Source organism: Streptomyces sp. NPDC020917 (assembly GCF_044333795.1).
In the GTDB taxonomy this organism is placed as follows: Bacteria; Actinomycetota; Actinomycetes; order Streptomycetales; family Streptomycetaceae; genus Actinacidiphila.
Genome location: NZ_JBIRRR010000001.1, coordinates 632,910 through 689,416 on the forward strand (window position 1 = coordinate 632,910; position 56,507 = coordinate 689,416).

A 56,507-nucleotide genomic window follows, 5' to 3' on the forward strand; every position below is an offset into this window, starting at 1 on the left:
GCACCTTCCAGGCGCTGCGGATCGAGGTCAACGGCGAGCTGGCGGTGCTGGAGCGGGCCATCCCGGCGGCGGTGGCCTCGCTGGCCGTCGGCGGCCGGATCGCCGTGCTGTCGTACCACTCGCTGGAGGACCGGCTGGTCAAGCAGGTCTTCGCGGCCGGCGCGGCGAACACCGCGCCGCCCGGGCTGCCGGTGGTGCCCGAGCAGTACCAGCCGCGTCTGGCCCTGCTCACGCGCGGCGCGGAACTGCCCACCGAGGACGAGGTCGCGGAGAACCGGCGCGCGGCGCCGGCCAGGCTGCGCGGCGCGGAACGCATCAGGGAGGACATCCGGTGATCGGGGCGCAGGCCGGGCGGCGCGGGTCGCCGCGGGGCCGGGGTGCAACCGCGGCGCGCACGCCGTTCGTCGTTCTCGTCGTGACGCTGCTCGCGGGGGGCCTCATCTCGCTTCTGCTGCTCAACTCGGCGGTCAACCAGGACTCGTTCGAGCTGAACAAGCTGCAGAAGGAGACCAACGGCTACACCGACGAGCAGCAGCAGCTGCAGCAGGAGGTCGACGGCCTGTCCGCGCCCGGCGCGCTGGAGCAGCGGGCGCAGCAGATGGGCATGGTGCCCGGCGGCGCCCCGGCGTTCCTCACCCCGACCGGCAAGGTGCAGGGCAGCCCGACGCCGGCCACCGCCCCGCCGGCGCCCCCCAGCCCCACCGCGACGCCCACTGGTGCCCAGCCGACCGGCCAGGGGCCCTCGGGGTCGCCGGCGCCGCCGGCCTCCGGCGCCCCGGCCTCGGGCACTCCGGCCGTCCCTTCCACCCCCGCCTCGGGGACCCCCGACACGACCACGGGCAGGTGAACCGGTGACCGGGCGCGACGACGAGAGGGACTCCCGCGGGCGCGCTCCCGGCCCGGGCGATGGCCGCGGCGGCCGGCCCGTTCCCCCCGGCGCCAGGGGCGCCGTGCGCGCCTCCGGCGGCGCGGCCCCGGGCCCGCGTCCCCGGCCCCAGGCCGGCGGCGCCGGTTCGGCCCGCGGCCAGGGCGCGGGAGGCAGCGGCTCGGCGCGGGCGCAGGGTGCCGGATCGGCCTCGGCCCGCGGCCAGGGCGCGGGCGGCGGGTCGGCGCGCGGGCAGGGTGCGCAGGGTTCACGGGGCTCGGGCGGCGCGGTACGGGCGCAGGGCGCGGGCGGCAGCCGTCTGGCGCCGCCGCGGCGGCCCTCGCCACCGCGGCAGGGCCGCGGCCCGGTGCGGCCGCCGACGCGCGGCCCGGTGCGGCTCGGACGTCCCCGGCCGCGGCTGCGGCTGGTCGGCGCCGCCCTGACGATCGTGATGGCCGTGTTTGTGGTGCGGCTGCTGCAGGTGCAGGCCGTGGACGCGTCCGCGTACGCCGCCAAGGCCGCCGTGAACCGCTGGGTGACGCACGAGGTCACCGCCGACCGCGGCACCATCACCGACCGCACCGGCGCCGACCTGGCGACCACCGTCGACGCCTACGACATCACCGCCGACCCGTACCTGTTCACGCCCGGGCAGGCCAAGGTCGGCGACGCCCCGCAGCAGGCGGCCGAGCTGCTCGCGCCGATCGTCGGCGGGGACGCCACGAAGATCGCCCAGCAGCTGGCCGCCCCGAAGTCCCGGTACCAGATCATCGCCCGGCAGCAGTCCCCGCAGGCGTGGAACCAGATCAAGGACCTGAAGGCGGGGTTCGCCGCCAAGTCCGCCAAGGGCCAGGGCGCCGACGTGCTGGCCGGCATCTTCAGCGAGCCGCACTCCAAGCGGGTCTACCCGGCGGGCGACCTGGCCGCGGGCGTCATCGGGTTCGTCAACGGCGACGGGCAGGGCGCGGGCGGCCTGGAGTCGATGCTGAACAAGCAGCTGTCCGGCACCAACGGCAAGATCCGCTACGCCCAGTCCAACGGCCGCCAGGTGCCCACCGCGGGTACCCAGGAGCAGCCCGCGGTCCCCGGCAGCGACATCGAGCTGACCCTGGACCGCGACATCCAGTGGGCCGCGCAGAGCGCCATCACCGCCCAGGTGGAGAAGTCCCACGCCGATCGCGGGTACGTGACCGTCATGGACAACAGGACCGGCGAGATCCTGGCCATGGCCGACGCGCCCGGCTACAACCCCAACGACCTCACCCACGCCGACCCCGCGGCCCTCGGCAACGCCGCGGTGCAGGACGCCTACGAGCCCGGCAGCGTGAGCAAGCTCATGTCGATGGCCGCCATCCTGGACACCGGCACCGCGACCCCGTACACCCGCGTCACCGTGCCGGGCACGCTGCCGCGGGCCGACCGGGTCTTCCACGACGACGTGGACCACGGCACCTGGTACCTGACGCTGAACGGCGTGCTGGCCAAGTCCAGCAACATCGGCACGATCCTCGCCAGCCAGCAGCTCGGCAGGACCCAGCCGCAGGCCAACCAGGTGCTCTACTCGTACCTGAAGAAGTTCGGCATCGGCTCGCCGACCGGCGTCGGCTTCCCCGGCGAGACCCCCGGCATCCTGGCCAAGCCGCAGGACTGGAACGCCTCGCAGCAGTACACCATCCCGTTCGGCCAGGGCCTGTCGCTGAACGCGCTGCAGGCCACCTCGGTGTACGCCACCATCGCCAACGGCGGCGTGCGGGTCCAGCCGTCGCTGATCCGCGGCGTCACCGGACCCGACGGGCGGTTCGTACCGGCCCCGGCACCGAAGAAGACCCGGGTGGTCAGCGCGCAGACCGCCGCCACGCTCTCGCAGATGCTGGAGTCCGTGGTGGGCAGCGAGCAGGGCACCGGCGTCTACGCCCGGATCGACGGCTACCGGGTCGCCGGCAAGACCGGTACGGCCAACCGGGTGGACCCCGACACCGGCCGCTACAAGGGCTACACCTCGTCGTTCATGGGCTTCGCGCCGGCCGACAACCCGCGGCTGACCGTCTCCTGCGTCATCCAGAACCCGACCAAGGGCAGCTACTACGGCGGCGAGATCTGCGGCCCGGTCTTCAAGAAGGTGATGGAGTTCGGCCTCAAGTCCCTGGGCGTGCCGCCTTCCGGCAAACCCGCGCCGAATCTGCCGATCGACTTCAACCCGTCGGATCCGGTGCCCGCGACCGGGCAGAAAACGCCGTGACGAGCGTGGACCGGCTCGCTGACCAGCAGCGCCGCACGGCCGGCCCGGGCCGCGACCCGCTCGGGCCGCGACCGGGTGATTTTGGCCCGGAACCCCGGCAGCCGGGTAACCTCACCGCCGTGCCCAACGCTGATCACACCCTCAGACAGCCGGGCGCGCCGCGCCCGGCGCATCCGCGTCCCCAGCCGCTGGCGGAGCTCGCCGGCCGGCTCGGGGTGGCCGCGACCGGCGGCTCGTCCCCCTCGGCTGCCCCGGCCGGTGATGCCGAGGTGACCGGCATCACCCACGACTCGCGCGCGGTGCGTCCGGGGGACCTGTACGCGGCGCTGCCGGGTGCCCGCTTCCACGGTGCCGACTTCGCCGCCCAGGCCGCCGAGGCCGGCGCGGTCGCCGTGCTGACCGACCCGGCGGGCACCGAGCGCGCCGCGGCCACCGGCCTGCCCGTGCTGACCGTGCCCGACCCGCGGGCCGTGATGGGCGAGCTGGCGGCGTGGGTCTACGGCGGGCCCGGCGAGGGGATGCTGCGGGTCGGGGTCACCGGCACCTCCGGCAAGACCACGACGGCGTATCTCGTCGAGGGCGGCCTGCGCGGCGCCCGCCCCGGCGCGACCGCGCTGATCGGCACCGTGGAGACGCGGATCGGCGAGGAGCGGCTCAAGAGCGAGCGGACCACCCCGGAGGCCACCGACCTGCAGGCGCTGTTCGCGGTGATGCGCGAGCGCGGCGTGGAGTCGCTGGTGATGGAGGTCTCCAGCCACGCCCTGGTCCTCGGCCGGGTCGACGGGGCCCTGTTCGACGTGGCGGTGTTCAACAACCTCAGCCCGGAGCACATGGAGTTCCACTCGGGCATGGAGGACTACTTCCAGGCCAAGGCGCAGCTGTTCACCCCGCGCCGCAGCCGGCTGGGCGTGGTGAACCTGGACGACGAGTACGGCCGCCGGCTGGTCGCCGAGGCCACCGTGCCGCTCGTCACATACTCGGCCGAGGGCCGGCTGGACGCCGACTGGCGGGCCGAGGACGTCCAGGCGGGGCTGCTGGACAGCCGCTTCACCGTGATCGGGCCCAAGGGCGAGCACGTCCAGGCGGTGGCCCCGCTGCCGGGCCCGTTCAACGTGGCGAACACGCTCGCCGCGATCACCGCGCTGGCCGCCGCCGGGCTCGACCCGCAGGCGGCCGCCGACGGTGTCGCCGCGGTGCCGGGCGTGCCGGGCCGGCTGGAGCGGGTGGACGCCGGCCAGCCCTATCTGGCGGTGGTGGACTACGCGCACAAGACCGACGCCGTGGAGTCGGTGCTGCGGGCGCTGCGGACCACCACGCAGGGCCGGATCCACGCCGTGCTCGGCTGCGGCGGCGACCGGGACCGGACCAAGCGCGGTCCGATGGGCGCCGCGCTCGCCAGGCTCGCCGATACCGCGGTGCTGACCTCGGACAATCCGCGATCGGAGGATCCGCTGGTTATCCTCGCCGCGATGTTGGACGGAGCAGCAGGCGTCCCCGCCACCGAGCGGGGCCATGTCATCGTCGAACCGGACCGGGCCGCCGCGGTGGCCGTGGCCGTCGCTCACGCGCGGCCCGGCGACATCGTGCTGGTGGCAGGCAAGGGCCATGAGCAGGGCCAGGACATCGCCGGAGAGGTGCGCCCCTTCGACGACCGAGAGGTGCTGCGCGCCGCGATCGAGAAGGACCAGAAACAGCTGTGATCCCCCTCACCCTCGCCGAGGTCGCACGCGCGGTCGGCGGGAGCATGCACGACATACCGGACGGCGACGTGCGGGTCACCGGACCCGTGGTCAGGGACTCCCGTGAGGTGGTGCCGGGCGCCCTGTTCGTGGCCTTCGCCGGGGAGCGCGCGGACGGCCACGACTTCGCCGCGGGCGCCGTCGCCGACGGCGCGGTCGCGGTGCTGGCGGCCCGGCCCGTCGGCGTCCCCGCGATCGTGGTGGACGACGTGCAGGCCGCGCTCGGCGCGCTCGCCCGCCATGTGATCGCGCTGCTGGGCGCCACCGCGGTGGCGCTCACCGGCTCCGCGGGCAAGACCAGCACCAAGGACCTGCTGGCCCAGCTGCTGGACCGGCTGGCGCCCACGGTGTGGACCCCGGGCTCGCTCAACAACGAGATCGGGCTGCCGCTGACCGCGCTGCAGGCCGACGAGAAGACCCGGCACCTGGTGCTGGAGATGGGCGCCCGCGGGATCGGCCACATCCGGTACCTGACCAGCCTGACGCCGCCGCGGATCGGCATGGTGCTCAACGTCGGCAGTGCCCACATCGGCGAGTTCGGCGGCCGCGAGCAGATCGCGATCGCCAAGGGGGAGATGGTCGAGGGGCTGCCGCCGGCGGAGGAGGGCGGCATCGCCGTCCTCAACGCCGACGACCCCTTCGTCCGGGACATGGCGAGCCGGACCAAGGCCCGGGTGGTCTTCTTCGGCGAGAGCGAGAACGCCGCGTACCGTGCCGAGAATGTCCGGCTGAACGACCGGGGACAGCCCGTCTTCAGCCTGCACACACCCACCGGGTGCGCCGATGTGACCTTGCGCCTGTACGGTGAGCACCACGTGTCGAACGCGCTTGCCGCGGCCGCCGTAGCCGGTGAACTCGGCATGCCCGCACCGGAGATCGCCATCGCGCTCTCCGAGGCCGGCTCGCTGTCGCACTGGCGGATGGAGGTCACCGAGCGTCCCGACGGCGTGACGGTCGTCAACGACGCCTACAACGCGAACCCCGAATCCATGAGGGCAGCCCTGCGCGCACTGGCCGCGATGGGCGCCTCGGCACAGGCGCGGGGGGGCCGTACCTGGGCGGTGCTGGGACGGATGGCCGAACTCGGCGAGCAGTCGCTGGCCGAGCACGACGCGGTGGGGCGGCTGGTCGTCCGGCTCAACGTCAGCAAGCTCGTGGCCGTGGGCGGTACCGAAGCCGCCTGGCTGCAAATGGGCGCCTATAACGAGGGTTCGTGGGGTGAGGAGTCGGTGCACGTGTCCGACGCTGAGGCGGCGATCGAACTGTTGCGCAGCGAAGTGCGGCCGGGGGACGTCGTGCTGGTGAAGGCATCGAGGTCGGTCGGGCTCGAGTCCGTGGCGCTCGCGCTGATCGAGGGTGCCGCCCGATGAAGCAGATCCTCGTCTCCGGCGTCCTGGGGCTGTTCCTGTCGCTGTTCGGCACCCCGCTGCTGATCCGCCTGCTGGCCCGCAAGGGCTACGGGCAGATGATCCGGGACGACGGCCCGAAGGCCCACCACAGCAAGCGCGGCACGCCCACCATGGGCGGCATCGCCTTCATCCTGGCCACGGTGCTCGCCTATGTGATCACCAAGCTGGTCACCGGTGAGAAGGCCACCATGTCCGGCCTGCTGGTGCTGTTCCTGACCTTCGGCATGGGCCTGGTGGGCTTCCTCGACGACTACATCAAGATCGTCAAGCAACGGAGCCTGGGCCTGCGGGCCAAGGCGAAGATGGCCGGCCAGCTCATCGTCGGCATCGCCTTCGCGGTGCTCGCGCTGAACTTCCACGACTCGCGCGGTCAGACCCCGGCGTCCACCAAGCTCTCCTTCACCACGGACTTCGGCTGGTCGGTCGGCCCGGTGATCTTCGTGGTCTGGGCGCTGTTCATGATCCTGGCGATGTCCAACGGCGTGAACCTCACCGACGGCCTGGACGGCCTGGCCACCGGTGCCTCGGTGATGGTCTTCGCCGCGTACACGGTCATCGGCGTGTGGCAGTACGGCCAGTGGTGCGGCGCCCCGGTCAGCGCCAACGGCGCCTGTTACGAGGTACGCGACCCGCTCGACCTGGCGGTGGTGGCCGCCGCGCTGATGGGCGCCTGCTTCGGCTTCCTGTGGTGGAACACCTCGCCGGCGAAGATCTTCATGGGCGACACCGGCTCCCTGGCCCTGGGCGGCGCGCTGGCCGGCTTCGCGATCTGCTCGCGCACCGAGCTGCTGCTGGCCGTCCTCGGCGGCCTGTTCGTCCTGATCACCATGTCGGTCGTCATCCAGGTCGGCTCCTTCCGGCTCACCGGGAAGCGCGTGTTCCGGATGGCCCCGCTACAGCACCACTTCGAACTCAAGGGGTGGAGCGAGGTCCTGATCGTGGTCCGGTTCTGGATCATCCAGGGCATGTGCATGGCCGTCGGGCTCGGCGTCTTCTACGCCGCCTGGGTGGCCGCCTCGTGACCGCCGCCGAGCACGGACCGGAGGCCGCCGTGGAACTGAAGGACGTCCGGGTCACCGTCGCCGGGCTCGGCGTGTCCGGCGTGCCCGCCGCCAAGGTGCTGCACCGGCTCGGCGCGCAGGTCACCGTGGTCAACGCCACCGCGGGGGACAAGCAGCGGGCCGAGGCCGCCGAGCTGGAGGCGCTGGGCGTCACCACGCGGCTCGGCGACGGCGACACGCTGCCCGAGGGCACCGAGCTGGTGGTCACCACCCCCGGCTGGAAGCCGAGCAGCCCGCTGTTCCTCGCCGCCGAGCAGGCGGGCGTGGAGATCTGGGGCGACGTCGAACTCGCCTGGCGGCTGCGGCAGCCGGGCGCGGCCCCCTGGCTCGCGGTCACCGGCACCAACGGCAAGACCACCACCACCCGCATGCTCGCGGCCATCCTGGCCGCGGCCGGCCTGCGCACCGCCGCCGTCGGCAACATCGGCGTCTCCTTGCTGGACGTGGTGCTCGGCGAGCAGGACTACGACGTGCTCGCGGTGGAGCTGTCCAGCTACCAGCTGCACTGGGCGCCCAGCATCCGCCCGCACTCCGCCGCGGTGCTCAACCTCGCGCCCGACCACCTGGACTGGCACGGCTCGATGGCCGCCTACGCGGCCGACAAGGGCCGGATCTACCACGGCAACACGGTCGCCTGCGTGTACAACGCGGCCGACCCGGAGACCGAGCGGCTGGTCCGGGAGGCCGACGTCGAGGAGGGCTGCCGGGCCATCGGCTTCACCCTGAACGCCCCCCGCCCCTCGGAGTTCGGCGTCGTCGACGGGATCCTGGTCGACCGGGCCTTCGTCGAGGACCGGGCGCACCAGGCCCAGGAGCTTGCCGAGACCGGCGACGTCACCCCCGCCGCGCCGCACAACATCGCCAACGCGCTGGCCGCCGCGGCCCTGGCCCGCGCCTACGGCGTGCCGCCGGCCGCGGTGCGCGAGGGCCTGCGCGCCTTCACCCCGGACGCGCACCGGATCGCCGAGGTGGCCACCGTCGACGGCGTCACCTACGTCGACGACTCCAAGGCGACCAACACCCATGCCGCGGAGGCCTCGCTGGCCGCCTACGACTCGATCGTGTGGCTGGCCGGCGGACTCGCCAAGGGGGCCGAGTTCGACGAGCTGGCCGCGCGGGCGGCCGGGCGGCTGCGCGCGGCGGTGCTGTTCGGCGCCGACCGGGCGCTGATCCGCGAAGCCCTCGCGCGACACGCGCCGCAGGTCCCGGTCACCGAGCTGGAACGGACCGACACTGGGGCGATGTCGGCCGCCGTGGCCCTCGCGCAGGAGCTGGCCCGGCCGGGCGACACGGTCCTGCTGGCGCCGGCCTGCGCGTCGATGGACATGTTCACCAACTACAACCAGCGCGGCGAGATGTTCGCGGACGCGGTGCGGGAGCTGGACCGGGCATCGGCCGGCACGTCCCTGGGCGAAGGCCGGGGCGAGGACTAGCACGCTCCCGTCGGGCGCGGGAGCGGCGCACGAAAGAGGGGGCGCATGAGCGGCTACTCGGTCCGGCCGCGCGGCAGCGCGCTGCGGGGTGCGGCCCGGCTGCCGGGGCGGCTGCGGACGGCCTGGGACCGCCCGCTGACCGCCTACTACGTCATCCTCGGGGCGGGCCTGCTGATCACCGTGCTCGGCCTGGTGATGGTGTACTCGGCCTCGCAGATCCAGGCGCTGCGCTACGGGCTGCCGTCCACCTTCTACTTCCGCAAGCAGCTGCTGGCGGTGGCCATCGGCGCGGTGCTGCTGTGGTTCGCCGCCCGCGCGCCGGTCCGGCTGCACCGGGCGCTGGCGTACCCGCTGCTGCTCGGCGCGGTGTTCCTGATGTGCCTGGTGCAGGTGCCGGGGATAGGGATGACGGTCAACGGCAACACCAACTGGCTGTCCATCGGCGGCCCGTTCCAGCTGCAGCCCAGCGAGTTCGGCAAGCTCGCGCTGGTGCTGTGGGGCGCCGACCTGCTCGCCCGCAAGAACGACCGCAACCTGCTCGTCCAGTGGAAGCACCTGCTGGTGCCGCTGGTCCCGGTGACCGTGCTGCTGCTCGGGCTGATCATGCTCGGCGGCGACATGGGCACCACGATGATCCTCACCGCCATGCTCTTCGGCATGCTCTGGCTGGCCGGCGCCCCCACCCGGCTGTTCGCCGGCGTGCTCGCCGGGGCCGCCGCGCTGGCCGCCCTGGCGATCGCCACCAACCCCAACCGGATGGGCCGGCTGCACTGCATCGCGGCCACCTCGCCGGGCAGCAACGACCAGTGCTGGCAGGCCGTGCACGGCATCTACGCGCTGGCGTCCGGCGGCTGGTTCGGCACCGGACTCGGGGCAAGTGTGGAGAAATGGGGCGAACTGCCCGAGCCGCACACCGACTTCATCTTCGCGGTGACCGGGGAGGAACTGGGCCTGGCAGGGACGCTGTCCGTACTCGCCCTCTTCGCGGCACTAGGCTACGCGGGTATCCGCGTGGCCGGTCGTACGGAGGACCCCTTCGTCAGGTTCGCAGCGGGTGGCGTGACCACCTGGATCACGGTCCAGGCCGTGATCAACATCGGTGCGGTGCTCGGCCTGCTGCCGATCGCCGGGGTTCCGCTCCCGCTGTTCTCCTACGGAGGATCCGCCCTCCTGCCGACGATGTTCGCGATCGGGCTGCTGATCTCCTTCGCCAGGAGCGAGCCGTCCGCGCGAGCGGCTCTGGCCGTGCGGGGCCGGAACAACTCCCTGACGGGGGTCGTGAGACGGACGATGCGACGGCGCGCCAGACGGCGGCCGTCCGGAGAGCGGTGAATTTCGGTGCATGTCGTACTCGCCGGTGGGGGGACCGCCGGCCACATCGAGCCGGCGCTCGCGCTCGCCGATGCCCTGCGCAGGCAGGACCCGACCGTGGGCATCACGGCCCTGGGCACCGAGAAGGGCCTGGAGACACGGCTGGTACCGGAACGCGGCTACGAACTGGCGCTGATCCCCGCCGTCCCGCTGCCGCGCAGGCCCACCCCCGAACTCATCACCGTGCCCGGCCGGCTGCGCGGCACCATCAAGGCCGCCGAGCAGGTGCTGGAGCGCACCAAGGCGGACGTCGTCGTCGGCTTCGGCGGCTATGTCGCGCTGCCCGGCTACCTGGCGGCCAAGCGCCTCGGCGTGCCGATCGTCGTGCACGAGGCCAACGCCCGCCCCGGCCTCGCCAACAAGATCGGCTCGCGGTACGCCCACGCGGTCGCCGTCTCGACCCCGGACAGCAAGCTGCGTGACGCCCGCTACATCGGCATCCCGCTGCGCCGCACCATCGCCACCCTGGACCGCGCCGCGGCCCGCCCCGAGGCCCGGCACGCCTTCGGCCTCGACCAGAACCTGCCGACGCTGCTGGTCTCCGGCGGCTCCCAGGGCGCCCGGCGGCTCAACGAGGTGGTCGCCACGGTCGCGCCGCGGCTCCAGCAGTCCGGCGTCCAGATCCTGCACGCGGTCGGCCCGAAGAACGAGCTGCCCCGGTCCGACAACATGCCCGGCATGCCGCCGTACCGCCCGGTGCCGTACGTCGACCGGATGGACCTGGCGTACGCCGCCGCCGACATGATGCTCTGCCGGGCCGGCGCGATGACCGTCGCCGAACTGTCCGCGGTGGGGCTGCCGGCCGCCTACGTACCGCTGCCGATCGGCAACGGCGAGCAGCGGCTCAACGCCCAGCCGGTGGTCAAGGCCGGCGGCGGTCTGCTGGTCGACGACGCTGACCTGACCCCGGACTGGGTGCTCGGCAACGTCCTGCCGGTGCTCACCGACCCGCACCGCCTGTACGCGATGTCGCGCGCCGCCGCCGAGTTCGGCCGCCGGGACGCGGACGAGCTGCTGGTCTCCATGGTCCACGACGCGGTGGCCGCCCGGCACAAGTGAGCCGGCGGCGCCGCGGGACGCACCCGGGCGCCCGCGGCAGGGCGCGCCGGGGGCGCGTCCCGCGGAGTTGGGCGCCCGGGCTGGCACGATAAGGCGAGACGGGGCAGCTCTGCCCCGCAGCCGTCGACGTGGGGGAGGCAGGGTGGCCGGGATCGAGGCCAGGCCGCGCGGCACCGGGCCCGCGGGGCAACCGCCCGCGGTCCGCCGCGACCGGCGCCCGCGGCTGCGGATCACCCCGCCCTCGCGCCGGACCACGCTGATCCTCCTGGTGCTGCTCACCGTGCTCGCGGGCGGCGGGACCTGGGCGGTGTACGGGTCGAGCTGGCTGCGCGCGACGCGGGTGACGGTGCACGGCGAACGGGTGCTGACCGCCGGGCAGATCGAGCACGCCGCGGCCGTGCCGCTCGGCGGCCCGCTGGCCTCCGTGGACACCGGCGCCGTCCGTCGCCGGCTGCTGGCCGCGCTGCCGCGGGTGGAGCGGGTGGACGTCACCCGGTCCTGGCCGCACACGATCAGCGTGACGGTGACCGAGCGCGTGCCGTCCGCGGTGCTCAGGAACGGCTCGAAGTTCACCGAAGTCGACCGGGACGGCGTGCGGTTCGCCACCGTGGACCGCGCCCCGGCCGGTGTCCCGCTGGTCCAGTTGACGCCCGACACCACCGGGGCGGCGGCCAGCCTGCGGGTGTTCCCCACCAGCCGGCTGCTGCAGTCCGCGATCCTGGTCTCCGCGGATCTCCCGGATTCGGTGCGCGGACGGGCCACCGCGATCCGGGTGCGTTCCTACGACGGCATCACCGTCGAACTCGCGGGCGGCCGCGAGGTGATGTGGGGGAGCGCGGAACAGGGGGCCTTCAAGGCCACGGTGCTGACGGCTCTGATGAAGGCCGAACCGCATGCCCGTCGATTCGATGTCAGCGCCCCCACTTCCCCTGCCGCATCGGGGAGTTGACGGGCCCGCTGACCAGGCGACCCGGGAGTGCGACCCCTGGCAGGACGCCGTACGGCGTGATCACATAGGGTGAAAAGAAAAACGGGAGGTTCGGCGTGTTCGTTGAACCATCACCGCTTGTCGACTTAGTGTCTCGTTCCAAAGGAACACGGGACAGACATACCGGTAACCCTAAACCTCAGCGTTAGGGTTCGGGAACGGCAACGGGAACACACCGACCGTCCCACCCGATTCGTAACTCGAGGCGAGAGGCCTTCGACGTGGCAGCACCGCAGAACTACCTCGCAGTCATCAAGGTCGTCGGCATCGGCGGCGGTGGCGTCAACGCCATCAACAGGATGATCGAGGTCGGTCTCAAGGGCGTCGAGTTCATCGCGATCAACACCGATGCGCAGGCCCTGCTGATGAGCGACGCCGACGTCAAGCTCGACGTCGGCCGTGAGCTGACCCGCGGGCTCGGCGCCGGCGCCAACCCGGACGTCGGCCGCAAGGCCGCCGAGGACCACCGCGAGGAGATCGAGGAGGTGCTCAAGGGCGCCGACATGGTCTTCGTCACCGCGGGTGAGGGAGGCGGCACCGGCACCGGCGGCGCCCCCGTGGTGGCCAACATCGCCCGCTCGCTGGGCGCGCTGACCATCGGCGTGGTCACCCGGCCGTTCACCTTCGAGGGCCGCCGCCGGGCCAACCAGGCCGAGGACGGCATCGCGGGCCTGCGGGAGAACGTCGACACCCTGATCGTCATCCCCAACGACCGGCTGCTGTCCATCTCGGACCGCCAGGTCAGCGTGCTCGACGCGTTCCGCTCCGCCGACCAGGTGCTGCTCTCCGGTGTGCAGGGCATCACCGACCTGATCACCACCCCGGGCCTGATCAACCTGGACTTCGCCGACGTGAAGTCCGTGATGTCAGAGGCCGGTTCGGCCCTCATGGGCATCGGCTCGGCCCGCGGCGACGACCGGGCGGTGGCCGCCGCGGAGATGGCGATCTCCTCGCCGCTGCTGGAGGCGTCCATCGACGGCGCCCGCGGGGTGCTGCTGTCCATCTCCGGCGGCTCCGACCTCGGCCTGTTCGAGATCAACGAGGCCGCCCAGCTGGTCAGCGAGGCCGCCCACCCGGAGGCCAACATCATCTTCGGCGCGGTGATCGACGACGCGCTCGGCGACGAGGTCCGGGTCACCGTCATCGCCGCGGGCTTCGACGGCGGCCAGCCGCCCACCAAGGGCAGCCGCGACAAGAACGTCGGCACGTACGCCTCGCGCGACGAGTCCCCGGTCCCGCCGCGGCCCGAGCCCCCGCGCCCGGCCTCGTCCTTCAACGGGCTGGGCAGCATCCCGGCCCCGGCCGACCGCGACCCGGAGTCCGCGCCGGTCGCCGAGACCCCGATCGCGCCGCCGGTGATCCCGCCGATCGTGCCGCCGGCCCGCCCGTACCAGGACTCGGCCGAAGAGCTCGACGTCCCCGACTTCCTGAAGTGACCGCCCGGCAGTGATAGGGCATCGCACAGCAGTGGGCGGCGCCCACTTCGCCTTCACCGACCGGTGGGGCGGGGTGAGCGCCGTTCCGTATGACAGCCTCAACCTCGGCGGGGCGGTCGGCGACGACCCGGCCGCCGTGCACGCCAACCGCGCCCGCGCGGCCGGGGAGCTCGGCCGCGACCCGGAGCGCGTGGTGTGGATGAACCAGGTGCACGGGCGGGACACCGCCGTGGTCGACCGGCCCTGGGGCGACGGCCCGGTGCCGGCGGTCGACGCGCTCGTCACCACCCGCGCCGACCTGACGCTGGCCGTGCTGACCGCCGACTGCGTCCCGGTGCTGCTGGCCGACCCGGTGGCCGGGGTCGCCGCGGCCGCGCACGCCGGCCGTCCCGGACTGGCCGCCGGCGTCGTGCCCGCCGCCGTCGAGGCGATGGCCGCGCAGGGCGCCCGGCCCGACCGGATCACCGCGGTGATCGGCCCCTCGGTGTGCGGCAAGTGCTACGAGGTGCCCGCCGCGCTGCGCGACGAGGTGGCCGCGGTCGTACCGGAGGCGTTCGCCACCACCAGTTGGGGCACGCCGGCGATCGACGTGAGCGCCGGGGTGCGCGCCCAACTCGCCCACGCCGGCGTGCGGATCGCCGACGCGCCCACGGTGTGCACCCTGGAGTCCGCCGATCACTTCTCCTACCGCCGCGAGTCCGTCACCGGGCGGCTCGCGGGCTACGTCTGGCTGGACGGGACCGCGTGAACGACACTCCTGCCTCCGGCAGTTCGGACCGGCTCGACCAACTCGCCGCGAATCTCGCGCGGGTGGAGGAGCGCATCGGTGCCGCGTGCCGGGCCGCCGGCCGGGACCGCGAGGACGTCACGCTCATCGTGGTCACCAAGACCTACCCGGCGTCGGACGTGCGGCTGCTGGCCGGACTCGGCGTGCGGCACGTGGCGGAGAACCGCGACCAGGAGGCGGGGCCGAAGGCCGCCGCGTCCGCGGACCTGCCGCTGCGCTGGCACTTCGTGGGCCAGCTGCAGACCAACAAGGCCCGCGCGGTGGTCCGTTACGCTGATCACGTGCACTCCGTCGACCGGCTCCGGCTGGTCGGCGCGCTGTCCGGCGCGGCCACCGCCGCGGGACGGCGGCTCGGTTGCCTCATCCAGGTCGCCCTGGACGCCGAGTCGGGAACGCAGGGCGAGCGCGGCGGGGTCGCCCCCGACGGCGTCGACGCACTCGCCGACGCCGTGGCGGCCGCGGACGGCCTGCGGCTGGACGGGCTGATGACGGTAGCACCGCTCGCCGGCGCATATGCGGGCCAACCCCGTGCTGCCTTCGATCGGTTGATGGAAATCTCATCCCGCCTGCGCGAGGCCCATCCTGCTGCGAACATGGTCTCGGCAGGGATGAGCCAGGACCTCGAGGAAGCGGTGGCCGCCGGAGCGACACACGTCCGCGTCGGTACGGCGGTACTCGGAGTCCGTCCGCGGCTCCGGTAACGTCACCAAACAAGTCGGACCACAGCATAAATATGGTGTGGCGGTCGTCCCGAGGGCGGCCGAGGACCGCAACCCCCGCTGAGAGGACGCAGAGCATGGCCGGCGCGATGCGCAAGATGGCGGTCTACCTCGGCCTCGTGGAGGACGACGGATACGACGGACCGGGCTTCGACTCCGACGACGAGTTCGAGCCCGAGCTGCCCGCGCCGCCGAGCAGCCGGACCGTTCCGGAACCGGAACGCGTGCCTGCCCGTCGATCGCACAGTCAGCACGTGCCGCCGAGCCAGCACCAGCCGCCGCAGGACGAACCGCCGCGGCTCGTCCACGCTCCGGCACCCCGCGAACCGAGGATCGCCCCAGTGGCATCCATCACACCCGAACGTCATACCCTGGAGAAGAACGCACCCGTGATCATGCCCAAGGTCGTGTCCGAGCGCGAGCCCTACCGGATCACGACACTTCACCCCCGGACGTACAACGAAGCCCGTACCATCGGGGAACACTTCCGTGAGGGCACACCGGTGATCATGAACTTGACGGAGATGGACGACACGGACGCAAAGCGACTTGTCGACTTCGCCGCCGGTCTGGTCTTCGGTCTTCACGGGAGCATCGAGCGGGTGACGCAGAAGGTGTTTCTGCTGTCGCCTGCTAACGTCGATGTCACGGCGGAGGACAAAGCCCGGATCGCCGAGGGCGGGTTCTTCAACCAGAGCTGAGCCGAACGCAACCGCAGGACCCGGCCGAGAGGCCGGCAGACGACCAGGGGAGAGGGAAGCGCGATGAGTGTCGCACTCCAAGTGCTGTACATCGCGTTGTACTGCTTCCTTGCCGTCCTTATTTTCCGGTTGGTGATGGATTGGGTCTTCCAGTTCGCCCGTTCGTGGCATCCTGGGAAGGCCATGGTGGTGGTCCTGGAAGGCACCTACACTGTCACCGATCCGCCACTCAAGCTTCTGCGGCGGTTCATTCCGCCGCTACGTCTCGGGGGCGTGGCGCTCGACCTGTCCTTCTTCGTATTGATGATCATCGTGTACATCCTGATCTCCGTCGTCGGGGGCTTGATGTGAACGGTGTGGGCTCCCGATATGTCGACGATCACGTTGAGGTGAAGAGATGCCGCTGACCCCCGAGGACGTTCGGAACAAGCAGTTCACGACCGTCCGCCTCCGAGAGGGCTATGACGAGGATGAGGTCGACGCCTTCCTCGACGAGGTGGAGTCGGAGCTGACACGCTTGCTCCGCGAGAACGAGGATCTGCGGGCCAAGCTGGCCGCGGCCACTCGTGCCGCCGCCCAGAACCAGCAGCAGGGCATGCGCAAGCCGGAACCCCAGGACCGGCCGGTGCCCGCTGCCATATCCGGACCGCAGCCGGTGCCGCAGCAGCAGATGGGTCCGCCCCAGCTGCCCGGTGGAGCACCTCAGCTGCCCGCAGGTCCCAGTGCCCAGCAGCACCCGATGCAGCAGGGCCACCCCATGCAGCAGCAGGGTCCCGGCCCGATGGGCCAGCACCCGATGCAGCAGGGTCACCCCATGCAGCAGCAGGGTCCCGGCCCGATGGGCGGGCACCCCATGCAGCAGCAGGGGCCCGGCGGCGACAGTGCCGCCCGCGTGCTCTCGCTCGCGCAGCAGACCGCCGACCAGGCGATCGCCGAGGCGCGTTCCGAGGCCAACAAGATCGTCGGTGAAGCGCGCAGCCGCGCCGAGGGCCTGGAGCGGGACGCCCGCGCCAAGGCCGACGCGCTGGAGCGGGACGCCCAGGAGAAGCACCGCGTCGCGATGGGCTCGCTGGAGTCCGCCCGCGCCACGCTGGAGCGCAAGGTCGAGGACCTGCGCGGCTTCGAGCGGGAGTACCGCACGCGCCTGAAGTCCTACCTGGAGTCGCAGCTGCGCCAGCTGGAGAACCAGGCGGACGACTCGCTCGCCCCGCCGCGGACCGCCGCGCCCGCGCCGTCCCTGCCGGCCGCGCCCTCCATGGGCAACGGCACGATGGGCGGCAACTCCATGGGGGGCAACTCCATGGGCGGGATGGCTCCTGCCGGGGCCGGTGCCATGGGCCACGGTTCGGCGCCGTCCTACGGCGGTGCGCAGGGCATGGGCGGTCACACCCCCGGTCCGACGTACGGCGGCCAGCAGCAGATGTCGCCCGCGATGACGCAGCCGATGGCTCCGGTGCGGCCGCAGGGTCCGTCGCCGATGCAGCAGGCGCCGACGCCGATGCGCGGCTTCCTCATCGACGAGGACGACAACTAGCCGTTACTTACGCGCTCGACGTCAAGGGCCGGGCCTCCGGGGAGTCTTCCCCAGGAGGCCCGGCCCTTTTGTGCGTCCAGCGCGGGTCCCGCGCCCCTGAGGGGGTGCGGGACCCGCGCTGGATCAGGCGGACTTGCGCAGGTGGAAGGTGAGGCCGAGGGCCGCGTCGGTGAAGGCGGGGCCGAAGCCCTCCTCGGCGGGGGCGTCGCCGGCCGCGAGGCTGTCCGCCAGGACCTCCTCGGAGATCAGCCCGGCGTGCTCGGCCAGCGCCGTCGACAACTCACCGTCGCCGGCCGCGTACCGCACGTGGATGCGATCCGTCACCTCGAGACCGGAGTTCTTCCTGGCCTCCTGGACGAGCCGGATGACGTCGCGGGCCAGACCCGCCAGCCGCAGCTCCGGCGTGACCTCCAGGTCGAGTGCGACCGTCGCGCCGGCGTCGGAGGCGACCGACCAGCCCTCGCGCGGCGTCTCGGTCACGATGACCTCGTCGGGCGCCAGGACCACGTCCTCCCCGTCCACCACGACCGTCGCGGTGCCGTGCTCGCGCAGGTCCGCCGACAGCCGGGCCGCGTCCGCCGCGGCGACCGCCGCCGCGACCGCCTGCACGCCCTTGCCGAACCGCTTGCCCAGGGCACGGAAGTTGGCCTTGGCGCTGGTGTCCACCAGCGAGCCGCCCACCTCGGAGAGCGAGGCGAGCGCCGCGACGTTCAGCTCGTCGGCGATCTGCCCGCGCAGCTCCGCGGACAGGTTCTCGAAGCCCGCCGCGGCGACCAGCGCGCGCGACAGCGGCTGCCGCGTCTTGACGCCGGACTCCGCCCGGGTCGCCCGGCCCAGTTCGACCAGCCGCCGCACGAGCTGCATCTGCTCGGACAGCGCCGGGTCGATCCACTCCTCGGCCACCTGCGGCCACGACGCGAGGTGCACCGAGTCCGGGGCGTCCGGGACGACCGCGACCACCAGGTCCTGCCACACCCGCTCTGTGATGAACGGCACAAGCGGCGCCATCAGCCGGGTCACCGTCTCGACGACGTCGTGCAGGGTGCGCAGCGCCGCCGCGTCGCCCTGCCAGAACCGCCGGCGCGAGCGCCGCACGTACCAGTTGGACAGGTCGTCGACGAAACCGGAGAGCAGCTTCCCTGCCCGCTGGGTGTCGAACGCCTCCAGTGCCGCTGTGACATCGCGCACCAGCACGTTGAGCTCGCCGACCAGCCAGCGGTCCAGCAGCGGCCGGTCCGCCACCGCCGGGTCCGCCGCGGACGGCGCCCAGCCGGAGGTGCGGGCGTACAGCGCCTGGAACGCCACGGTGTTCCAGTACGTGAGGAGCGTCTTGCGGACGACCTCCTGGATCGTGCCGTGGCCCACCCGGCGGGCGGCCCACGGGGAGCCGCCGGCGGCCATGAACCAGCGCACCGCGTCGGCGCCGTGCTGGTCCATGAGCGGGATCGGCTGCAGGATGTTGCCCAGGTGCTTGGACATCTTGCGGCCGTCCTCGGCCAGGATGTGGCCCAGGCACACCACGTTCTCGTACGACGAGCGGTCGAAGACCAGCGTGCCGACCGCCATCAGCGTGTAGAACCAGCCGCGGGTCTGGTCGATGGCCTCGGAGATGAACTGCGCCGGGTAGGTGCGCTCGAAGACCTCCTTGTTGCGGTACGGGTAGCCCCACTGCGCGAACGGCATCGACCCCGAGTCGTACCAGGCGTCGATCACCTCGGGCACCCGGGTCGCCGGCCGCGCGCAGGTCGGGCAGTCGAAGACCACCTCGTCGATGTAGGGGCGGTGCGGGTCCAGGCGCGACTGGTCGGTGCCGGTCAGGGTGCTCAGTTCGGCGAGCGAGCCCACGCAGGTCAGGTGGCCGTCCTCGCAGCGCCAGATCGGCAGCGGGGTGCCCCAGTAGCGGTTGCGGGACAGCGCCCAGTCCACGTTGTTGTTCAGCCAGTCGCCGAACCGGCCGTACTTGACCGACTCCGGGTACCAGTTGGTGCGCTCGTTCTCGCGCAGCAGCGCGTCCTTGACCGCGGTGGTGCGGATGTACCACGACGGCTGCGCGTAGTAGAGCAGCGCGGTGTGGCAGCGCCAGCAGTGCGGGTAGCTGTGCTCGTACGGCAGGTGCCGGAACAGCCGCCCGCTGGTCTGGAGTTCGGCCACCAGCAGCTCGTCGGCCTTCTTGAAGAACACCCCGCCGACCAGTGCCACGTCCGGCTCGAACGTGCCGTCGGGGCGCACCGGGTTGACGACCGGAAGCCCGTACTGGCGGCAGGTCTTGAGGTCGTCCTCGCCGAACGCCGGCGACTGGTGGACCAGTCCGGTGCCGTCCTCGGTTGTCACGTAGTCGGCGTTGAGGACGTAGTGCGCGTCCGGGATGTCGACGAAGGTGAACGGGCGCTCGTAGGACCAGCGCTCCATCTCGCGCCCGGTGAAGCTCCGCCCGGTCGGCTCCCAGCCCTCGCCCAGCGCCTTGCCGACCAACGGCTCGGCGACGACGAGCTGTTCGGTGCCGTCGGTGGCCACCAGGTAGGTGACGTCGGGGTGCACGGCGACCGCGGTGTTGGACACCAGCGTCCAGGGCGTCGTCGTCCACACCAGCAGCGACGCCTCGCCGGCCAGCGGCCCGGAGGTCAGCGGGAAGCGCACGTACACCGACGGGTCGACGATCGTCTCGTAGCCCTGGGCGAGTTCGTGGTCGGACAGGCCCGTCTGGTCCCGCGGGCACCAGGGCGCGACGCGGTAGTCCTGGACCAGCAGGCCCTTGTCGAAGATCTGCCGCAGCGACCACCACACGGACTCCACGTACTCGGGGTCCATGGTGCGGTAGGCGTCGTCCAGGTCGACCCAGTAGCCCATGCGCGTCGTCAGCTCGGCGAACGCGTCGGTGTGCCGGGTCACCGACTCACGGCACTTGGCGTTGAACTCCGCGATGCCGTAAGCCTCGATGTCCTGCTTGCCGGTGAACCCCAGCTCCTTCTCCACGGCCAGCTCGACCGGCAGGCCGTGGCAGTCCCAGCCGGCCTTGCGGGTCACGTGGAAGCCCTGCATGGTCTTGAAGCGCGGGAAGACGTCCTTGAAGACGCGGGCTTCGATGTGGTGCGCGCCGGGCATGCCGTTCGCGGTCGGCGGCCCCTCGTAGAACACCCAGTCCGGGCGGCCGGCGGTCTGCTCCAGCGAGCGCGCGAAGGTCTTGCGCTCGCTCCACAGGGACAGCACCTCGTGTTCGAGGGCGGGCAGGTCCACCTGGGCGGGCACCTGGCGGTACTGCGGCTGGGACGGCTCGTGCTGCGGGCTCATCAGGGGTTCTTCCTCCGGCGGACACTCGTCGCTCGTGGCGGACTTCCGTCGGAGGGACGAGAGCTGCTGACGATCGCTCCCGCGGTACCACCCTCCTTGGCGGTACGGCACCCTCACGGGTCCCGCCGCCCCCTCATTGGGGTCGCGAGGCCGGTTCTACTGACCGCACGGCATCCGCCCGCAGTGTTCCTCCGGCGGCTCCGGGGTGATCTTCACGTCGCGCACACCCCCGGGCTTCCACCGTCCCCGGGTCGCTCATGGCTGCGTGCGGCGCTACTCGTCCCATCCACGCCTTTCGCTGCGCCCAGTGTACGGGCCAGGCCGCCCCGCGGCCGCACGCATTTCCCCCGCCCGCTGCCGGAGGCGGGCGGCCGCCGTGAGCGCGCCCCCGCCCTGCGCCTGCCGTGCCGCTCCCGCGCTGACCCGAATGGCGGCGGTCCGCCGTTCCGGCCGCCATTCCGGTCAGCGGGCCGGAATACCTGGCCGTGAGCTGGGCACAACGGATGCAGACCGGTCTCCCCCCGGGGGGTACGGGTCGGCCGGGCAGCGCGCCCCGTTGCCGCGGATCGATGCCCGATTTACCGTTTCCGGCACGATTCGCGAACAAGATCACGGATGTGAAGGGGTCGCGGCCATGGTCGTGAGGAAGGCCGCCGACAAGCCGGCGGCGAAGAGGACGGCCGCGGCCAGCGCGGCCTCGTCGGCCCCGGCCAGGAAGGCGGCGAAGAAGGCGTCCGGAAGGACCGCGGCGAAGAAGGCCCCGGCCGAGGCCACGGGCAGGAAGGCGGCGGCCAGGAAAGCGGCGGGCAAGCAGTCCGCAGCCGGGAGGGGCGCGGGCGAGGACGCCACGGCCGAGAAGGCAGCGGTGAAGAAGACCACGGCGAAGAAGGCCGCAGCCGAGAAGGCGGCGGCCGGGAAGTCCGGTGCCGAGAAGACTGCCGCCAGGAAGACGGCGGCGAAGAAGGCCCCGGCGAAGAAGGCCGCAGCCAAGAAGGCGGTGGCCAAGAAGGCGGTGGCCAAGAAGGCGACGGGCAAGAAGGCGACGGGCAAGAAGGCGGCGAAGGCCCCCGCGAAGACGGCGGCGGCCAAGGCCCCGGCCATGAAGGGGGCAAAGGCCGCCCCCGAGAAGGCCCCGGCCAAGAAGGCCACCGCCAAGAAGGCCACCGCCAAGAAGGCACCCGCGAAGAAGGCGGCCGCCGCGAAGGCGCCGGCCGGGAAGTCCAGTCCCACCTCATCGACCCCCAGCCCGGGCGGGAAGGCGCCGGCCGGCAGGAAAACGGCCGGAAAGGCGCCGGCCGCCAAGAAGACAGGAGCCCGCAAGGTGGCAGCGAAGAAGACCGTGGCCCAGTCGGCCGCGACATCAGGGTCCCCGGTCCCCGCCGCCCGCACCGCGGCCGAACCGGGCACGCTGGCGGTCCTCCCAGGCGAGGACCCCTGGACGGCCGAGGAGGTCGAGGAGGCGCGTGCCGAGCTGCTCGGCGAGGTCGAGCGGCTGAAGGCCGAGATCGCCTCGTCCGAGGCGGCGGTCGCCGGCCTGCTGCGGGACACCGGGGACGGCGCGGGCGACGACGCCGACACCGGCACCAAGAACATCACCCGCGAGTACGAGATGGCCCTCGCGGCCAACACGCGGGAGACCCTCACCCAGGCCACGCACGCGCTCCAGCGCCTCGACGAGGGCACGTACGGCCTGTGCGAGGTGTGCGGCAACCCGATCGGGAAGGCCCGGATGCAGGCGTTCCCGCGGGCCACCCTGTGCCTGGACGACAAGCAGCGGCAGGAGCGGCGCTGACGCTCGCGAGCGCAGGTCCCCCCGCCCGCAGCGGGGGGACCTGCGGCGTGCCCGTGCCGTACCCTCGTCATCAGTCAGGATTCGGCCTGGCGGGCACGGAGCACAAAGGCTGAGGGACCCCACGTGACGGAAGCGGAGCGCACCATCACCACACCGGACGGCCCGGACGAGGCTCCGGGCACGGCCGCGGAGGCCCAGGACACGGCGCCGCGGACCGAGGCGTCCGGCGCCGCCCCCGCCCCGGACGCGGCCTCGCGCACGCGCCGGGTGCCGGTGCTGATAGCGGTGGCCGCCCTGGCGTACCTGCTCGACGTGCTCTCGAAGCTGTGGGTGGTGCACAGCCTGGAGCACCGCGACCCGATCCGGCTGCTCGGCCACTACCTGCAGCTCGACGCCACCAGGAACGCGGGCGCCGCCTTCGGCATGGGCCAGGGCATGACGATCGTGTTCACGCTGATCGCGGTCGGCGTCATCGCGGTGATCGTCCGGCTGTCCCGCCGGCTCTACAGCACGCCCTGGGCGATCGCGCTCGGCCTGCTGCTGGGCGGGGCGTTCGGCAACCTCACCGACCGGGTGTTCCGCGCTCCTGGCGGCTTCCAGGGCCGCGTGGTGGACTTCATCGCACCCGAGCACTTCGCGATCTTCAACCTCGCGGACTCGGCGATCTGCTGCGGCGGCGCGCTGATCGTGCTGCTGTCCTTCCGCGGGGTGGACCCCGACGGTTCCCGGCACGAGGACTGAGCGGCCCGTCCCGTCCGGCATACTCGATCAGGTGAGTACGCTTCCCGAAGTCCGTTCCCTGCCCGTGCCGGAGGGCCTCGAAGGCGAGCGCGTCGACGCCGCCATCGCCCGCATGTTCGGTTTCTCCCGTACCAAGGCCGCCGAGCTGGCCGCGGCCGGCAAGGTCTCGCTGGACGGCGCGGCGGCGGGCAAGTCCGAGCGGGTGCGCGGCGGGGCGTGGCTCGAGGTCGAGATGCCGGCGCCGGCCGCGCCGGTGGAGATCGTCGCGGAGCCCGTGGAGGGCATGGAGATCGTCCACGACGACGACGACGTCGTGGTGATCGGCAAGCCGGTGGGCGTGGCCGCGCACCCCAGCCCCGGCTGGACCGGGCCCACGGTGATCGGCGGCCTGGCCGCGGCCGGGTACCGGATCGCCACCTCGGGCGCCGCCGAGCGCCAGGGCATCGTGCACCGCCTGGACGTCGGCACCTCCGGCCTGATGGTGGTGGCCAAGTCCGAGCGGGCCTACAGCCTGCTCAAGCAGCAGTTCCGGGACCGGGTGGTAGACAAGCGCTACCACGCCCTCGTCCAGGGCCACCCCGACCCGATGAGCGGCACCATCGACGCGCCGATCGGCCGCCACCCCACCCACGACTACAAGTGGGCGGTGACCGCGGACGGCAAGCCCTCGGTGACCCACTACGACCTGATCGAGGCGTTCCGCTCGGCCAGCCTGCTCGACATCAAGCTGGAGACCGGCCGCACCCACCAGATCCGGGTGCACATGTCGGCCCACCGCCACCCCTGCGTCGGCGACCTGACCTACGGCGCCGACCCGACCCTGGCCAAGCGGCTGGGGCTGACCCGGCAGTGGCTGCACGCGATGAGGCTCGGCTTCGAGCACCCCGCGGACGGCTCGTGGGTCGAGTTCGAGTCCGCGTACCCGGCGGACCTGCAGCACGCCCTGGACACGGTCCGGGCGGACAGTCAGTGACCGGCGGGGCGGCCCCGGTGCGGGTCGTCGCCGCGGACGACCCGGACGCCATGGCCGCGGTCCACGCCATCCGCCACGAGGTCTTCGTCGTCGAGCAGGACGTCCCGCCCGACCTGGAGTGGGACGGCAAGGACGCCCGGGCGGTGCACGTGCTGGCCGACGGGGTCGGCACCGGCCGGCTGCTGCTGGGCGAGGACGCGGCGCGGAAGAACGGCGGCGACCCCGGGCTCGCGGTCCTCGGCCGGCTCGCCGTGCTGCGGACCGCGCGCGGCGGCGGCCACGGCGCCCGGCTGGTGCGCGCGCTGGAGGACGAGGCCCGCCGGCTGGGCCTGGACGGGGTGTACCTGGAGGCGCAGGTGCACGCGATCCCGTTCTACGAGAAGCTCGGATATACCGCATACGGCCCCGAGTTCCAGGACGCGGGCATCGTACATCGGGCAATGAAGCGGACATTCATGACAATCTGACGGCGTGGATCAGCTCACCCTCTTCTTCTCGCTCATGCTCCTGGCCATCATCATGGTGCCGCTCGGCGACCGGATCGGGTTGCCCTCGCCGGTGCTGATGACGCTGTGCGGCGGAGTGCTGGCGCTGATCCCGCAGGTCCCCAACGTCCGGATCAACCCGGGCCTGATCCTGCCGCTGCTGCTGCCGCCCCTGCTCTACGCGGCCGCCCAGCGCACGTCCTGGCGGCAGTTCGCGGCCAACCGGCGGGCCATCTTCCTGCTCGCCGTGGCGCTGGTGTTCGTCACCATGGCCGCGGTGGCGGCGGTCGCCGACGCGGTGGTGCCCGGCATCACGCTGGCCGCCGCGTACACCCTGGGGGCCCTCGTCGCCCCGCCCGACCCGGTGGCCGCGACCGCGGTCGCCGGATCGCTGGGCCTGCCCCGCCGCATGATCTCGACCCTGGAGGGCGAGGGGCTGTTCAACGACGTCACCGCCATCGTGCTCTACCATGTGGCGGTCGCCGCCGCGGTCTCCGGCGAGTTCTCGCTCGGGCACGCGGCGCTGGAGCTGCTGCTGTCCGCGGTGGTCGCGGTGGTCGTCGGCCTGGTCCTCGGCTGGGGAACCAACAAGCTGATGAACGTGGTCGGCGACCCCACGCTGCAGATCGGGCTGTCGCTGCTGGTGCCGTTCGCGTCGTACGCGCTGGCCGAGGGGTTCCACGGCTCGGGGGTGCTGGCGGTGCTCACCACCGCGCTCTATCTGGCCGAACACGCCTTCGAGGCCGACGATGTGACGGCCCGGCTGGCCGGCAACACCTTCTGGGAGATCATCGACACCCTCGTCACCGGTATCGCGTTCGGGCTGATCGGCCTCGAACTGCACCAGGTGTTCAGCGTCGGCCGGGGCAACTGGGGGCCGATGCTGCAGCACGCCGCCCTGATCATCGCGGTCGTCGTCGGCGTGCGCCTGCTCTACCTGCTGCCCGCCGCCTGGTTCGCCAAGCGGCTGCACAAGGTCCGGGACATGGACGAGGACATCCCGATGACCTGGCGGGAGACGGTGATCATGTGGTGGGCGGGGATGCGCGGGGTGGCGTCGGTCGCCCTGGCGCTGGCCGTGCCGCTGACCACCGACCACCACACGCCGTTCCCGGCCCGCCCCGAGCTGCTGTTCATCGCCTTCGCGGTGGTGCTCGCCACCCTCGTCGTGCAGGGGCTGACCCTGCCGTGGCTGGTCAGGCGGCTCGACGTGGGCGCCGACACCAAGCTGGAGCACGACCTGGAGCGCCAGCTGGCGCTGCGCGCGATGAAGGCGGCCAGGACCCGGCTGAAGGAGATCGAGGCCGCGGAGACGCTCGACGAGGACCTGGCCGAGATGCTGCACCACCGCGCGGTCGAGGTCGGCGCCCGCATCTCGCCCGACATCCTGGACGACGAGCGCCGGGAGAGCCACGGCCGCAGGCTCAAGCGCCTGCGGGAACTGCGCCGCATCCAGGAGGACATGCTATCCGCCGCCCGCCACGAGGTGCTGTCCGCGCGCAGCGAGCCGGGCAGCGACCCGGAGGTCGTCGACCGGGTGCTGCGGTCGCTGGACCTGCGCTCGATGCGCGGCTGACGGTACCGCCTGGCCGGTCCCTCTGCCGGTCCCTCTGCCGGGCCGCCTCTGCCGGGCCGCCTCTGCCGGGCGGCCCCGCGGGAGCCTCCCGCGGCGCCGTCCCGCCGAGGCGTCAGCGGGCGCCGGGGCCTGGCCCGAGGTCCTGGGACTCCGGCATCGGCGTCGCGTCCCGGCTCGCGCCCTCGTGCGTGATGCCGGGCGCGGGCGCGGTGCTGACCCGCGGCAGCGCGTACGGGTGCTCGCAGCGCACCCAGTCGATGAGCTGCTCGCGGACGATGCAGCGCAGCGTGAACACGTCGCCCGAGTCCTTGGCGGTGAGCAGCGCGCGCAGCTGGATGGTGGTCGGCGTGGTGTCGATCACCACCAGCCCCCAGGCCCTGCGGTCCCACTCCGTGGTCTGCTCCAGGATCTCCAGCAGCCGCTTGCGCATCAGGTCCACCGGCGCCGAGTGGTCCAGGTGCAGGAAGACGGTGCCGGTCATCCGCGGGTCGGCGCGCGACCAGTTCTCGAACGGCTTGCTGGTGAAGTACGACACCGGCATGGTGATCCGCCGCTCGTCCCAGGTGCGCACGCTCAGGAACGTCAGCGTGATCTCCTCGACCTCGCCCCACTCGCCGTCGACCACCACCGTGTCGCCGATCCGCACCATGTCGCCGAAGGCGATCTGCAGCCCGGCGAACAGGTTGCTCAGCGTGGACTGCGCGGCCACACCGGCGACGATGCCGATGATGCCCGCGGAGGCCAGCACCGAGGCCCCCACCGTGCGCATCTCCGGGAACGTGAAGAGCATCGACGCCACCGCGATGACCCCGACGACCGCGGTGAACACCCGCTGGATCAGGGTCAGCTGGGTGCGCAGCCGGCGTATCTTCGGCACGCTCCTGGACGTCGCGGCGTAGCGGGCGTACGAGGAGTCGATGACCGCGGCGGCCACCCGGACCACCAGCCAGGCCGACGCCGCGATCAGCGCCAGCGTCAGGCCCTGGCCCACCGCCCCCGGATGCCCGTGGGCGACGTGCGCGGTCGGGAACGCGCCGCGCAGCACCGCGGCGCACAGCACCACCTGCAGCGGCAGCCGGCAGCGCCGCAGCTGGTCCCACAGCGGCGTCTCCGGGTGCCGGGCGTCCACCGTCCGCAGGGCCCGGTCGACCACCCAGCCCACCGCAAGCGTCAGCGCGACCGCCGACCCCAGGACGACCAGCGGCCGCAGAGCGCTTTCCATGCTGCTTCTCCCTCGGTCTTCCTCATGTCGCCTTGCGGGCGCGGCCCGCACTACCTGGCACGATGGTCGCGTACCCGAGGCCAGAGAGGGCAGCCCTGTGACGATCGTCCTGTTCCACTCCATGTACGGGCTGCGGCCCGCCGTGCTGGCGGCCGCGGACCGCCTGCGCGCCGCGGGCCACGAGGTACACACCCCCGACCTGTTCGACGGGCGCACCGCGGGCGACGCCGAGGAGGGCATGCGGATCAAGGACGAGATCGGCCGGGACGAGCTGCTGCGCCGGGCCGTCGCCGCGGCCGCGCCCCACTCCCAGCAGGGCCTGGTCTACGCCGGGTTCTCCCTCGGCGGCTCCGTCGCGCAGAACCTGGCGCTCGGCGACGAGCGGGCCCGCGGGCTGCTCCTGCTGCACGGGACCTCCGACATCGCCGACGACGCGTCCACCGACATGCCGGTGCAGCTGCACGTCGCCGACCCCGACCCGTTCGAGCCCGACGACTGGCTGAACGCCTGGTACCTGCGGATGCGGAAGGCCGGTGCCGATGTGGAGGTGCACCGCTACCGGGGCGCCGGCCACCTCTACACCGACCCCGACCTGCCGGACTACGACGCCGAGGCCGCCGAGCGGACCTGGGCGATCGCGCTGGACTTCCTCGCGGACCTGTAACCCGCGGCCGGAGTGCCGGGCCTCCTCGGACGCCCGGCACCCGAGGAGGCCCCGCCGGCGGGCTACTTGGTGAGCCCGGCCTCGATCGAGGACATCACCTGCGCCGAGGGAATCCCCGCGACCTGGATGTCCTTGTTGTTGAGCTTCACCGTCGGCGTCGAGTCGACGCCGCTGCTGTCGAACGACTTGCTCATCGTCAGCGCCCACTTGTCGAAGGTGCCGTTCTTCACCGCGTCGGAGAACTTGGCGTTGTTCTTCAGCGCCGGGATCTTCTGCGCGAGCTCGATCAGGTGGTCGGCGTTGTTGAACTCGTCCTTCTTCTCGTCCGGGTGGACGGCCTTGGAGTAGAGCAGCGTGTGGTACTGCTCGAAGGCGTCCACCGAGACGTTCAGCGCCGCGCCCAGCGCGCTCAGCGCCTTCTTCGAGCCGGAGCCGCCCTGGCCGGCGTCGAGGAACGTGCCGAAGGTGTACTGGATCTTGTACTTGCCGTCCTTGGCGCCCTGGAGCACCGCGGCACCCGCCTCCTGCTCGTAGGCGGCGCAGATCGGGCAGCGCATGTCCTCGAACTCGTGCAGGGTGTTCTTGTTGTTCTTGTCGCCGATGGTCAGCGTGGTGCCGTCGGTGCCGTCGGTGTTGGCCGGCTTCACCAGCGTCTTCTTCGCCGCCGCCGACCAGTAGCCGGGCTTGTTCGCCTGGTTGACGGCGACCGCGACGCCGCCGGCCACGGCCAGCACGACGACGATGCCGACGCCGACGAAGACCTGCCGGCGGACCTTCGCGCGCTTGGCCTCCTTCTCGCGCTGGAGGCGCAGGCGCTCGCGGGCGGCGGCCTTGCTGGCCTTGCTGTTCCTGGTGCTCATGGTGGGTTCTCCTGGGTACGCGTGGATGTGGGGGAGTGCTCGGTGCGGTCAGAGGAAGACCGGCGCGGGCGGACCACGGCGTACGACGGCGTGCAGCAGGGACCGGGCGGACAGCGCTCCGGGGGCGGGCGGCGCGGCGGCCGGGCGGACCCGGCCGGGCAGCGCGGCGGCGCGGCGGACGGCGGCCGCGGCGAACAGCATCGGGCGGAAGGCGGCGGCGCAGGCGGCGCGCAGCATCCGCTGCAGGGCCGCCTCACCGCGCCGCAGCCACCAGGAGGCCAGCAGGCCGACCGAGACGTGCGCGGCCAGCAGCAGCCAGGGCAGGGCGGTCGACGGCATCTGCGCGGCGGGCGCCGCCCCGGCGACACCGGGAAGGTGGCTCCCGGCCGGGGCCCCGTGGCAGATCACCGCCTCGTGGAAGGAGCGCCAGGAGCCGGTCACCGGCCCGCCGGACGGGCCGTAGCACAGGCGCTGACCGGAGGTGAACCAGGTGTCCACGGCGAGTTCCAGCGGGACCATCAGCCCGGCGATCATCCGGAAGCCGCACTCGCGGCGGCCGGCCACCAGGTAGGCCACGCCGAAGACCGCCGCGAAGGCGGCGGCCACCACCGCCGGCGGCAGCGGCTCGCGGGACATCAGCACATGGGAGGTGGAGGAGAGTGTGACGCAGAGCGCGGCGAAGAGGGCAGCACGAAGCACCCCGTGCCGCGGCCGTATCTCCTCCATGGCGATGAAGTGTGCCATGGGCGGGCGTATGTGCGGCCTAAAGGTTCGGGCAACCCTTGAGGACGGTTCGGGGAACGACCGGGCTCCGGCTGTCGTACCCGGGTCGTAGAGTTGCCATCACCGCCAGGACTGCCCGCCCATCCGCCCGCTCTCGCCGGAGGTGTCGCTCCCCGTGACCGACCAGCCCTTCACTCACCTGCACGTCCACACCCAGTACTCGCTGCTGGACGGTGCGGCGAGACTGAAGGACATGTTCAAGGCGTGCAACGAGATGGAGATGACGCACGTCGCCATCACCGACCACGGCAACCTCCACGGCGCCTACGACTTCTTCCACCAGGCGCAGGCGGCCGGCGTCACCCCGGTGATGGGCATCGAGGCGTATCTGGCGCCCGAGTCGCGGCGGTACACCAAGCCCGTCAAGTGGGGCGCCCCGCACCAGAAGAACGACGACGTCTCCGGTGCCGGCGCGTACACCCACATGACCATCTGGGCGCGGAACAAGACCGGCCTGCACAACCTCTTCCGGGCCCAGTCCCGCGCGTCCTTCGAGGGCTACTTCCGCAAGCCCCGGATGGACCGCGAGCTGCTCAGCGAGTACGCCGAGGGCCTGATGGGCACCACCGGCTGCCCGTCGGGCGAGGTCTCCACCAAGATCCGGCTCGGGCAGATGGACGAGGCGCTCAAGGCGGCCGGCGAGTACCAGGACATCTTCGGCAAGGAGAACTTCTTCGTCGAGATCATGGACCACGGCATCGACATCGACACCCGGGCCCGCAAGGGCCTGGAGGAGATCGCCAGGAAGCTCAAGGCGCCGTTCGTGGTCACCAACGACTCGCACTACACGTACGCGCAGGAGTCGTCGGCGCACGACACCCTGCTGTGCATCCAGACCGGCTCGAACATGTCGGACCCCGACCGGTTCAAGTTCGACGGCTCCGGCTACTACCTGAAGTCCGCCGCCGAGATGTACGCGATCGACTCGTCCGACGCCTGGCAGGAGGGCTGCCGCAACACGCAGCTGCTGATCGCCGACCGGGTCGACACCGAGGGCATGTTCCAGTTCAAGAACCTGATGCCCAAGTTCGACGTCCCCGACGGCTACGACGAGGTGTCCTGGTTCCGCGAGGAGGTCGCCCGCGGCATGGCCCGGCGCTTCCCCGGCGGCATCCCCGAGGACCGGCAGAAGCTCGCCGAGTACGAGATGGACACCATCATCCAGATGGGGTTCCCCGGCTACTTCCTGGTCGTCGCCGACTTCATCATGTGGGCGAAGAACAACGGCATCGCGGTCGGCCCGGGCCGCGGCTCCGCGGCCGGCTCGATCGTCGCCTACGCGATGGGCATCACCGACCTCGACCCGGTCCCGCACGGCCTGATCTTCGAGCGCTTCCTCAACCCCGAGCGCATCTCCATGCCCGACGTCGACATCGACTTCGACGAGCGCAGGCGCGGCGAGGTCATCCGCTACGTCACCGAGAAGTACGGCTCCGACAAGGTCGCCCAGATCGCCACCTACGGCACCATCAAGGCCAAGGCCGCGATCAAGGACTCGGCCCGCGTGCTCGGCTACCCCTTCTCCATGGGCGACCGGATCACCAAGGCGATGCCCGCCGACGTCCTCGGCAAGGGCATCCCGCTGTCCGGCATCACCGACAAGGACCACCCGCGCTACAGCGAGGCCGGCGAGGTCCGCTCGATGTACGAGAACGAGCCGGACGTCACCAAGGTGATCGACTCCGCACGCGGCATCGAGGGCCTGGTGCGGCAGATGGGCGTGCACGCGGCCGGCGTGATCATGTCGTCCGAGTCGCTGATCGACCACGTGCCGATCTTCTCGCCGAAGAACGACGGCGCGGTCGTCACGCAGTGGGACTACCCGAGCTGCGAGTCGCTCGGCCTGCTGAAGATGGACTTCCTCGGCCTGCGCAACCTGACGATCATGGACGACGCGGTCAAGTCCATCAAGGCCAACAAGGGCATCGACATCGACCTGCTGGCCCTGCCGCTGGACGACCCCAACACCTACGCGCTGCTCAGCCGCGGCGACACCCTGGGCGTCTTCCAGTTCGACGGCGGGCCCATGCGCTCCCTGCTGCGCATGATGAAGCCCGACAACTTCGAGGACATCTCCGCCGTCTCGGCCCTGTACCGGCCGGGCCCGATGGGCATGAACTCGCACATCAACTACGCGCTGCGCAAGAACAAGCAGCAGGACATCACCCCGATCCACCCCGAGCTGGAAGAGCCGCTCAAGGAAGTCCTGGACATCACCTACGGCCTGATCGTCTATCAGGAGCAGGTGCAGAAGGCCGCCCAGGTGCTCGCCGGCTACTCGCTCGGCCAGGCCGACCTGCTGCGCCGCGCGATGGGCAAGAAGAAGAAGGAGGTCCTCGACAAGGAGTTCATCCCCTTCCAGGCGGGCATGCGGGAGCGGGGCTACTCCGACCAGGCCATCCAGGCGGTGTGGGACGTGCTGGTCCCGTTCGCCGGCTACGCCTTCAACAAGGCGCACTCCGCGGCCTACGGGCTGGTGTCGTACTGGACCGCGTACCTCAAGGCGAACTACCCGGCCGAGTACATGGCGGGCCTGCTCACCTCGGTGAAGGACGACAAGGACAAGATGGCGCTCTATCTCAACGAGTGCCGCCGGATGGGCATCAGGGTGCTGCCCCCGGATGTCAACGAGTCCAACGCCAACTTCACGCCGAGCGGCGACGACACGATCGTCTTCGGGCTCACCGCGGTGCGCAACGTCGGCACCAACGTGGTGGAGTCCATCGTCAAGTGCCGCAAGTCCAAGGGGCGTTACGGCTCGTTCCCGGACTTCCTCGACAAGGTCGAGGTGGTCGTCTGCAACAAGCGGACCGTCGAGTCGCTGATCAAGGCCGGCGCGTTCGACGAGATGCAGCACACCCGGCGCGGTCTGACCGAGCACTTCGAGTCGATGATCGACAACGTGGTGCAGGTGAAACGCAAGGAGGCCGAGGGCCAGTTCGACCTGTTCGGCGGGATGGGCGGCGACGACGGCGACGACAGCCCCGCGTTCGGCATGGACGTGGTCTTCTCCGACATCGAGTGGGACAAGACCTATCTGCTGGCGCAGGAGCGCGAGATGCTCGGGCTCTATGTCTCCGACCACCCGCTGTTCGGCATCGAGCACATCCTCAACGACAAGACGGACGCGGCCATCGCCGCGCTGGCCGGCGACTACTCCGACGGCGCGATCGTCACCATCGGCGGCATCATCTCCGGCCTGCAGCGCAAGATGACCAAGCAGGGCAACGCGTGGGCGATCGCCACCGTGGAGGACCTGGCGGGCTCGGTGGACTGCATGTTCTTCCCGGCGACCTACCAGCTGGTGTCCACCCAACTCGTCGAGGACGCCGTGGTGTTCGTCAAGGGCCGGCTCGACAAGCGGGAGGACGTGCCGCGGCTGGTCGCGATGGAGCTGATGGTGCCCGACCTGTCGGACGTCGGCGCCAACGCGCCCGTGGTGCTGTCCATTCCGACGGTCAAGGTGACCCCGCCGCTGGTGGCCAGGCTCGGCGAGGTGCTGGACAGCCACAAGGGCAACACCGAGGTGCGGGTGCGGCTGCAGGGTGCCAGGTCCACCACCGTGCTGCGGCTCGACCGGCACCGGGTGACCGCGGACCCGTCGCTGTTCGGCGACCTCAAGGCCCTGCTGGGACCGGCCTGCTTGGGCGCGGGGCAGCAGGCGGGCTGACGCCGTCGCGGCGGCGGGCCGCGAACACGAACGCGGGGGCGCCCCGGAAGGGGCACCCCCGCGCGTGTGAGAAGTGCGGGTGCGGCGCGATCAGTTGTGGCCGAACCGCTTCTGCTGCTTGCGCGAGACCTGCGTCGAGGTCGGCATGCCGTGCTCCTCGGCCACCGCGGTCTTCGTGTGCTCCTGGGCCTCCATGGCCGGCTCGGACCGCTGGTCGTGCTGCTCACGCTGCCGGTTCTGGTTCTTGTTCTTAGCCACGATCGTGCCTTCCTAGTGTGGGGATTGTTGGCCGATGGGCCGCCTTCAGATTTGCACGCGGGGACAAAGCGCGCATTTCGGGCAGTTGGCGATGGTGAACGCTCCGTGACGGTGACCGCCGCCACGCCGAAGATCGGTTTCGCGGCCATAACCCCCGGGAATTCGGGCAGACTCGGGGGAAATCACAGGCAGAGCCCTGGATGAACTCACCGGGGGGCGACCGGAAGAGGTGCGACATGGATCGCTGCGTCGTCCTGGTGGACGCCGGATACCTGCTGGGCGCAGCGGCAAGTCTGCTGGCGGGGGAACCCTCCCGGTCCTCGATCCTGGTGGATCATGCCGCCGTGGTCGCTGGCCTGCGTGAACGTGCCGAAAAGGAGACCGGGCAGCCGCTGCTGCGGATCTACTGGTTCGACGGAGCGCCCGACCGGGTTCCGCAACCCGAACACCGCAGACTGAGAGTGATGCCCCGCGTGACCGTGCGGCTCGGGGCGCTCACCCGGACGGACGGCCGCTGGGCGCAGAAGGGCGTCGACGCTGCTATGCACGCCGAGCTGTCGGAGCTGGCCCGCAACCGCGCCTGCTCCGACATCGTGCTGGTCACCGGCGACGGCGACCTGCTGCCCGGCATGATGTCCGCCAAGGAGCACGGCGTCGCGGTCCACCTGTGGGCGGTGCAGGCCGCCGACGGCGACTACAACCAGTCCGAGGATCTGGTCGCCGAGGCCGACGAGCGCCGGGTGCTGGACCGGGAGTGGATCACCGCCGCGATCCGCGCCCGGGACGCCGCCGGCGTCTGCGCGCCGGTCGGCACCCGGCCCGAGTTCGGGCCGGAGATCGCCGCGATCCTCGCCGCGCCGCTGCCGGAGACCGCGCCACGGACCGGGCCGGAGGCCGCGCCGGCCGAGCCCGCGCACCCGGCGAAGAACGGCTCCGCGCCCGCCCCGGCGGGCCCGCCGCCGCACCACAAGGGCGTCCCCACCCCCAAGGACGTCGCCGACCTCGGCCGGTCCCACACCGCGCCGCCGCAGCAGCCGGTGGCCGGCGCCACCCTGCGCTGGTCCTCCGACAAGGGCTGGACCGACCGCGGCTCCGACCAGGCCGACACCAGCGGGCTGCCCACCCTCGCCCAGCTCACCACCGCCGAGCAGCGCTGGGCCGACCGGGAGGCGGACATCACCGCGGTCAGCGGCGACCCGTACGAGGTGGGGCAGGTCTTCGCCCGCCGCTGGATCGCCCGGGTGGCCGATCCGGCGCAGCGCCAGCAGCTGCCCGCGCACTACCCACGGGTCCCGCACCGCATCGACGGCGAGCTGCTGCGGTACGCCGCCCGCTTCGGGCTGCTGGCGCACAAGGACGACCAGATCGACGAGCACGACCGCTACGCGATCCGGGCCGGGTTCTGGCGCGAGTTCGGCATCCGCGGGCCCGGCGCCCCGACGCCGGAGGTCTGACCCCGCGGGCTGACCTGGGCGGGGCCGCGACCGCCGGCACGGGCCGCCGGACGGGCCGCCAGTCGGGCCGGAGGGGCACGCGCCGTGCCGGCCACCCCGTTTGGCCCGGCCGGCGGCGCTACGCGTACTCTCGATGTTCGTGAGTACGGGCACGGAGGAGACGGCGGCCCCCACGGTCGCCACCGCCCGCGATGCGGTGTGCACCGTGCGCGGTCTCGTCAGGACGTACCGGGCCGGCCGGAACCCCGGCCGGCCGTCGCTGCGGCGCAGCCGCGAGGCCGCCCCGGCCCCGGTACGGGCCAACGACGGCGTGGACCTCGACGTCCACCGCGGTGAGCTGTTCGGCATCCTCGGCCCCAACGGCGCCGGCAAGACCACCCTGGTCCGCCAGCTGACCGGCCTGCTGCGCCCCGACGCCGGCAGCATCCACCTGCTCGGCCACGACCTGGTCCGGCACCCCGACCGCGCCGCCCGGCTGATCGGCTACCTCGGCCAGGAGAGCACCGCGCTCGACGAGCTGACCGTGGCCCTCGCCACCGAGACCACCGCCCGACTGCGCGGCCTCGACGCCTCCGCCGCCCGGACCGCGCGCGACGCCGTCCTGGACGAGCTGGGCCTGGCCCCGCTCGCCGGCCGGCCGCTCAAGCGCCTGTCCGGCGGCGAGCGCCGGCTCGCCTGCTTCGCGACCGCTCTGGTCGGCGAGCGGCCCGTGCTCGTGCTCGACGAGCCCACCACCGGCATGGACCCGGTCGCCCGGCGCGCGGTGTGGGCCGCGGTCGACCGGCGCAGGACCGCCCACGGCACCACCGTGCTGCTGGTCACCCACAACGTCATCGAGGCCGAGACCGTGCTCGACCGGGTCGCCGTGCTCGACCAGGGCCGGGTGATCGCCTGCGACACCCCGGCCGCGCTGCGCGCCCTGGTCGCCGACGAGGTGCGACTGGACCTGGTGTGGCGGCAGGAGGCCCCGCTGGGCGTCCCCGCCGTCGCCGCCCTCCAGCCGCTCGCCGAGGTCGCCGGCCGCTGCTGGACGCTGCGGCTGCCGCAGGACCGCGCCCGGGCCGCCGTGGCCGAAGTCACCGGGGGACCGGCGTTCGCCGCCCTGGACGACTTCACCCTGGCCGTGCCCAGCCTGGAGGACGTCTATCTCGCGCTCGGCGGGCGCGGCACGGGACTGGTGAAGGCATGACCGTCGTCCAGGCCGGCCCCGAGCGGGCCACCTCCACCGCGGCCCCGCTGGCCCCCCGCGCCGGGCTGTGGCCGTCGATGGCCGCGGTCTACCGCGCCCAGCTCTCCCGGGCCCGGGTCGCCCGCATCCCGCTTCTGTTCGTGGCCACGTTCCAGTCCATCGGGATCATGATCATGATGCGCGGTGTGGTCCACGCGGGTGACGGCGAGGCGGCCCGGTCCGTGGTGGCCGGCTCCAGCGTGCTGGTCGTCGCGTTCGTCGCGCTCAACCTGCTCGCCCAGTACTTCGGCCAGCTGCGCGCCTCCGGGGGCCTGGACCACTACGCGACGCTGCCGGTCCCGCCGGCGTCGGTGGTGCTCGGCACGGCGGGCGCCTATGCGTCGTTCACCGTGCCCGGCACCCTGGCCACCGCGATCACCGGCTGCCTGCTGTTCCATCTCACCCTGGCCGGGCTGTGGGTGCTGCTCCTGGTGATCCCGCTGGCCGGTGCCGCCCTGTCCGGGCTCGGCGCTGCCCTGGGGCTGCTCGCGCCGCGGCAGGAGATCGCCACCCTGCTCGGGCAGCTCGGGATGTCCGCCGCCCTGCTGCTCGGCGTGCTGCCCGCCTCGCACATGCCGGTGCCGATCCGCTGGGTCCGCGACGTGCTGCCGTCGACGTACGGCGTGGAGGCGTTCGCCCGCACCCTCGGCGGTGCCGGAGCCACCCACTGGGCCGCGGTCGCCGCCGATCTGTGCGTCTGCGGGGCCGTGGGCGTGCTGTCGCTGGCGCTCGCCACCCGCGCCTACCGCAGGGCCGCCTGCCGGTGACCCCGGCGATTCGCCCGATAGCGCGATTGACAGGCAGACCTGGCACGATGGGCAGGTGACCGCACCCCTGACTCCGCACGACCAGCCGCAGTTCCCGCCGTACCCCGCCGACGGGTCCGGAACGGGCGGGACCGACGGTGACAAGGAACCGCTGCGGACCGAGATCGCCAGGGGTGCGCTGATCGCCCTGCTCGTCGCCGTGTGCGGGGTGGCGCTGGGGTTGCTCTGGTTGTGGCTCGCGCCGCGCATCCCCATGATCTCCGACGGCCAGGCCGTCTACCTCAAGGACACCGAGGGCGAGGAGGCGATCGGCGCCGACGGCACCTTCGCGGCGATCGCCGCGGTCCTCGGCCTGGTGACGGCCGTCCTGGTCTTCTGGCGCTACCGGCGCGGCGGCGTGTCGGTGGTGGTGGGGCTGGCGCTCGGCGGCCTGATCGCCTCGGTGATCGGCTGGCGGATCGGCGTGTGGCTCGGCCCGCCGACGGACATCGTCGCGCACGCCAAGGCGGTGGGGCCCAAGAAGGTCTTCGACGGTCCGCTGGAGCTGCGGGCCAAGAGCGCGCTGGTCGCCTGGTCGGCGGCGGCGATGCTGGCCCACCTCTGCCTCACCTCGGCGTTCGGGCCGCGCGACCCCGACCCCGTCCCCAAGGCCGCCCCGGGCCCCTGGGGCCCGCCCCCGCCGCCGCCCCCCGCGTCGCAGTGACCGCCCGCGCCGAGCCCCCGGCACCGGGCCGCGAGGCGCCCGCAGACCCCGTACGGGCCTGCCCGGCCGCGGGACCGCGCTGAGCCGTGCGAGCCGCCCCAGCCCCCGTCCGCGCCCCGCCTCGGCCCGCGCCGACCCCGCCTCAGCGGCGGGCGACGGGCGCCGTGACGGCGGACGTGAGGCCGGCCAGCACAGCCGGAGCCAGCTCCACCTCCAGGCCGCGCCGCCCCGCGGAGACGAACACCGTCTCGAAGCCGCCGGCGGAGGCGTCGATCACCGTGGGAAGCGCCTTGCGCTGGCCCAGCGGCGAGATCCCGCCCCGCACGTAGCCGGTGGTGCGCTCGGCCGCCGCCGGGTCGGCCATCGCCGCCCGCTTGCCGCCCACCGCTGCGGCCAGCGCCTTGAGGTCCAGGCTCGCCGACACCGGCACGACCGCCACGGTCAGGGCGCCGTCGACCTCGGCCACCAGCGTCTTGAAGACCCGGTCGGGCGAGGTGCCCATGGCCTCCGCGGCCTCCAGGCCGTACGACAGCTCCGACGCCGGGTCGTGGGCGTAGGAGTGGACGGTGAAAGCCGCGCCGGCCTTCTCCAGGGCCACGGTGGCCGGGGTGCCCCCGGCGGACCGGGACTTCTTCGCCATGCCGGATCGACCGGTCCCTTCAGTTCGCGCAGACCGGCTGCTGGGTGAGTTCCACCGCCGGGAGCGACGGCAGCTTGTCGATGATCGCGGTCTCCCGCCGCAGCAGCCGCAGCTCGGCGGCGAGCCTGGCCGCCGCGTCGGGGGCCTCCAGCAGCCGCTGCTTCTGCTCGGTCCCGGTGATCATCGCGGCCGCCACCAGGTACGACAGCACCGTCGGGTCGTCCGGGAACTCCTGGCTGGACAGCGACCGCTCGCGCGCCCCGGCCAGCCGCTTCTGGTACGCGCTGAACGCCCGCAGGGCCTCGCTCGCCAGCGCGCCGGCGCCCTCGCCCTGCGTGTCCGGCACCTCCTCGACCTCCCCGGTCAGGTAGGGCCCCGACGCGTCCACCGACAGCAGCCGGAAGCGCACGGTGCCGGTGGCGACCAGCTCGTAGCCGCCGCCGTCCCGCTCGGCGATGCCGGCCGCTTCGGCGACGCAGCCGTAGCCGTACAGGGACTCCATCGGGTCGTCGCCGAGTCCCGCGAGGGGGCCGGTGTCCAGACCGTCCTGGCCGGTGGGCGCGACCTCCTGGCCGTGCTTGATGGCCACCACGCCGAACCGGCGCGGCGCGTCCTCCGGAAGGGCCAGCAGTGCGCCGACGAGGGCGCGGTACCGCTCCTCGAAGACGTTCAGCGGCAGGACCAGGCCGGGGAACAGCGCCGAACTGAGCGGGAAGAGCGGAAGGCGATCGGTCACAGTGAGCCAGGGTACGGGCAGCATGCCCCCCTTCGTCAGCCGCTGGGCCCACTCCGCCCCAGGTCCGTCCGGTCGCCGGGCCGCTACGACCCCCGGCGCAGCAGCCGGGACGCCCCCGCCGCGGCCGTGGTCGCCAGCATCCAGCCCAGCAGGATCAGCGCCGACGCCACCCACTGGCCCGTCCCGGTCTCCCGCCACGCGTTGTCCTGGCCGAGGTCGATCACCGGAAGCAGCAGGTCCAGCGCGTACAGGGCCGGGTTCCAGTGCGGCACGTACCCGCTGTCCGCCGGGGCCGGCGTGCGGTGCGCCGCGAAGTACACCGCACCCACCGCCCACAGCACCGCCATCCACACCGCGGCCCGCCCCGGCCGGTAGCCGTACCCGACGGTGACGTCCTGCAGCCAGCCCCACACCCGGCCGGCCATCGGCAGCGACTCGCGGCGCCGCCGCTGCCGGGCCAGCTGCACCTCGCGGGCCTCCGCGTCCTCGCCGCCGGCCCGCAGCGCCGCGGCGAGCCGCTCGTACGGCTCCGCGCTGAACTCGGGGGTGGCCGCGTGCAGCCACTCGATCCTGGCCCGCAGCGGGAACGCCTCGGGCGGCGTCAGGCCGTCGTACTGGAAGCCGCGCAGCGACAGCCGGCCCGCTTCCGGCCAGCTGTCCGGCGTGTCGGCGAGCTTGCCGACACGCGCCCCCGACAGGGACACCATGCCGCCGGCCGGCGGCTGCCCGGGGGTGAACCGCAGCTCGGGCGTCTGGATCCGGCGCAGCGACAGCTGCTGCTCGCCCTCCATGGCGAACCGCGCCCTGCTGACCACCACCGCGTTGCCGAACCGGCCGTCGTCCAGCCGCAGCCCGCCCTCGCACACGAAGTCCCGGGTGCGCACCCCGGCCGGCGGCGGCGTGTCGCCGGTGTGGCCGGTGGCCAGCGCGTCCCACCCGGCGCTGAGGTAGAGGGTGTGCTCCACCTGCACGCGCGCGGCGTTCAGCGCGTAGCGGTCGTAGGGGTTGCGCAGCAACGCGCCGCGCAGGCTCAGCCGGCCGCCGATCCGCGCGCTGCGCAGGCTCAACTCGCCTATGACGTCGATGAGTTCGGCGTCCACGTCCTGCCCGACGACCAGCCCGTCGGCGGCGATCGCCCGGCTGTGGCGGTCCCGGCGCACGGTCAGCTGGTTGAGCAGCAGGTCGGTGCCTATCTGCGCGTCGGTCAGCCGGATCCCGCCGGGGACGAGGCACTGCGGCAGGTGCAGGTCGCCGGTGACCTGCAGGCGGGCCGCGTCCAGCCGGGGTATCAGGCAGTGCACCAGCCGCATGCTGCCGGCCCGGCACTCCTGGAGCATCAGCTGCTCGTCGAAGCGGCAGTCGTCCAGCTGCACGTACGGGGTGATGGTGCCGCCGGACAGCATCAGCCGGCCGCTGATCCGCACCCCGGCGAGCTTGAGCGCCGCCACCCGCCCGGGCCGCGACAGCGGCGGGTTGAGCAGCAGCTCCGCCACCGCCTGGGCCCGCACCGTGCGCTCCGGGCCCCACTCGCCGGCCGACGCGGCGTCCGGGTCGAGCGGGCCCGCCAGCGCGCTGCGGCGGCCGTCGGGACGCAGGTCGCAGGTGCGCCCGGCGCGGAACGCCCACCACATGCGGACCTCCGGCGGGGTCCAGTCGGCCGGCGGCTCGCCCCCCGCGGGCCCGCCGCGGCCCTCGCCCCGGTCCTGCCCGTCCCGCTCGGTCATCCTCGCCCCTCCCGTAGAACCCGCCGGTCCCGCCCGGACCCACCCCGCCGCACGACGCGGCCGCGGGGGAGCGGCGCGGGCGCGGGAAGATCGCCGCGCCCACGCTAGTGCCTGCCCGCCCGGCCGGTGGCGGCGCCCGCACGTCCGCGGCACGTATCACGGAGTGGAACCGCGAGCCGTCCCGCATGCCCGGGTCTCTACACTTGGCAGCGTGATCTCCCGAATCGATCTGCGCGGTGCCGCCTTCCCGGAGGGCGGTATCGACCGCGACCTGCTGCCCCGTGCCGAGTTCGACGTGGAAGCCGCCCTGGAGACGGTGCGGCCCATCTGCGAGGACGTGCGCCATCGCGGCGGCGCGGCGGTGATCGACTACGGGGAGCGGTTCGACGGCGTCCGGCTGGAGCGGCTCAGGGTCTCGCAGAAGGCGCTGGCCGAGGCGCTCGACGGCCTGGACGTCCAGGTGCGGGCCGCCCTGGAGGAGTCCATCCGCCGGGCCAGGACCGTCCACCGCGAGCAGCGCCGCACCGACGTGACCACGCAGGTCGTGCCGGGCGGCACGGTCACCGAGAGGTGGGTGCCGGTGCAGCGGGTCGGGCTGTACGTGCCCGGCGGCCTGGCCGTCTACCCGTCCTCCGTGGTGATGAACGTGGTGCCCGCCCAGGAGGCCGGTGTCGGCGCCGTCGCCGTGGCCTCGCCGCCGCAGAAGGAGTTCGGCGGCCTGCCGCACCCCACCATCCTCGCCGCCTGCGCCCTGCTCGGCGTCGACGAGGTGTACGCCGCCGGCGGCTCCCAGGCCGTGGCCATGTTCGCGTACGGCACCGACGAGTGCCGCCCGGTGAACCTGGTCACCGGGCCCGGCAACATCTACGTGGCCGCCGCCAAGCGCCTGCTCAAGGGGCGGATCGGGATCGACGCCGAGGCCGGGCCGACCGAGATCGCGGTCCTCGCCGACGCCTCCGCCGACCCCGGGTACGTCGCCGCCGACCTGATCAGCCAGGCCGAGCACGACCCGCTGGCCGCCGCGGTGCTGGTCACCACCTCGCCCGAACTGGCCGACGCGGTCGACGGCGAGCTGAAGGTGCGGGTGGCCGCCACCAAGCACCGCGAGCGGATCACCGCCGCGCTCGGCGGCCGCCAGTCCGCGACCGTGCTCGTGGACACCCTCGACCAGGGCCTGGAGGTGGTCGACGCCTACGCCGCCGAGCACCTGGAGATCCAGACCGAGGACGCCGCCGGTGTCGCCGCCCGGGTGCGCAACGCCGGCGCGATCTTCGTCGGCCCGCACGCGCCGGTCTCCCTCGGCGACTACTGCGCCGGGTCCAACCACGTGCTGCCCACCGGCGGCTGCGCCTGCCACTCCTCGGGCCTGTCCGTGCAGTCCTTCCTGCGCGGCATCCACGTCGTGGACTACTCCCGCGAGGCGCTCGAAGAGGTCGCCGGCCACGTGGTGACGCTCGCCAACGCCGAGGACCTGCCCGCCCACGGCGAGGCGGTCACCGCACGCCTGGGAGGCACCCGGTGACCCGCGTCGACGACCTCCCGCTGCGCGAGGAGCTGCGGGGCCAGTCCGCGTACGGCGCGCCCCAGCTCGACGTGCCGGTGCGGCTGAACACCAACGAGAACCCGTACCCGCTGCCCGAGCCGCTGGTGGCCCGGATCGCCGAGCGGGTCGCCGAGGCGGCCCGCGGGCTCAACCGCTACCCGGACCGCGACGCCGTCGAGCTGCGCACCGAGCTGGCCGCCTACCTCAGCCGGACCGCCGGCCACCAGGTCGGCACCGGCCAGGTGTGGGCGGCGAACGGCTCCAACGAGATCATCCAGCAGCTGCTGCAGACCTTCGGCGGGCCCGGCAGGACCGCGATCGGCTTCGAGCCGTCGTACTCCATGCACGCGCTGATCTCCCGCGGCACCGGCACCGGCTGGATCTCCGGGCCGCGCAACGAGGACTTCACCGTCGACCTGGACGCGGCGGTCCGCGAGATCGCCGAGCGCCGCCCGCACGTGGTGTTCGTCTGCTCGCCGAACAACCCGACCGGCACCGCGGTGGCCGCCGAGACGGTCGAGGCGCTGTACGAGGCCGCGCAGGCGGCCCGGCCGAGCCTGGTGGTGGTGGACGAGGCGTACGGCGAGTTCTCGCACCACCCGTCGCTGCTGCCGCTCATCGAGGGCCGGCCGAACCTGGTGCTCACCCGCACCATGTCGAAGGCGTTCGGCGCGGCCGGGCTGCGGCTCGGCTACCTGGCCGCCGACCCGGCGGTCGTGGAGGCCGTGCAGCTGGTGCGGCTGCCCTACCACCTGTCGTCGGTCACCCAGGCGACCGCGCTGGCCGCCCTGGAGTACACCGACACGCTCCTCGGCTACGTCGCCCAGCTCAAGCAGGAACGCGACCGGGTCGTCGACGGGCTGCGCGCCATCGGCTACGACGTGGTCGACTCCGACGCCAACTTCGTGCAGTTCGGCCGGTTCGCCGACAGCCACGCAGCGTGGCAGGCGATCCTCGACCACGGCGTGCTGGTCCGGGACAACGGCGTGCCCGGCTGGCTGCGGGTCTCCGCCGGGACCCCGCAGGAGAACGACGCGTTCCTCGACGCGGCCGCCCGCGTGCACAAGACCTTCGACGCCGCCGGCGGCATCGAGCACACCCGTACTGCCAAGGAGTCCGCATGACCCGCCTGGGGCGCGTGGAGCGCACCACCAAGGAGACGTCCGTCGTCGTCGAGATCGACCTCGACGGCACCGGGCAGGTCTCCGTGTCCACCGGTGTGGGCTTCTACGACCACATGCTCGACCAGCTCGGCCGGCACGGCCTGTTCGACCTCAGCGTGAAGACCGAGGGCGACCTGCACATCGACACCCACCACACCATCGAGGACACCGCCCTCGCGCTGGGCGCGGCCTTCAAGCAGGCGCTCGGCGACAAGGTCGGCATCTACCGCTTCGGCAACTGCACCGTCCCGCTGGACGAGTCCCTGGCCCAGGTGACCGTGGACCTGTCCGGCCGGCCCTACCTGGTGCACACCGAGCCGGAGAACATGGCGCCGATGATCGGCACGTACGACACGACGATGACCCGCCACATCCTGGAGTCCTTCGTCGCGCAGGCGCAGATCGCGCTGCACGTCCACGTGCCGTACGGGCGCAACGCGCACCACATCGTGGAGTGCCAGTTCAAGGCGCTCGCGCGGGCGCTGCGCTACGCCAGCGAGCGCGACCCGCGCGCCGCCGGCATCCTGCCGTCGACGAAGGGCGCGCTGTAAACCGTGAACAAGGCATCCACCCTCTTCATCCTGCTCGGCCTGTTCCTGGCCGGGGGCGTGTACTCGTTCGTGAAGCAGAAGCAGTCCAGGAGCCTGATCGCGCTCCTGGCCATCGGCTCCCTGATGTCGCTCGCCGCCGGCCTGCTCCAGCTGTGAGGTCCGCATGACGAATGCCGGGAACACCAAGAGCGTGGTCGTGCTCGACTACGGGTTCGGCAACGTGCGGTCGGCCGAGCGCGCCCTGGCCCGCGCCGGGGCCACCGTGGAGATCACCGCCGACTACGACCGCGCGATGGCCGCCGACGGGCTGCTCGTGCCGGGCGTCGGCGCCTTCGCGGCGTGCATGGCCGGGCTCAAGGACGTGCGCGGCGACTGGATCATCGGCCGCCGGCTGGCCGGCGGCCGCCCGGTGATGGGCATCTGCGTCGGCATGCAGATCCTCTTCGCCCGCGGGATCGAGCACGGCGTGGAGAGCGACGGCCTCGACGAGTGGCCCGGCACGGTCGAGCCGCTGCGCGCGCCCGTGGTGCCGCACATGGGCTGGAACACCGTCAAGGCCCCCGCGGACTCGGTGCAGTTCGCGGGTCTGGACGAGGACGCGCGGTTCTACTTCGTGCACTCCTACGCGGTGCGCAGCTGGGACCTGGAGGCGCGCAACGCCGCGATCCAGGCGCCCAGGGTCGCCTGGACCACCCACGGAGAGCCCTTCGTCGCCGCGGTGGAGAACGGCCCGCTGTGGGCCACCCAGTTCCATCCGGAGAAGTCCGGTGACGCCGGTGCGCAGCTGCTGGCCAACTGGCTCGGCACGCTGTAGTCCCGTCCCCGTCACGCCCCGTCCCGTGCCCGGGGCCGCTGCCGGACCCGCCCGGGGCCCGGCAGCCCGGCCCGGCCCGCTTCCCCCGCCCGCTCCCCTTACGAGGACCGCATCCCGATGAGCAAGCTCGAACTCCTCCCCGCCGTCGACGTCCGCGACGGCCAGGCCGTCCGCCTGGTGCACGGCGAGTCCGGCTCCGAGACGTCGTACGGCGACCCGCTGGCGGCCGCCATGGCGTGGCAGCAGGCGGGGGCCGAGTGGCTGCATCTGGTGGACCTGGACGCCGCGTTCGGCACCGGCGACAACCGGGCGCTGATCGGCGAGGTGGCCCGCAGCATGGACATCAAGGTGGAGCTGTCCGGCGGCATCCGCGACGACGACACCCTCGCCGCGGCCCTGGCCACCGGCTGCCGCCGGGTCAACCTGGGCACCGCCGCGCTGGAGACCCCGGAGTGGGTCGCCAAGGTCATCGCCGGGCACGGCGACCGGATCGCGGTCGGCCTGGACGTGCGCGGCACCACGCTGCGCGGCCGCGGCTGGACCCGCGACGGCGGCGACCTGTACGAGACGCTGGCCCGGCTCGACGCCGAGGGCTGCGCCCGCTACGTGGTGACCGACATCGCCAAGGACGGCACCCTCCAGGGCCCCAACCTGGAGCTGCTGCGCAACGTGTGCGCCGCCACCGACCGCCCGGTCGTCGCCTCCGGCGGCGTGTCCAGCCTCGACGACCTGCGGGCGCTGGCGACTCTGGTGCCGCTGGGTGTGGAGGGTGCCATTGTCGGTAAGGCGCTCTATGCGAAGGCGTTCACGCTCGAAGAGGCCCTGGAGGCAGTGTCACGATGACCGAGACCCCCGCAGTACGGCGCACGCAGACCGACAGCTCGTGGGAGGAGGCCGTCGGCTTCGCGCGCGCCGTGGCGGCGGGGGACCGGGTGCTGGTCTCCGGCACCATGCCCGTCTCCGGCGGCGCGGTGCGCGCCGAGGGCAGCCCGTACGAGCAGACCCTGCTCGCGTTCCGCAACGCGCTGGCCGCGCTGGAGCCGTTCGGCCTCGGCGTGGAGAGCGTGGTCCGCACCCGCATGTACCTCAGCCATGTCCGCGACGTCGACGACGTCGGCCGGGCGCACCGCGAACTGTTCGCCGAGGTGCGGCCCGCCACGACGATGGTCGTGGTCGCCGGCTTCACCGACTCCCGGGTGCTCGTCGAGGTGGAGCTGGAAGCCTACCGAGCGGCGCACCGAGAAGATCTCCGAGGAGAAACCGCATGACCCTCGCGGTCCGAGTCATCCCCTGCCTGGACGTGGACGCCGGACGGGTCGTCAAGGGCGTCAACTTCCAGAACCTGCGCGACGCGGGGGACCCGGTCGAGATGGCCCGGCTCTACGACGCCGAGGGCGCCGACGAGTTGACGTTCCTGGACATCACCGCGTCCTCCGGCGACCGGGAGACCACCTACGACGTGGTGCGCAGGACCGCCGAGCAGGTCTTCATCCCGCTGACCGTCGGCGGCGGGGTGCGCAGCGCCGACGACGTCGACCGGCTGCTGCGGGCCGGCGCCGACAAGGTCGGCGTGAACACCGCGGCGATCGCCCGGCCCGAGCTGATCCGGGAGATCGCCGAGCGCTTCGGGCGGCAGGTGCTGGTGCTGTCGGTGGACGCCCGCCGCACCCCCTCCGGCAGCTTCGAGGTCACCACGCACGGCGGCCGCCGCGGTACCGGCATCGACGCGGTCGAGTGGGCGCACCGGGCGGCCGACCTGGGCGCCGGCGAGATCCTGCTCAACTCGATGGACGCCGACGGCACCAAGGACGGCTACGACACCGAGATGATCGCCGCGGTGCGCAAGCACGTCACCGTGCCGGTGATCGCCTCGGGCGGCGCGGGCGCGCTCGGCCACTTCCCGCCGGCCGTCGCGGCCGGCGCCGACGCGGTGCTCGCCGCGTCCGTCTTCCACTTCGGGGACCTGCGGATCGGCGCGGTCAAGTCCGCGCTGCGGGAGGCCGGTCACCCCGTCCGCTGAGCGGACTCCCGCCCGCCGCACGGCCGTTGGGCGGCTGAACGGGGGCTCTCCCGGCGGCGGGTTCAGGCCGGCCCGGGTTCAGGCCGCCGTGCGCCGGGTGCCGATGAGTACGGCCAGATCCGGCGCCAGCGGCACCTCCACGGTGCGCAGCGCAGGGTGGTCGAGCCAGTGCAGCCGCGCCTCGTCGGGCCGGCCGCCGTGCACCGGCGGGCGCCCGCCGGACGGCGTGAAGTCGTCGATCACCAGCAGCCCGCCGGGCCTGAGCAGTTCCACCGGATCCGCCGGGGGATCGCCGGGCCCCGCCTTGCCCTGCCCGCCGCCGTCCAGCACCAGCAGGTCGAACGGGCCGTGCCCGGCGATGGCCGTCCAGTCCGCGCACTCCACGGTGACGGCGGGCGCGAGGTGCGCGAACAGCGCGGTGGCGGCGGCGGCACGGGCCGGGTCCCGCTCCACGCTGACCGCCCGCGCCCCGGCCGGCATTCCCGACACCAGCCAGGCCAGGCCCACCCCGCATCCGGTGCCCGTCTCACCGATCCGCCGCGCCCCGGCGGCCAGCGCCCGCAGCAGCCTCCCGTGCTCGGGCCGGCACGACCACGGGAAGTCCAGGTGGCGTGCGGTCCTGGCGGCGCGCTCGACCAGGGGCGGCAGGTCGCCGGGGCCGGTGAGGTGGGCACGGGTGCCGTCGAGGGACATGCCGGCCATCCTGCCCGGCCGGGCCCGGGCCGCGCGGCGCTTCCCATAGGAAAGAAAAGTTGCGCAAATTATATTGCACAACTTTTCTTTCCTATCTAGCGTGGGCGCCATGGACGACAAGCAGGCCGCCCCCGAACCCCAGCGCATCACCGACGTCGACGCGCTGAAGGTCTTCACCCACCCGCTGCGGATCCGCCTCTACTACGCGCTCCACACCGCTCGCGAGGCCACCGCCTCGCACCTGGCCGACCAGGTCGACGAGGCCGTCTCGCTGGTCAGCTACCACCTGCGGAAGATGGCCGCGCACGGCTTCATCGTCGAGGCCGAGGGCCACGGCAGCGACGGGCGCGAGCGCTGGTGGACGCTCTCCTCGCACCGCGGATTCACCTTCCACAACGCGGACTTCGCCGACCGGCCGGAGGGCGCCGCGGTCATCGGCCAGATCAACCGGCAGCTGCTCAGCACCCGCACCGAGCGCTATGCGCGCTACCTCGACGAGCAGGTCGCCTGGCCGCGGGAGTGGACCGAGGCGGCCTTCTCCTCCGAGTACGTGCCCCTGCTCACCGCAGCCGAACTCCAGCAGATGGCGGAGGAGTTGGGCGCGTTCATGCAGCGGTGGAGCGACGTCGGGCGGGCCGCGGAGGCGGCCGGCGACACCGAGGGCCGGGAGCACGTCGCGGTCCAGATGTACGGCTTCCCGACCCGGTCCTGACCTCCGCCGCCCCGCCCCGACCGCCTCCAGGAGGGTCCTTCGTGACCACCACCGTGCTTCCCGCAGTCCGGCCCGCCCACCGCGACGGCAACGTGCTGCGCTGGCTGACCGCCTACACCGCCTCCATGCTCGGTGACGGCGTCTACTTCCTCGCCCTCGGCTTCGCCGCCGCCAAGTCCCTGCCGCCCGCCGAGGTCGGCATGGTGATGGCGACCGGCTCGGTGCCGCGCGCCGTGCTGATGCTGGGCGGCGGGGTGATCGCCGACCGCTTCGGGCCCCGCCGGGTGGTGATCGGCAGCGACGCGGTGCGCTGCGTGCTGATCCTGTCCGCCGCGGCGGCCCTCGCGCTCACCTCGCCGGGACTGTGGCTGCTGGTCGCCGTGGCGCTGCTGTTCGGCGTGGTCGACGCGCTGTTCCTGCCCGCGGTGGGCGCGCTGCCGCCGCGGCTGGTCGAGCCGGACCAGATGATGCGGCTGCAGGGCATGCGGGCGCTGGCGATGCGGTTCGGGAACATCGCGGGACCGCCCGCCGGCGGGCTCGCGATGGGCCTCGGCGGCCCGTCGGCGGCGTTCGCCACCGCCGGGGTGCTCTTCGCCGCCTCGGTGCCGCTGCTGGTCGCCACCCGCATCGGCCCGCTGCCCGCGCCGGGAGGCGCCGGCGACCGCAGCACCCGCCACCCCGACGCCGAAGCGCCTGCCGGCGCCGGAGCCCGGGCGGGCAGCCGCGCCGGCGCGGCGTGGGAGGAGCTGCGGGACGGGCTGCGGCACGTCCGCCGGCACCGGCTGGTGGGGCCGCTGGTGCTGTCCGGCGCGGTGTGCGAACTCGGCCTGGCCGGGCCGCTGAACGTCGGCATGGTGCTGCTGTGCCAGGACCGCGGCTGGGGCTCCACCGGCTACGGCTGGATCATCGCCGCCTTCGGCGCGGGCTCCGCGGCCGGCGCGCTGCTGCTCACGGTGCGCGGCTGGCTGCCCAGGGCGGGCGCGGTGCAGATCGGCACGCTGCTCGTCAGCTGCACCGCCATGGGCGCGACCGCACTGGCCGGTTCACCGGCCGCGGCCGCCGCGGTGGCGCTGCTGGCCGGCCTGGTCGGCGGGGTGTGCGGCGGGCTCGCCCTGGCGCTGATCCAGTCCGCGGTGGACCCGTCGTACCTCGGCCGGGTCACCGCGGTGATCAGCCTCACCGGTTTCGGCCTCGCGCCGCTCAGCTACCCGGTGTTCGGCGCGGCCGTCGCCGCGTGGGGCCCGACGCCGGTGTTCCTGGCGGCCGCCGCCTTCGCGTGCCTCGGCGGCGTCGTGGGGCTCGCCTCACCCGCCGTGCGCGCCGCCGAGTTGAGCCGCCCGGCGGCCCGCTGACACCGGCTCAGCCAGGCCAACCCAGCTCAGCGCGGCTCGGATCAGGTCGGATCAGGTCGGATCAGGTCAGGTCAGGCCGAGTTTCGCGGTGCTCGCCGCCGCCACCGCGCTCTCCTCGCCGGCCGCCTCCACCTTCGCCACGGACTGCCGCCCGAAGGCGTACATGACCAGCTCGGACGGCTCCCCGGTGACGGTGACGACCGGCGAACCGCGGTGGAGCACCACCGTCTGGCCGTCCGGCCGACGCAGCACCAGGCCGATCGTGGAGCGCCGGCCGAGCATCCGCGCCATCCGCTCCAGCCGGGACCACAGGGCGTCCGCGAAGACCGGGTCGATGGTGCGGGGCGTCCAGTCGTCCGCGGCCCGCCGCACGTCCTCGGCGTGGACGAAGAACTCGACGGTGTTCGATGCCTCGTCCAACTGCTTGACGCTGAACGGCGACAGCCGCGGCGGGCCGGTCCTGATGAGCTGGATCAGCTCGTCGTACGGCTTCTCCGCGTACTCCTTGCGGACCCGGTCCAGCCGGTCCGCGAGCTGGGGGATGAGCAACCCGGCCGCCGCGTCGCCGCGGCGCTCGCGCACCACGACGTGGGCGGCCAGGTCGCGGGTCTTCCACCCCTCGCAGAGGGTCGGGGCGTCGGGACCCGCCTGCTCCAGCAGGTCGGCGAGGAGCAGGCGTTCACGCTGCGCATGGGTCGACATACCGTCAGGCTAGGCCCTGGGGGCCGGATCCCGGCGGTGTCGCGCCGCGCCCCGCCAGAACCGGGCTGCCGCTTAGCCCAGCTTGCTGTACAGCTTCACCCCGTTCGACCCGTTGTTGCGGGTCAGCGAACACGTCACCGTCTTGCGGTTCTGCAGCTGGTAGGTGACCAGCTTGGGGAACAGCGCGTACGGGTAGTAGGTGCGGCCGTCGGCCGGCAGGTGCTTCTTGGCGTCCGTCGTGCACAGCGACAGCGCCTTCTCCTGGATCTCCAGGTCGCTGCTGAAGGTGCCGGACAGCGTCTCGTTGGCGACCACCTGCGCGTCGTGCGCGGAACTGCACGAGCGGGTCGTCACCTTGGTCACCGACGGGGTCAGCGTCGGCGCGTCGAAGCACTTGCCGGGCGACAGCACCACGTAGGGCACGAGCTTCTCGGTCGGCGTCGGGTCGGCCGTGTCGGTCGGCTCGTCGGTCGGCAGGTCCAGCGTCGGGTCGTCGGTCGGCACCGTGATGCTGGACGTGGGCAGGGTGACCGTCGGCATGCCGGACGGCAGGCCGCTGACCGACGTCGTCGGCTTGGCGTCGTCCTTCTTCTTGTCGCTGCTGTTGGAGGCCACCAGGATCCCGCCGACGATCGCGCCGACCACCACGATGCAGCCGATCGCGATCCACATGTTGCGCTTGCTGTTGTTCGGCGGCGGGGGAGGCGGGTAGCCGCCGGGGCCGCCGGGCGGGAAGCCGTAGCCGCCCCCGGGCGGGGCCGGGGGTCCGGGCGGTCCGGGCGGGCCGTAGCCGCCGCCCTGGGGCGGGTAGCCGTACTGGTCCCCGCCTCCCTGCTGCGGGTAGCCGTACGGCTCACCGCCGCCCTGCTGCGGATACCCGTAGCCGCCGCCCGGAGGCGGCGGTGGCGGCGGGCCGAAACCCTGGGGAGGACCGAATCCGCCCCCTTGCTCGGGCGGTGGCGTCGGTCCGTTCGGCGGCGGTGGAGGAAAACCCATGCACGCAGGATGCCCCATGCGGGTGAACGACGGCGAGCGACTACCGGATTGCGGACAACCCCGGCGCCTGCTTTGCCAGTTCTTGCGGCTTTTCTTATTGTGCGGGATCGGCGGCACAATGGTTCCCATGCCCGCCACCTCGCTCGATCCCGCCATCACCGCCCGCCTCAAGCGCAACCCCGACGGGCTGGTTCCGGCCATCGCCCAGCAGTACGACACCGGGGAGGTGCTGATGCTCGGCTGGATGGACGCCGAGGCGCTGCACCGCACGCTGACCACCGGACGCTGCACCTACTGGAGCCGCAGCCGCGCCGAGTACTGGGTCAAGGGCGACACGTCCGGGCACGTGCAGCACGTGAAGTCGGTGGCGCTGGACTGCGACGGGGACACCGTGCTGGTCAAGGTCGACCAGGTCGGCGCCGCGTGCCACACCGGCGACCGCACCTGCTTCGACGCGGACGTGCTGCTTCCGCCCGCGGGCGCGTAGCGCCGGCGGGCCAGTAGGGTCTGCGCCCATGGACGCCATGGATCTCGAGACCTTCCGCAAGCTCGCGGTCGACCGCCGGGTCATCCCGGTCAGCCGCCGGCTGCTCGCGGACGGCGACACGCCCGTCGGCCTGTACCGCAAGCTCGCCGGCGAGCGGGTGGGCACCTTCCTGCTGGAGTCCGCGGACAGCGGCGGGCGGTCCTGGTCCCGCTACTCCTTCGTCGGGGTGCGCTCGGCCGCCACCTTGACCGTGCGCGACGGCCGGGCGCACTGGCTCGGCGCCCCGCCGGTCGGCGTGCCCGTCGACGGCGACCCGCTGCAGGCCCTGCGGGCCACCGTCGAGACGCTGCACACCCCGCGCGACCTGACCGCGGGGATGCCCCCGTTCACCGGCGGCATGGTCGGCTACCTCGGCTACGACATCGTCCGCCGGCTGGAGCGGATCGGCGACAGCACCCAGGACGCGCTGCAACTGCCCGAGCTGACGATGCTGCTCACCTCGGACCTGGCCGTGCTGGACCACTGGGACGGCACCGTGCTGCTGATCGCCAACGCGATCAACCACAACGACCAGGACAGCGGGGTCGACGAGGCGTACGCCGACGCGATCGCGCGGCTCGACGCGATGGAGGCCGACCTCGCGCGCCCGGTGCCGACCGCGCCCGCCGCGCTGCCGCGCGACGCCGGGTACGACGTCGGCTGGGACTGGGGCGGCGAGCAGTTCAAGACAGCGGTCGAGGACGTCAAGGAGCGGATCCGGGCCGGCGAGGCGTTCCAGGTGGTGCCCTCCCAGCGGTTCCACATGCCGTGCGAGGCGAGCGCGCTCGACGTCTACCGGATGCTGCGGACCACCAACCCCAGCCCGTACATGTACCTGCTGCGCCTGCCCGCTCCCGACGGCGGGGCCGAGGGCTTCGACGTGGTGGGCTCCAGCCCCGAGGCGCTGGTCAAGGTCGAGGACGGCCAGGCGATGGTGCACCCGATCGCCGGCACCCGGCCGCGCGGCGCCACCCCGCGCGCCGACACCGCCCTCGCCGAGGAGCTGCTCGCCGACCCCAAGGAGCGCGCCGAGCACCTGATGCTGGTCGACCTCGGGCGCAACGACCTGGGGCGGGTCTGCGAGCCGGGCAGCGTCGAGGTGGTCGACTTCATGTCCATCGAGCGCTACTCGCACGTGATGCACATCGTGTCCACGGTCACCGGCCGCGTCGCCGAGGGCCGCACCGCGTTCGACGTGCTCACCGCGTGCTTCCCGGCCGGCACGCTGTCGGGCGCGCCCAAGCCGCGGGCGATGCAGATCATCGAGGAGCTGGAGCCCACCCGCCGCGGCGTGTACGGCGGTTGCGTGGGCTACCTGGACTTCGCCGGCGACTCGGACACCGCGATCGCCATCCGCACGGCGCTCTTGCGCGGCGGCACGGCGTACGTGCAGGCGGGCGCGGGCATCGTCGCCGACTCGGACCCCGACGCCGAGGACGCGGAGTGCCGCAACAAGGCGGCGGCCGTACTTCGCGCGGTGGCCGCGGCCAACGCCCTCCCCCGCCGCTCCTAACCCTCCCGGCGGGTACGCCCCACCGGGTGCGCGGGGGGTCCCCCAGAGCTACACCTGGGAGGTGCCCCCAGCGCGGCCAGCCAGTGCGGCGCCGCGCTCCGCAAACCGCCCCGGAGGGGCAGTTCGGTCCGTCCCGGACCACCGGCCGGTGGTGGGTTGCTCGCGCAGTTCCCCGCGCCCCTGAGGGGCGCGCACCGTCGTGCGGGAAGGGGAAGGGGCGCACCCCGGGAGTGGGGTGCGCCCCGGTGGGGCTGAGGGGTCAGCCCTTGAAGGCGGCGGTGCCGTTGGGGGTGCCGAGCCCCGTCGGCCCGTCGTACCCGGACTTGGCGGTGCACAGGTACGAGCTGGAGCACGACCCGTTCGACCCGCTCGTCACGTCGTTGAGCGACGTCGTGTGCGCGTACGGGAAGGACGCCGGGGTCGAGCCCGAGGACGGCGTGCCGGCCAGGGCGTACACCGAGGCGATGATCGGCGAGGACGCGCTGGTGCCGCCGAACACCTCCCAGCCGCTGTCGCCGCCGTAGGAGTCGTAGACCGCGACACCGGTCGCCGGGTCGGCCACCGCGGACACGTCCGCGATGGTGCGCTTGGAGCAGCCGGTGTCCGTCTGCCACGACTGCTTCGCGTCGTAGGCCGAGCAGCCCGAGCCGGTGCCGGACCACACGGTGTCGGTCCAACCGCGCGTGGTGGAGGACTTCTTGAGCGACGTGCCGCCGACCGCGGTCACGTACTTGGAGGCCGCCGGGTACTCCGCGCCGTAGCCGCTGTCACCGGCGCTGACGGTGATCGCCACCCCGGGGTGGTTGAAGTACGAGCTGTCGTACGAGGTGTCCGAGGACGACTCGCCGCCGCCGTAGCTGTTGGACACGTACTTCGCGCCCAGCGACACCGCGGTGTTGACGGACTTGCCGAGGTTGGCCATCGTCGCCGAGGTCGCCTCGACCAGCAGGATGTGGCAGCTCGGGCAGGTGGCGCTGACCATGTCCAGGTCGAGGGATATCTCCTCGGCCCAGCCGGCGTCGGCGCTGGGCAGCGTCGAAGTGCCGCTCTGGCCCACCTTCTTGAAGCACCCGTTGGCCGTGGTGCACGCCGGGAGCCCGTACTGCGCGCGGTACGTCGCCAGGTCGGCCTCGGCCTTCGGGTCGTCGTACGCGTCGACGATCGCCACCGTCGCCCCGGACCCGCCGGTGGACGGCAGGGCGTAGGCGCTGCGCAGGTCTGAGGGGCCGTAACCGGACGGGGTCGCCGCCGGGTTGACCGAACGGGCGGACGCTGCCAGCGAGTTGGCGCCGCTGGTGACCTTCAGCGCCTTGCAGGCCATCACGCCGGGGTGGGTGCTCACTGCACAGGAGCGGACGGTCGTCAGACCGTGCGACGCAGCAGCGGCGCCCGCGGCGGGGGAGAGGGCGAAACCGGTGACGGCCAGGCCGGCCGCCGCGGTGAGGGCGATACCGGCGCGGCGGGCCGCCGGGGTGGGGATCGATCGCAAGCTGATGCCTCCGTATGTGGGGTTAGGGCATGGTGCGTGCGGGTTGAGTGATGTCCCTGCTGCGTAGGGTGAGCAGAGGGATGCCTGGGACCGTAGAACTGACGAGCGCACGTCAACAAGATGGAAGAGGGAAGCTATACCTCCGCTTTACTCGCGAGTAGCCGGGAGGAACGCGCTTTCCTTGTCCGCTCTTCGCAGGTGGACGCGTGTAGATGGAGTCCCCACCGAACGTCTGTGCAGATCCTGTGTGCGGCCGGTGGAACCCTCTTCGCGGGGTGCGGGCGCGGCCCGCGAGGGACTCCTCTCACCGCGCTGTCGCCGGGGTTTCACCGCGCTGTCGCCGGGTTCTCGTGGCGGCTTCGTCACGCCGGCCGGACGGGAGCGCGGCGCGCCGTACCCCCGCCCGCGGGGCCGCGGGGGCGGCGCGCGATAGTGGTGGGGTGAGTGCCGTACCGCCGCCGCGCGCAGAAGAAGAGGACGCCCAGGCCCCGACGGGCACCGCCGACGACCGGCCGGCCGCCGATGCCGGATCCGTCGCCGCGGCGCCGTCCGCCGCCCGTCGCACCGCGATGCGCGCCCTTGCCGCGGCGCTCCCGCTGGGCGCCATCGGGGCCGCGCTGGTGCTGCTCGGGTCCGGCAAGACGTGGAGCAACGGGCTGGCCGAGTTCGCCGGCACCGGGCTGCACGTCCGTGCCACCGGCACCGCCACCACCGCGCTGCCCGGCGCGCTCGCCCTGGTCGGCCTGGCCTCCCTGGTCGCCGTCTTCGCGGTCCGCCGCACCGGCCGCTACGTGGTGACCGGGCTGCTGACCCTCAGCGGCCTCGGTGCCGTCGTCACGACCCTTGCCCACCGCGGCGACCGCCACGCGCTGAACGCCGCGGCCGCCGGGGCCACCGGACTGCGCCACGCCACCGCCACCCACGCGTCCACCACCGCCTGGCCGCTGGTCGTCGCCGCGGGCGGCGTGCTGCTGCTCCTCGCCGGCCTGCTGGCGGTGCGCTACGGGCAGTACTGGCCGGCGATGTCCAGCCGGTACGACCGCAAGGGCGGCGCGGCGGCCGCCCCCCGCAGGGCGCCCGCCCCCGTCGACCCGGACCGGGCCGAGGACCTGTGGAAGGCGCTGGACCGCGGCGAGGACCCGACGCAGTCGCCCGGCTGACCTCGGCGTACAACGGCCCCCCGTGCACGGTTCGGGAGCCGGGCGCGCAACAATGGACACGTAGGGGGCGCCCCGGGCGTCCGCGACCGAACGACCCGACCGCGAACCTCTGAGGGAGCACTCATGGCGGCACAGCACGACCACGGACACACCCCCGCCGCCTGGACCGGCGTGATCATCGCCTTTGTCGGCTTCTGCGTCGCCGGCGTGTTCACCGTCGCCGCCCAGCCGGCCGGTTTCTGGGCCGGCATGGCGATCATCCTGCTGGGCGCGGCCGTCGGCGGAATCATGCGGACCATGGGCCTGGGCAGCAAGAGCGAGCCCCTGGAGCTCACCCCGGCCAAGACCGACGAGGAGCCGCGCGTTCA

Annotated in this window: 54 protein-coding genes (2 of these 54 cut by a window edge); 41 read left to right on the plus strand and 13 right to left on the minus strand. The window is 73.0% G+C overall.

From position 1 onward, the window contains the following. From rsmH to ACH4TG_RS02785, 16 genes are all read left to right on the plus strand, one after another. A protein-coding gene (gene rsmH / locus ACH4TG_RS02710) for a 16S rRNA (cytosine(1402)-N(4))-methyltransferase RsmH (protein WP_398240028.1) crosses the window boundary here: on the plus strand, positions 1 to 335 show its end. 646 nt of this gene lie to the left of the window's left edge; 335 of the gene's 981 nt are visible here — the last part of the coding sequence; the start codon falls outside the window, past its left edge; the stop codon is at positions 333 to 335. An 80-nt stretch (positions 336 to 415) separates the two neighbouring features. Further along, a complete protein-coding gene (locus ACH4TG_RS02715; protein WP_398240029.1) occupies positions 416 to 847 on the plus strand; it encodes a cell division protein FtsL in 432 nt (143 codons plus the stop codon). 409 nt (positions 848 to 1,256) lie between these two features. After that, entirely contained in the window at positions 1,257 to 3,104 is a 1,848-nt protein-coding gene (locus ACH4TG_RS02720; RefSeq protein ID WP_398240031.1) for a peptidoglycan D,D-transpeptidase FtsI family protein, read from the plus strand. Positions 3,105 to 3,223: 119 nt separating this feature from the next. Beyond that, positions 3,224 to 4,804 (plus strand): UDP-N-acetylmuramoyl-L-alanyl-D-glutamate--2,6-diaminopimelate ligase, encoded by a 1,581-nt coding sequence (locus ACH4TG_RS02725; protein ID WP_398240033.1) that lies wholly within the window; start codon positions 3,224 to 3,226, stop codon positions 4,802 to 4,804. Then, positions 4,801 to 6,213, plus strand: coding sequence for a UDP-N-acetylmuramoyl-tripeptide--D-alanyl-D-alanine ligase (murF, locus tag ACH4TG_RS02730; RefSeq protein WP_398240035.1), 1,413 nt, complete (start codon positions 4,801 to 4,803; stop codon positions 6,211 to 6,213). The genes ACH4TG_RS02725 and murF overlap by 4 nt, the downstream gene beginning before the upstream one ends. Continuing rightward, the gene (mraY, locus tag ACH4TG_RS02735; protein ID WP_398240037.1) at positions 6,210 to 7,274 is read left to right on the plus strand and encodes a phospho-N-acetylmuramoyl-pentapeptide-transferase; all 1,065 of its coding nucleotides are present in this window, start codon (positions 6,210 to 6,212) and stop codon (positions 7,272 to 7,274) included. Before murF ends, mraY begins: the two co-directional genes overlap by 4 nt. After that, positions 7,271 to 8,746 carry a UDP-N-acetylmuramoyl-L-alanine--D-glutamate ligase gene (gene murD, locus ACH4TG_RS02740; protein WP_398240038.1) on the plus strand — a complete coding sequence of 492 codons (1,476 nt, stop codon included), beginning with the start codon at positions 7,271 to 7,273 and terminating at the stop codon, positions 8,744 to 8,746. The genes mraY and murD overlap by 4 nt, the downstream gene beginning before the upstream one ends. Before the next feature lie 45 nt (positions 8,747 to 8,791). Further along, positions 8,792 to 10,078, plus strand: a complete 1,287-nt coding sequence (ftsW, locus tag ACH4TG_RS02745) for a putative lipid II flippase FtsW (RefSeq protein ID WP_398240040.1) — start codon at positions 8,792 to 8,794, stop codon at positions 10,076 to 10,078. A 6-nt stretch (positions 10,079 to 10,084) separates the two neighbouring features. Continuing rightward, positions 10,085 to 11,176, plus strand: coding sequence for an undecaprenyldiphospho-muramoylpentapeptide beta-N-acetylglucosaminyltransferase (murG, locus tag ACH4TG_RS02750; protein ID WP_398240041.1), 1,092 nt, complete (start codon positions 10,085 to 10,087; stop codon positions 11,174 to 11,176). 142 nt (positions 11,177 to 11,318) lie between these two features. Further along, positions 11,319 to 12,125, plus strand: a complete 807-nt coding sequence (locus ACH4TG_RS02755) for a cell division protein FtsQ/DivIB (RefSeq protein ID WP_398240043.1) — start codon at positions 11,319 to 11,321, stop codon at positions 12,123 to 12,125. Positions 12,126 to 12,385: 260 nt separating this feature from the next. Next, complete coding sequence (gene ftsZ, locus ACH4TG_RS02760; RefSeq protein WP_398240045.1) at positions 12,386 to 13,600, plus strand: cell division protein FtsZ; 1,215 nt, start codon at positions 12,386 to 12,388, stop codon at positions 13,598 to 13,600. 10 nt (positions 13,601 to 13,610) lie between these two features. Further along, positions 13,611 to 14,348 carry a peptidoglycan editing factor PgeF gene (pgeF, locus tag ACH4TG_RS02765; RefSeq protein WP_398240046.1) on the plus strand — a complete coding sequence of 246 codons (738 nt, stop codon included), beginning with the start codon at positions 13,611 to 13,613 and terminating at the stop codon, positions 14,346 to 14,348. Next, complete coding sequence (locus ACH4TG_RS02770; RefSeq protein WP_398240048.1) at positions 14,345 to 15,088, plus strand: YggS family pyridoxal phosphate-dependent enzyme; 744 nt, start codon at positions 14,345 to 14,347, stop codon at positions 15,086 to 15,088. The genes pgeF and ACH4TG_RS02770 overlap by 4 nt, the downstream gene beginning before the upstream one ends. 95 nt (positions 15,089 to 15,183) lie before the next feature. Further along, complete coding sequence (locus ACH4TG_RS02775) at positions 15,184 to 15,807, plus strand: cell division protein SepF (protein ID WP_398240049.1); 624 nt, start codon at positions 15,184 to 15,186, stop codon at positions 15,805 to 15,807. A gap of 63 nt (positions 15,808 to 15,870) precedes the next feature. Beyond that, entirely contained in the window at positions 15,871 to 16,158 is a 288-nt protein-coding gene (locus tag ACH4TG_RS02780) for a YggT family protein (protein ID WP_330793472.1), read from the plus strand. Between the two features lie 46 nt (positions 16,159 to 16,204). Beyond that, entirely contained in the window at positions 16,205 to 17,341 is a 1,137-nt protein-coding gene (locus ACH4TG_RS02785) for a DivIVA domain-containing protein (protein WP_398240052.1), read from the plus strand. Positions 17,342 to 17,464: 123 nt separating this feature from the next. Here the strand turns inward: ACH4TG_RS02785 and ileS are convergent, their stop codons facing one another. Together ileS and ACH4TG_RS02795 are read right to left on the minus strand one after the other, a co-directional pair. Beyond that, positions 17,465 to 20,629 carry an isoleucine--tRNA ligase gene (gene ileS / locus ACH4TG_RS02790; protein WP_398240053.1) on the minus strand — a complete coding sequence of 1,055 codons (3,165 nt, stop codon included), beginning with the start codon at positions 20,627 to 20,629 and terminating at the stop codon, positions 17,465 to 17,467. A 609-nt stretch (positions 20,630 to 21,238) separates the two neighbouring features. Next, entirely contained in the window at positions 21,239 to 21,439 is a 201-nt protein-coding gene (locus ACH4TG_RS02795) for a hypothetical protein (protein ID WP_398240055.1), read from the minus strand. Positions 21,440 to 21,494: 55 nt separating this feature from the next. Between ACH4TG_RS02795 and ACH4TG_RS02800 the strand changes: the two genes are divergently transcribed. From ACH4TG_RS02800 to ACH4TG_RS02820, 5 genes are all read left to right on the plus strand, one after another. Further along, entirely contained in the window at positions 21,495 to 22,421 is a 927-nt protein-coding gene (locus tag ACH4TG_RS02800; RefSeq protein ID WP_398240057.1) for a TraR/DksA C4-type zinc finger protein, read from the plus strand. Positions 22,422 to 22,544: 123 nt separating this feature from the next. Further along, positions 22,545 to 23,162: a signal peptidase II gene (gene lspA, locus ACH4TG_RS02805; protein WP_398240059.1), complete on the plus strand. Its 618-nt coding sequence runs from the start codon at positions 22,545 to 22,547 to the stop codon at positions 23,160 to 23,162. Between the two features lie 31 nt (positions 23,163 to 23,193). Continuing rightward, complete coding sequence (locus ACH4TG_RS02810) at positions 23,194 to 24,135, plus strand: RluA family pseudouridine synthase (protein ID WP_398240062.1); 942 nt, start codon at positions 23,194 to 23,196, stop codon at positions 24,133 to 24,135. A gap of 50 nt (positions 24,136 to 24,185) precedes the next feature. Further along, the gene (locus tag ACH4TG_RS02815) at positions 24,186 to 24,602 is read left to right on the plus strand and encodes a GNAT family N-acetyltransferase (protein WP_398240473.1); all 417 of its coding nucleotides are present in this window, start codon (positions 24,186 to 24,188) and stop codon (positions 24,600 to 24,602) included. Positions 24,603 to 24,606: 4 nt separating this feature from the next. Continuing rightward, the gene (locus ACH4TG_RS02820; protein ID WP_398240067.1) at positions 24,607 to 26,196 is read left to right on the plus strand and encodes a Na+/H+ antiporter; all 1,590 of its coding nucleotides are present in this window, start codon (positions 24,607 to 24,609) and stop codon (positions 26,194 to 26,196) included. 112 nt (positions 26,197 to 26,308) lie between these two features. Here the strand turns inward: ACH4TG_RS02820 and ACH4TG_RS02825 are convergent, their stop codons facing one another. Beyond that, a complete protein-coding gene (locus ACH4TG_RS02825) occupies positions 26,309 to 27,418 on the minus strand; it encodes a mechanosensitive ion channel family protein (RefSeq protein ID WP_398240069.1) in 1,110 nt (369 codons plus the stop codon). Between the two features lie 97 nt (positions 27,419 to 27,515). Here ACH4TG_RS02825 and ACH4TG_RS02830 point away from each other — a divergent pair, with 97 nt between their 5' ends. Continuing rightward, complete coding sequence (locus ACH4TG_RS02830) at positions 27,516 to 28,082, plus strand: dienelactone hydrolase family protein (protein WP_398240071.1); 567 nt, start codon at positions 27,516 to 27,518, stop codon at positions 28,080 to 28,082. 62 nt (positions 28,083 to 28,144) lie between these two features. On the opposite strand, the gene ACH4TG_RS02835 is transcribed toward ACH4TG_RS02830, so the two are convergent. Both ACH4TG_RS02835 and ACH4TG_RS02840 read right to left on the minus strand, forming a co-directional pair. After that, a complete protein-coding gene (locus ACH4TG_RS02835; RefSeq protein ID WP_398240073.1) occupies positions 28,145 to 28,942 on the minus strand; it encodes a thioredoxin domain-containing protein in 798 nt (265 codons plus the stop codon). A gap of 48 nt (positions 28,943 to 28,990) precedes the next feature. Next, positions 28,991 to 29,686 (minus strand): hypothetical protein, encoded by a 696-nt coding sequence (locus tag ACH4TG_RS02840; protein WP_398240075.1) that lies wholly within the window; start codon positions 29,684 to 29,686, stop codon positions 28,991 to 28,993. A 154-nt stretch (positions 29,687 to 29,840) separates the two neighbouring features. Here ACH4TG_RS02840 and dnaE point away from each other — a divergent pair, with 154 nt between their 5' ends. Then, positions 29,841 to 33,395 carry a DNA polymerase III subunit alpha gene (gene dnaE / locus ACH4TG_RS02845; protein ID WP_398240077.1) on the plus strand — a complete coding sequence of 1,185 codons (3,555 nt, stop codon included), beginning with the start codon at positions 29,841 to 29,843 and terminating at the stop codon, positions 33,393 to 33,395. Between the two features lie 90 nt (positions 33,396 to 33,485). Here the strand turns inward: dnaE and ACH4TG_RS02850 are convergent, their stop codons facing one another. Further along, entirely contained in the window at positions 33,486 to 33,653 is a 168-nt protein-coding gene (locus ACH4TG_RS02850; protein ID WP_398240078.1) for a hypothetical protein, read from the minus strand. 236 nt (positions 33,654 to 33,889) lie between these two features. On the opposite strand from ACH4TG_RS02850, the gene ACH4TG_RS02855 reads away from it, so the two are divergent. From ACH4TG_RS02855 to ACH4TG_RS02870, 4 genes are all read left to right on the plus strand, one after another. Further along, positions 33,890 to 35,107, plus strand: coding sequence for an NYN domain-containing protein (locus ACH4TG_RS02855; protein WP_398240080.1), 1,218 nt, complete (start codon positions 33,890 to 33,892; stop codon positions 35,105 to 35,107). A gap of 133 nt (positions 35,108 to 35,240) precedes the next feature. Next, positions 35,241 to 36,296: an ABC transporter ATP-binding protein gene (locus ACH4TG_RS02860; protein ID WP_398240082.1), complete on the plus strand. Its 1,056-nt coding sequence runs from the start codon at positions 35,241 to 35,243 to the stop codon at positions 36,294 to 36,296. Further along, on the plus strand, positions 36,293 to 37,102 hold the full coding sequence (locus ACH4TG_RS02865) for an ABC transporter permease (RefSeq protein WP_398240084.1): 810 nt from the start codon (positions 36,293 to 36,295) through the stop codon (positions 37,100 to 37,102). The genes ACH4TG_RS02860 and ACH4TG_RS02865 overlap by 4 nt, the downstream gene beginning before the upstream one ends. Positions 37,103 to 37,157: 55 nt before the next feature. Continuing rightward, positions 37,158 to 37,805 (plus strand): ABC transporter permease, encoded by a 648-nt coding sequence (locus ACH4TG_RS02870; RefSeq protein WP_398240086.1) that lies wholly within the window; start codon positions 37,158 to 37,160, stop codon positions 37,803 to 37,805. Positions 37,806 to 37,947: 142 nt separating this feature from the next. Here ACH4TG_RS02870 and ybaK read toward each other — a convergent pair whose 3' ends face one another. From ybaK to ACH4TG_RS02885, 3 genes are read right to left on the minus strand one after another with little or no spacing between them, the layout of a single operon-like run. Further along, complete coding sequence (gene ybaK, locus ACH4TG_RS02875; protein WP_398240087.1) at positions 37,948 to 38,445, minus strand: Cys-tRNA(Pro) deacylase; 498 nt, start codon at positions 38,443 to 38,445, stop codon at positions 37,948 to 37,950. 19 nt (positions 38,446 to 38,464) lie between these two features. Then, positions 38,465 to 39,205 (minus strand): LON peptidase substrate-binding domain-containing protein, encoded by a 741-nt coding sequence (locus tag ACH4TG_RS02880; protein WP_398240089.1) that lies wholly within the window; start codon positions 39,203 to 39,205, stop codon positions 38,465 to 38,467. Positions 39,206 to 39,264: 59 nt separating this feature from the next. After that, positions 39,265 to 40,905 (minus strand): oxidoreductase, encoded by a 1,641-nt coding sequence (locus ACH4TG_RS02885; protein ID WP_398240090.1) that lies wholly within the window; start codon positions 40,903 to 40,905, stop codon positions 39,265 to 39,267. A 211-nt stretch (positions 40,906 to 41,116) separates the two neighbouring features. Here ACH4TG_RS02885 and hisD point away from each other — a divergent pair, with 211 nt between their 5' ends. The 8 genes from hisD (at position 41,117) to hisF (ending at position 46,996) form a co-directional block, all read left to right on the plus strand. Further along, the gene (hisD, locus tag ACH4TG_RS02890) at positions 41,117 to 42,427 is read left to right on the plus strand and encodes a histidinol dehydrogenase (protein ID WP_398240092.1); all 1,311 of its coding nucleotides are present in this window, start codon (positions 41,117 to 41,119) and stop codon (positions 42,425 to 42,427) included. Continuing rightward, positions 42,424 to 43,572, plus strand: a complete 1,149-nt coding sequence (locus tag ACH4TG_RS02895) for a histidinol-phosphate transaminase (RefSeq protein WP_398240094.1) — start codon at positions 42,424 to 42,426, stop codon at positions 43,570 to 43,572. Before hisD ends, ACH4TG_RS02895 begins: the two co-directional genes overlap by 4 nt. Further along, positions 43,569 to 44,162 (plus strand): imidazoleglycerol-phosphate dehydratase HisB, encoded by a 594-nt coding sequence (hisB, locus tag ACH4TG_RS02900; protein WP_069465393.1) that lies wholly within the window; start codon positions 43,569 to 43,571, stop codon positions 44,160 to 44,162. The genes ACH4TG_RS02895 and hisB overlap by 4 nt, the downstream gene beginning before the upstream one ends. A 3-nt stretch (positions 44,163 to 44,165) precedes the next feature. Continuing rightward, positions 44,166 to 44,318 (plus strand): hypothetical protein, encoded by a 153-nt coding sequence (locus tag ACH4TG_RS02905; RefSeq protein ID WP_398240096.1) that lies wholly within the window; start codon positions 44,166 to 44,168, stop codon positions 44,316 to 44,318. A 7-nt stretch (positions 44,319 to 44,325) separates the two neighbouring features. Next, positions 44,326 to 44,976, plus strand: coding sequence for an imidazole glycerol phosphate synthase subunit HisH (hisH, locus tag ACH4TG_RS02910; RefSeq protein WP_398240098.1), 651 nt, complete (start codon positions 44,326 to 44,328; stop codon positions 44,974 to 44,976). Positions 44,977 to 45,093: 117 nt separating this feature from the next. Further along, positions 45,094 to 45,819: a bifunctional 1-(5-phosphoribosyl)-5-((5-phosphoribosylamino)methylideneamino)imidazole-4-carboxamide isomerase/phosphoribosylanthranilate isomerase PriA gene (gene priA / locus ACH4TG_RS02915; protein WP_398240099.1), complete on the plus strand. Its 726-nt coding sequence runs from the start codon at positions 45,094 to 45,096 to the stop codon at positions 45,817 to 45,819. Continuing rightward, positions 45,816 to 46,244, plus strand: a complete 429-nt coding sequence (locus tag ACH4TG_RS02920; RefSeq protein ID WP_398240101.1) for a Rid family hydrolase — start codon at positions 45,816 to 45,818, stop codon at positions 46,242 to 46,244. Before priA ends, ACH4TG_RS02920 begins: the two co-directional genes overlap by 4 nt. Beyond that, positions 46,241 to 46,996, plus strand: coding sequence for an imidazole glycerol phosphate synthase subunit HisF (gene hisF, locus ACH4TG_RS02925; protein ID WP_398240103.1), 756 nt, complete (start codon positions 46,241 to 46,243; stop codon positions 46,994 to 46,996). Before ACH4TG_RS02920 ends, hisF begins: the two co-directional genes overlap by 4 nt. Positions 46,997 to 47,074: 78 nt before the next feature. On the opposite strand, the gene ACH4TG_RS02930 is transcribed toward hisF, so the two are convergent. Beyond that, on the minus strand, positions 47,075 to 47,689 hold the full coding sequence (locus ACH4TG_RS02930) for an O-methyltransferase (protein ID WP_398240105.1): 615 nt from the start codon (positions 47,687 to 47,689) through the stop codon (positions 47,075 to 47,077). 109 nt (positions 47,690 to 47,798) lie between these two features. On the opposite strand from ACH4TG_RS02930, the gene ACH4TG_RS02935 reads away from it, so the two are divergent. Further along, positions 47,799 to 48,401, plus strand: a complete 603-nt coding sequence (locus ACH4TG_RS02935) for a helix-turn-helix domain-containing protein (protein ID WP_398240107.1) — start codon at positions 47,799 to 47,801, stop codon at positions 48,399 to 48,401. A 125-nt stretch (positions 48,402 to 48,526) separates the two neighbouring features. After that, positions 48,527 to 49,753 carry an MFS transporter gene (locus tag ACH4TG_RS02940; protein WP_398240475.1) on the plus strand — a complete coding sequence of 409 codons (1,227 nt, stop codon included), beginning with the start codon at positions 48,527 to 48,529 and terminating at the stop codon, positions 49,751 to 49,753. A 66-nt stretch (positions 49,754 to 49,819) separates the two neighbouring features. On the opposite strand, the gene ACH4TG_RS02945 is transcribed toward ACH4TG_RS02940, so the two are convergent. Together ACH4TG_RS02945 and ACH4TG_RS02950 are read right to left on the minus strand one after the other, a co-directional pair. Further along, positions 49,820 to 50,455 (minus strand): TIGR03085 family metal-binding protein, encoded by a 636-nt coding sequence (locus ACH4TG_RS02945; RefSeq protein WP_398240109.1) that lies wholly within the window; start codon positions 50,453 to 50,455, stop codon positions 49,820 to 49,822. 72 nt (positions 50,456 to 50,527) lie between these two features. Beyond that, positions 50,528 to 51,451: a hypothetical protein gene (locus ACH4TG_RS02950; RefSeq protein ID WP_398240111.1), complete on the minus strand. Its 924-nt coding sequence runs from the start codon at positions 51,449 to 51,451 to the stop codon at positions 50,528 to 50,530. 127 nt (positions 51,452 to 51,578) lie between these two features. Between ACH4TG_RS02950 and hisI the strand changes: the two genes are divergently transcribed. After that, positions 51,579 to 51,938: a phosphoribosyl-AMP cyclohydrolase gene (hisI, locus tag ACH4TG_RS02955; RefSeq protein ID WP_398240113.1), complete on the plus strand. Its 360-nt coding sequence runs from the start codon at positions 51,579 to 51,581 to the stop codon at positions 51,936 to 51,938. A 37-nt stretch (positions 51,939 to 51,975) separates the two neighbouring features. Then, positions 51,976 to 53,490 (plus strand): anthranilate synthase component I, encoded by a 1,515-nt coding sequence (locus ACH4TG_RS02960; protein ID WP_398240477.1) that lies wholly within the window; start codon positions 51,976 to 51,978, stop codon positions 53,488 to 53,490. Between the two features lie 259 nt (positions 53,491 to 53,749). Here ACH4TG_RS02960 and ACH4TG_RS02965 read toward each other — a convergent pair whose 3' ends face one another. Further along, complete coding sequence (locus ACH4TG_RS02965; protein ID WP_398240115.1) at positions 53,750 to 54,979, minus strand: peptidase S8; 1,230 nt, start codon at positions 54,977 to 54,979, stop codon at positions 53,750 to 53,752. A 569-nt stretch (positions 54,980 to 55,548) separates the two neighbouring features. Between ACH4TG_RS02965 and ACH4TG_RS02970 the strand changes: the two genes are divergently transcribed. Continuing rightward, entirely contained in the window at positions 55,549 to 56,139 is a 591-nt protein-coding gene (locus ACH4TG_RS02970) for a TIGR02234 family membrane protein (RefSeq protein WP_398240479.1), read from the plus strand. A 123-nt stretch (positions 56,140 to 56,262) separates the two neighbouring features. Continuing rightward, on the plus strand, positions 56,263 to 56,507 hold the 5' portion of the coding sequence (locus ACH4TG_RS02975; RefSeq protein WP_398240117.1) for an HGxxPAAW family protein. 13 nt of this gene lie beyond the right edge of the window; 245 of the gene's 258 nt are visible here — the first part of the coding sequence; it begins with the start codon at positions 56,263 to 56,265; its stop codon lies beyond the right edge, outside the window.

Bases quoted from the DNA above. Each gene is read 5' to 3' on its own strand.
- mraY (WP_398240037.1), top strand. From the start codon at position 6,210: ATGAAGCAGATCCTCGTCTCCGGCGTCCTGGGGCTGTTCCTGTCGCTG.
- ftsW (WP_398240040.1), top strand. From the start codon at position 8,792: ATGAGCGGCTACTCGGTCCGGCCGCGCGGCAGCGCGCTGCGGGGTGCG.
- ACH4TG_RS02775 (WP_398240049.1), top strand. From the start codon at position 15,184: ATGGCCGGCGCGATGCGCAAGATGGCGGTCTACCTCGGCCTCGTGGAG.
- ACH4TG_RS02780 (WP_330793472.1), top strand. From the start codon at position 15,871: ATGAGTGTCGCACTCCAAGTGCTGTACATCGCGTTGTACTGCTTCCTT.
- ACH4TG_RS02785 (WP_398240052.1), top strand. From the start codon at position 16,205: ATGCCGCTGACCCCCGAGGACGTTCGGAACAAGCAGTTCACGACCGTC.
- ileS (WP_398240053.1), bottom strand. From the start codon at position 20,629: ATGAGCCCGCAGCACGAGCCGTCCCAGCCGCAGTACCGCCAGGTGCCC.
- ACH4TG_RS02815 (WP_398240473.1), top strand. From the start codon at position 24,186: ATGGCCGCGGTCCACGCCATCCGCCACGAGGTCTTCGTCGTCGAGCAG.
- ACH4TG_RS02825 (WP_398240069.1), bottom strand. From the start codon at position 27,418: ATGGAAAGCGCTCTGCGGCCGCTGGTCGTCCTGGGGTCGGCGGTCGCG.
- ACH4TG_RS02835 (WP_398240073.1), bottom strand. From the start codon at position 28,942: ATGAGCACCAGGAACAGCAAGGCCAGCAAGGCCGCCGCCCGCGAGCGC.
- ACH4TG_RS02840 (WP_398240075.1), bottom strand. From the start codon at position 29,686: ATGGCACACTTCATCGCCATGGAGGAGATACGGCCGCGGCACGGGGTG.
- ACH4TG_RS02855 (WP_398240080.1), top strand. From the start codon at position 33,890: ATGGATCGCTGCGTCGTCCTGGTGGACGCCGGATACCTGCTGGGCGCA.
- ACH4TG_RS02860 (WP_398240082.1), top strand. From the start codon at position 35,241: ATGTTCGTGAGTACGGGCACGGAGGAGACGGCGGCCCCCACGGTCGCC.
- ACH4TG_RS02865 (WP_398240084.1), top strand. From the start codon at position 36,293: ATGACCGTCGTCCAGGCCGGCCCCGAGCGGGCCACCTCCACCGCGGCC.
- ybaK (WP_398240087.1), bottom strand. From the start codon at position 38,445: ATGGCGAAGAAGTCCCGGTCCGCCGGGGGCACCCCGGCCACCGTGGCC.
- ACH4TG_RS02880 (WP_398240089.1), bottom strand. From the start codon at position 39,205: ATGCTGCCCGTACCCTGGCTCACTGTGACCGATCGCCTTCCGCTCTTC.
- ACH4TG_RS02885 (WP_398240090.1), bottom strand. From the start codon at position 40,905: ATGACCGAGCGGGACGGGCAGGACCGGGGCGAGGGCCGCGGCGGGCCC.
- hisB (WP_069465393.1), top strand. From the start codon at position 43,569: ATGACCCGCCTGGGGCGCGTGGAGCGCACCACCAAGGAGACGTCCGTC.
- hisH (WP_398240098.1), top strand. From the start codon at position 44,326: ATGACGAATGCCGGGAACACCAAGAGCGTGGTCGTGCTCGACTACGGG.
- priA (WP_398240099.1), top strand. From the start codon at position 45,094: ATGAGCAAGCTCGAACTCCTCCCCGCCGTCGACGTCCGCGACGGCCAG.
- ACH4TG_RS02920 (WP_398240101.1), top strand. From the start codon at position 45,816: ATGACCGAGACCCCCGCAGTACGGCGCACGCAGACCGACAGCTCGTGG.
- hisF (WP_398240103.1), top strand. From the start codon at position 46,241: ATGACCCTCGCGGTCCGAGTCATCCCCTGCCTGGACGTGGACGCCGGA.
- ACH4TG_RS02930 (WP_398240105.1), bottom strand. From the start codon at position 47,689: ATGTCCCTCGACGGCACCCGTGCCCACCTCACCGGCCCCGGCGACCTG.
- ACH4TG_RS02935 (WP_398240107.1), top strand. From the start codon at position 47,799: ATGGACGACAAGCAGGCCGCCCCCGAACCCCAGCGCATCACCGACGTC.
- ACH4TG_RS02940 (WP_398240475.1), top strand. From the start codon at position 48,527: ATGCTCGGTGACGGCGTCTACTTCCTCGCCCTCGGCTTCGCCGCCGCC.
- ACH4TG_RS02945 (WP_398240109.1), bottom strand. From the start codon at position 50,455: ATGTCGACCCATGCGCAGCGTGAACGCCTGCTCCTCGCCGACCTGCTG.
- ACH4TG_RS02950 (WP_398240111.1), bottom strand. From the start codon at position 51,451: ATGGGTTTTCCTCCACCGCCGCCGAACGGACCGACGCCACCGCCCGAG.
- hisI (WP_398240113.1), top strand. From the start codon at position 51,579: ATGCCCGCCACCTCGCTCGATCCCGCCATCACCGCCCGCCTCAAGCGC.
- ACH4TG_RS02960 (WP_398240477.1), top strand. From the start codon at position 51,976: ATGGATCTCGAGACCTTCCGCAAGCTCGCGGTCGACCGCCGGGTCATC.
- ACH4TG_RS02970 (WP_398240479.1), top strand. From the start codon at position 55,549: ATGCGCGCCCTTGCCGCGGCGCTCCCGCTGGGCGCCATCGGGGCCGCG.